The sequence below is a fragment of the Paraburkholderia sp. GAS82 genome, from assembly GCF_050436285.1.
GTDB lineage: Bacteria > Pseudomonadota > Gammaproteobacteria > Burkholderiales > Burkholderiaceae > Paraburkholderia > Paraburkholderia phenazinium_B.
Window position 1 is genome coordinate 629047 of sequence record NZ_JBNDLX010000003.1, and the last position, 57671, is coordinate 686717.

Annotated in this window: 47 protein-coding genes (2 of these 47 only partly in view); 38 read left to right on the forward strand and 9 right to left on the reverse strand. The window is 62.7% G+C overall.

Annotated features, from left to right (window positions below; all coding sequences use genetic code 11):
- The 4 genes from aqpZ to P3T17_RS13225 all read left to right on the forward strand — a co-directional run.
- Positions 1-425: the 3' portion of an aquaporin Z gene (gene aqpZ, locus P3T17_RS13210; RefSeq protein ID WP_429407105.1), read on the forward strand. The gene continues 319 nt to the left of window position 1, outside the view; only the last 425 of its 744 coding nucleotides appear in the window; its start codon lies beyond the left edge, outside the window; the stop codon is at positions 423-425.
- 106 nt (positions 426-531) lie between these two features.
- Complete coding sequence (locus tag P3T17_RS13215) at positions 532-4200, forward strand: ATP-binding protein (protein WP_429407218.1); 3669 nt, start codon at positions 532-534, stop codon at positions 4198-4200.
- A gap of 354 nt (positions 4201-4554) precedes the next feature.
- Positions 4555-4989, forward strand: a complete 435-nt coding sequence (locus P3T17_RS13220) for a CHRD domain-containing protein (protein ID WP_074263344.1) — start codon at positions 4555-4557, stop codon at positions 4987-4989.
- Between the two features lie 149 nt (positions 4990-5138).
- On the forward strand, positions 5139-6104 hold the full coding sequence (locus P3T17_RS13225) for an alpha/beta hydrolase (protein WP_429407106.1): 966 nt from the start codon (positions 5139-5141) through the stop codon (positions 6102-6104).
- On the opposite strand, the gene P3T17_RS13230 is transcribed toward P3T17_RS13225, so the two are convergent.
- Positions 6074-6919 (reverse strand): EcsC family protein, encoded by an 846-nt coding sequence (locus P3T17_RS13230; protein ID WP_074263346.1) that lies wholly within the window; start codon positions 6917-6919, stop codon positions 6074-6076. The two genes, P3T17_RS13225 and P3T17_RS13230, sit on opposite strands and share 31 nt — an antisense overlap.
- 141 nt (positions 6920-7060) lie before the next feature.
- On the opposite strand from P3T17_RS13230, the gene P3T17_RS13235 reads away from it, so the two are divergent.
- Together P3T17_RS13235 and P3T17_RS13240 are read left to right on the forward strand one after the other, a co-directional pair.
- The gene (locus tag P3T17_RS13235; protein WP_074263347.1) at positions 7061-8656 is read left to right on the forward strand and encodes an MDR family MFS transporter; all 1596 of its coding nucleotides are present in this window, start codon (positions 7061-7063) and stop codon (positions 8654-8656) included.
- Positions 8657-8684: 28 nt separating this feature from the next.
- Entirely contained in the window at positions 8685-9146 is a 462-nt protein-coding gene (locus P3T17_RS13240; RefSeq protein ID WP_074263348.1) for a MarR family winged helix-turn-helix transcriptional regulator, read from the forward strand.
- Here the strand turns inward: P3T17_RS13240 and P3T17_RS13245 are convergent.
- A complete protein-coding gene (locus P3T17_RS13245; RefSeq protein WP_429407108.1) occupies positions 9113-10390 on the reverse strand; it encodes an amino acid deaminase in 1278 nt (425 codons plus the stop codon). The two genes, P3T17_RS13240 and P3T17_RS13245, sit on opposite strands and share 34 nt — an antisense overlap.
- Before the next feature lie 173 nt (positions 10391-10563).
- Here P3T17_RS13245 and P3T17_RS13250 point away from each other — a divergent pair, with 173 nt between their 5' ends.
- From P3T17_RS13250 to P3T17_RS13260, 3 genes are all read left to right on the forward strand, one after another.
- The gene (locus P3T17_RS13250) at positions 10564-11454 is read left to right on the forward strand and encodes a MurR/RpiR family transcriptional regulator (RefSeq protein ID WP_429407110.1); all 891 of its coding nucleotides are present in this window, start codon (positions 10564-10566) and stop codon (positions 11452-11454) included.
- A 3-nt stretch (positions 11455-11457) separates the two neighbouring features.
- Positions 11458-12939, forward strand: a complete 1482-nt coding sequence (locus P3T17_RS13255) for an N-acyl-D-amino-acid deacylase family protein (RefSeq protein WP_429407112.1) — start codon at positions 11458-11460, stop codon at positions 12937-12939.
- An 83-nt stretch (positions 12940-13022) separates the two neighbouring features.
- Positions 13023-13406, forward strand: coding sequence for a RidA family protein (locus P3T17_RS13260; RefSeq protein WP_429407114.1), 384 nt, complete (start codon positions 13023-13025; stop codon positions 13404-13406).
- Positions 13407-14219: 813 nt separating this feature from the next.
- Here P3T17_RS13260 and queF read toward each other — a convergent pair.
- The 3 genes from queF to ilvA are packed head-to-tail and all read right to left on the reverse strand — an operon-like array spanning position 14220 to position 17500.
- The gene (gene queF / locus P3T17_RS13265; RefSeq protein ID WP_429407115.1) at positions 14220-15044 is read right to left on the reverse strand and encodes an NADPH-dependent 7-cyano-7-deazaguanine reductase QueF; all 825 of its coding nucleotides are present in this window, start codon (positions 15042-15044) and stop codon (positions 14220-14222) included.
- Positions 15041-15958 (reverse strand): 5'-nucleotidase, encoded by a 918-nt coding sequence (locus P3T17_RS13270; protein ID WP_429407117.1) that lies wholly within the window; start codon positions 15956-15958, stop codon positions 15041-15043. Before P3T17_RS13270 ends, queF begins: the two co-directional genes overlap by 4 nt.
- A gap of 18 nt (positions 15959-15976) precedes the next feature.
- Positions 15977-17500 carry a threonine ammonia-lyase, biosynthetic gene (gene ilvA / locus P3T17_RS13275; RefSeq protein WP_074263355.1) on the reverse strand — a complete coding sequence of 508 codons (1524 nt, stop codon included), beginning with the start codon at positions 17498-17500 and terminating at the stop codon, positions 15977-15979.
- Between the two features lie 521 nt (positions 17501-18021).
- Here ilvA and P3T17_RS13280 point away from each other — a divergent pair.
- The 18 genes from P3T17_RS13280 to P3T17_RS13365 all read left to right on the forward strand — a co-directional run bounded on the left by P3T17_RS13280 (position 18022) and on the right by P3T17_RS13365 (position 40499).
- On the forward strand, positions 18022-22116 hold the full coding sequence (locus P3T17_RS13280; RefSeq protein ID WP_429407119.1) for a DUF3683 domain-containing protein: 4095 nt from the start codon (positions 18022-18024) through the stop codon (positions 22114-22116).
- Positions 22117-22150: 34 nt separating this feature from the next.
- Positions 22151-22579: an HIT family protein gene (locus tag P3T17_RS13285; RefSeq protein WP_074263357.1), complete on the forward strand. Its 429-nt coding sequence runs from the start codon at positions 22151-22153 to the stop codon at positions 22577-22579.
- Positions 22580-22586: 7 nt separating this feature from the next.
- A complete protein-coding gene (locus tag P3T17_RS13290; RefSeq protein ID WP_429407120.1) occupies positions 22587-23000 on the forward strand; it encodes a gamma-butyrobetaine hydroxylase-like domain-containing protein in 414 nt (137 codons plus the stop codon).
- A 66-nt stretch (positions 23001-23066) separates the two neighbouring features.
- Complete coding sequence (gene ubiE / locus P3T17_RS13295) at positions 23067-23798, forward strand: bifunctional demethylmenaquinone methyltransferase/2-methoxy-6-polyprenyl-1,4-benzoquinol methylase UbiE (RefSeq protein WP_074263359.1); 732 nt, start codon at positions 23067-23069, stop codon at positions 23796-23798.
- A 37-nt stretch (positions 23799-23835) separates the two neighbouring features.
- Positions 23836-24858 (forward strand): Tim44 domain-containing protein, encoded by a 1023-nt coding sequence (locus P3T17_RS13300; RefSeq protein WP_429407122.1) that lies wholly within the window; start codon positions 23836-23838, stop codon positions 24856-24858.
- Between the two features lie 113 nt (positions 24859-24971).
- Complete coding sequence (locus P3T17_RS13305; RefSeq protein ID WP_429407124.1) at positions 24972-25616, forward strand: ubiquinone biosynthesis accessory factor UbiJ; 645 nt, start codon at positions 24972-24974, stop codon at positions 25614-25616.
- 15 nt (positions 25617-25631) lie between these two features.
- Positions 25632-27209: a ubiquinone biosynthesis regulatory protein kinase UbiB gene (gene ubiB, locus P3T17_RS13310; RefSeq protein ID WP_429407126.1), complete on the forward strand. Its 1578-nt coding sequence runs from the start codon at positions 25632-25634 to the stop codon at positions 27207-27209.
- Positions 27199-27840 (forward strand): hypothetical protein, encoded by a 642-nt coding sequence (locus P3T17_RS13315; RefSeq protein ID WP_074263363.1) that lies wholly within the window; start codon positions 27199-27201, stop codon positions 27838-27840. The genes ubiB and P3T17_RS13315 overlap by 11 nt, the downstream gene beginning before the upstream one ends.
- A gap of 138 nt (positions 27841-27978) precedes the next feature.
- The gene (locus P3T17_RS13320; RefSeq protein ID WP_429407128.1) at positions 27979-28356 is read left to right on the forward strand and encodes an FmdB family zinc ribbon protein; all 378 of its coding nucleotides are present in this window, start codon (positions 27979-27981) and stop codon (positions 28354-28356) included.
- Between the two features lie 74 nt (positions 28357-28430).
- Positions 28431-29087, forward strand: a complete 657-nt coding sequence (locus P3T17_RS13325) for a DUF502 domain-containing protein (RefSeq protein ID WP_074263365.1) — start codon at positions 28431-28433, stop codon at positions 29085-29087.
- Positions 29088-29158: 71 nt separating this feature from the next.
- Entirely contained in the window at positions 29159-30958 is a 1800-nt protein-coding gene (gene aspS / locus P3T17_RS13330) for an aspartate--tRNA ligase (RefSeq protein WP_074263366.1), read from the forward strand.
- Between the two features lie 188 nt (positions 30959-31146).
- Entirely contained in the window at positions 31147-31623 is a 477-nt protein-coding gene (nudB, locus tag P3T17_RS13335; protein WP_429407130.1) for a dihydroneopterin triphosphate diphosphatase, read from the forward strand.
- Positions 31624-31664: 41 nt separating this feature from the next.
- Positions 31665-32876 carry a cardiolipin synthase ClsB gene (gene clsB / locus P3T17_RS13340; protein ID WP_429407220.1) on the forward strand — a complete coding sequence of 404 codons (1212 nt, stop codon included), beginning with the start codon at positions 31665-31667 and terminating at the stop codon, positions 32874-32876.
- A gap of 365 nt (positions 32877-33241) precedes the next feature.
- On the forward strand, positions 33242-33841 hold the full coding sequence (locus tag P3T17_RS13345) for a TetR/AcrR family transcriptional regulator (RefSeq protein WP_074263368.1): 600 nt from the start codon (positions 33242-33244) through the stop codon (positions 33839-33841).
- Positions 33842-33938: 97 nt separating this feature from the next.
- A complete protein-coding gene (locus tag P3T17_RS13350) occupies positions 33939-35726 on the forward strand; it encodes an acyl-CoA dehydrogenase C-terminal domain-containing protein (RefSeq protein WP_429407132.1) in 1788 nt (595 codons plus the stop codon).
- 139 nt (positions 35727-35865) lie between these two features.
- Complete coding sequence (locus P3T17_RS13355; protein WP_429407133.1) at positions 35866-38301, forward strand: 3-hydroxyacyl-CoA dehydrogenase/enoyl-CoA hydratase family protein; 2436 nt, start codon at positions 35866-35868, stop codon at positions 38299-38301.
- 83 nt (positions 38302-38384) lie between these two features.
- Positions 38385-39584: an acetyl-CoA C-acyltransferase gene (locus tag P3T17_RS13360; protein ID WP_074263371.1), complete on the forward strand. Its 1200-nt coding sequence runs from the start codon at positions 38385-38387 to the stop codon at positions 39582-39584.
- 144 nt (positions 39585-39728) lie between these two features.
- Positions 39729-40499, forward strand: coding sequence for an enoyl-CoA hydratase (locus P3T17_RS13365; protein ID WP_429407135.1), 771 nt, complete (start codon positions 39729-39731; stop codon positions 40497-40499).
- A gap of 19 nt (positions 40500-40518) precedes the next feature.
- Here the strand turns inward: P3T17_RS13365 and fdhD are convergent, their stop codons facing one another.
- A complete protein-coding gene (gene fdhD / locus P3T17_RS13370) occupies positions 40519-41349 on the reverse strand; it encodes a formate dehydrogenase accessory sulfurtransferase FdhD (protein ID WP_429407137.1) in 831 nt (276 codons plus the stop codon).
- A gap of 140 nt (positions 41350-41489) precedes the next feature.
- On the opposite strand from fdhD, the gene P3T17_RS13375 reads away from it, so the two are divergent.
- The 6 genes from P3T17_RS13375 to P3T17_RS13400 all read left to right on the forward strand — a co-directional run bounded on the left by P3T17_RS13375 (position 41490) and on the right by P3T17_RS13400 (position 47335).
- Positions 41490-41966: a nitrate reductase associated protein gene (locus tag P3T17_RS13375; protein ID WP_429286779.1), complete on the forward strand. Its 477-nt coding sequence runs from the start codon at positions 41490-41492 to the stop codon at positions 41964-41966.
- A gap of 183 nt (positions 41967-42149) precedes the next feature.
- Positions 42150-45257 (forward strand): sensor domain-containing protein, encoded by a 3108-nt coding sequence (locus tag P3T17_RS13380; RefSeq protein WP_429286780.1) that lies wholly within the window; start codon positions 42150-42152, stop codon positions 45255-45257.
- 47 nt (positions 45258-45304) lie between these two features.
- A complete protein-coding gene (locus P3T17_RS13385; RefSeq protein ID WP_074263377.1) occupies positions 45305-45913 on the forward strand; it encodes a helix-turn-helix domain-containing protein in 609 nt (202 codons plus the stop codon).
- Positions 45910-46437, forward strand: a complete 528-nt coding sequence (locus tag P3T17_RS13390; protein WP_429407139.1) for a GNAT family N-acetyltransferase — start codon at positions 45910-45912, stop codon at positions 46435-46437. Before P3T17_RS13385 ends, P3T17_RS13390 begins: the two co-directional genes overlap by 4 nt.
- 13 nt (positions 46438-46450) lie before the next feature.
- Positions 46451-46699, forward strand: coding sequence for a hypothetical protein (locus tag P3T17_RS13395; RefSeq protein WP_429407141.1), 249 nt, complete (start codon positions 46451-46453; stop codon positions 46697-46699).
- A gap of 84 nt (positions 46700-46783) precedes the next feature.
- Positions 46784-47335, forward strand: coding sequence for a GNAT family N-acetyltransferase (locus tag P3T17_RS13400; RefSeq protein WP_429407143.1), 552 nt, complete (start codon positions 46784-46786; stop codon positions 47333-47335).
- A 46-nt stretch (positions 47336-47381) separates the two neighbouring features.
- On the opposite strand, the gene P3T17_RS13405 is transcribed toward P3T17_RS13400, so the two are convergent.
- Positions 47382-47777: an acyl-CoA thioesterase gene (locus P3T17_RS13405; RefSeq protein WP_074263381.1), complete on the reverse strand. Its 396-nt coding sequence runs from the start codon at positions 47775-47777 to the stop codon at positions 47382-47384.
- A gap of 264 nt (positions 47778-48041) precedes the next feature.
- Here P3T17_RS13405 and P3T17_RS13410 point away from each other — a divergent pair, with 264 nt between their 5' ends.
- The gene (locus tag P3T17_RS13410; RefSeq protein ID WP_429407145.1) at positions 48042-49934 is read left to right on the forward strand and encodes an ABCB family ABC transporter ATP-binding protein/permease; all 1893 of its coding nucleotides are present in this window, start codon (positions 48042-48044) and stop codon (positions 49932-49934) included.
- Positions 49935-50001: 67 nt separating this feature from the next.
- Here P3T17_RS13410 and murU read toward each other — a convergent pair whose 3' ends face one another.
- Together murU and P3T17_RS13420 are read right to left on the reverse strand one after the other, a co-directional pair.
- Positions 50002-50742 (reverse strand): N-acetylmuramate alpha-1-phosphate uridylyltransferase MurU, encoded by a 741-nt coding sequence (murU, locus tag P3T17_RS13415; protein ID WP_429407147.1) that lies wholly within the window; start codon positions 50740-50742, stop codon positions 50002-50004.
- A 12-nt stretch (positions 50743-50754) separates the two neighbouring features.
- Positions 50755-51813 (reverse strand): aminoglycoside phosphotransferase family protein, encoded by a 1059-nt coding sequence (locus P3T17_RS13420; protein WP_429286786.1) that lies wholly within the window; start codon positions 51811-51813, stop codon positions 50755-50757.
- A 227-nt stretch (positions 51814-52040) separates the two neighbouring features.
- Here P3T17_RS13420 and P3T17_RS13425 point away from each other — a divergent pair, with 227 nt between their 5' ends.
- The 4 genes in view from P3T17_RS13425 to rsmA are tightly spaced (at most 33 nt apart) and all read left to right on the forward strand, a layout consistent with a single transcriptional unit that may run on beyond the window.
- Positions 52041-54407 carry an LPS-assembly protein LptD gene (locus P3T17_RS13425; protein WP_429407149.1) on the forward strand — a complete coding sequence of 789 codons (2367 nt, stop codon included), beginning with the start codon at positions 52041-52043 and terminating at the stop codon, positions 54405-54407.
- A 21-nt stretch (positions 54408-54428) separates the two neighbouring features.
- The gene (locus P3T17_RS13430; protein WP_429407150.1) at positions 54429-55871 is read left to right on the forward strand and encodes a peptidylprolyl isomerase; all 1443 of its coding nucleotides are present in this window, start codon (positions 54429-54431) and stop codon (positions 55869-55871) included.
- A gap of 5 nt (positions 55872-55876) precedes the next feature.
- Complete coding sequence (gene pdxA / locus P3T17_RS13435; RefSeq protein WP_429407151.1) at positions 55877-56911, forward strand: 4-hydroxythreonine-4-phosphate dehydrogenase PdxA; 1035 nt, start codon at positions 55877-55879, stop codon at positions 56909-56911.
- Positions 56912-56944: 33 nt separating this feature from the next.
- A protein-coding gene (rsmA, locus tag P3T17_RS13440) for a 16S rRNA (adenine(1518)-N(6)/adenine(1519)-N(6))-dimethyltransferase RsmA (RefSeq protein WP_429407153.1) crosses the window boundary here: on the forward strand, positions 56945-57671 show its 5' portion. 110 nt of this gene lie beyond the right edge of the window; only the first 727 of its 837 coding nucleotides appear in the window; its start codon is at positions 56945-56947; its stop codon lies beyond the right edge, outside the window.

Here is a 57671-nt window from a genome sequence, read left to right on the forward strand (position 1 = left end):
GGCGCCCGGGGTTCGAGCTGGCAGCAAGCGAGTTCGGTGCCAATGGCTTCGGTGATCATTCCCCGGCGGACTATCAGTTTCATTCCGCTCTGGTGATCGAGTTGGTGATGTCTTTCGCTCTGGTGATGACGAACCTGCTGATGTCGCGCAGAAACGTCTCGCGCTCCGTTTCGCCACTCGTCAAAGGCGCCTGCCTCGCGCTGATCTATCTGATTGCATTGCCTGTCACGAATGCGTCGGTCAATCCGGCTCGCTCCACGGGGCCGGCATTGTTCGTCGGCGACTGGGCGCTGGATCAACTCTGGCTGTTCTGGGCGGCACCGCTGGCCGGGGGCATCGCCGCCGGCGTTCTGTACGCGCGCCTGTGGGGCAAGCCACGCGCAAGCCGGGGCGGCCAGAGCGGAGAGCAAGGTGAGGTCGCTTGATTCCCGCTCCTCTGCGGAGCGATCCCTACCTGTCGTGAACGCGTCAGAGCGCTGGACTGTACGCGCACTATTGCGGCATCTGCTGCAGGCCGCTGTGGTGTGCGTCATGCTCTTCGTCGCGCCGTTCGCGCTTGCGGCCAGTTTGCCGACGGACACTCCCGCGCCGGCGAGTGGCGCGTTTCCCGCCAGGCTCGTCGTCGGCATGCTCGCAAACGGATGGGCGCCTTTCGAAGCAGTCGACGATGGGCGCCTTACCGGCTTGAGCGGCGATTATTTGCGGGCGCTCGTCGGACCGGACGTCGTCATCGAGACGCAGACCTATCCCGATATGCCGCAACTGCTCGCGGCCCTCTCGTCCGGCAAGGTCGACCTGGTGATGAGCATGGCGCGCACTGCGGAGCGCGAGCACAGCCTCAGCTTTACCGCACCTTATTTCCGGGCCTCAACGTCGGTCGTCGTCAGGGTTGACGACAAGGCCGTGCAAGATGCCACGCAGCTCGCCAACGCCCGGATCGCGGTCGAGAAGGGCTTTGCGATGGACCGGGTGCTGCGCGAGCGTTTTCCGCACGCCCAGATCACGGCGTTCGCAGACACCGCCTCGGCGTTGCGGGCCGTCGCAAAGGGCGATGCGGACGCTTATTTCGGCTTCACCCCGTCGGTTCAGTACACGCTCGCGAACTACGAGTTCCGCGGCTTGCGCATCGGTTTCGAGGACAGCAGCAGGCCCAGCGAACTGCGCTTTGCCGTGGCGCGAAATCGTCCCGTCTTGCGCGACGCGTTGGACCGCGCATTGGCCGCCATGTATCCGGCTGATGAGGCCGCCATCCGCGCTCGCTGGTTGGGAACGAGTTTCGATCCGCCATCTGACTACGCCGCGCGGCGTGTCGTGTTGACACCCTCCGAGCAGGCATGGCTGCGTCTGCTGCCTTTGCTGATAGGCATCGGCGTAGCGCTGGCGGTGACCCTGCGCGCCTACCTGCTGCTCCAGCGTGAGGTGCGGTTGCGAAAGCGGACCGAGCGCGAACTGGCGGCACAGCTCAACTTCCAGCAGACGATGATGGAGATGGTGCCTTATCCGCTCGTCGCAAAAGATCTCGACGGACGCTACATGGCGATCAATCGCGCCTACGAGGTGAGTTCAGGCTTGCGGCGCGAGGCGGTGCTGGGACGGACGAGCCGGGATGTGCAGGCGTGGGGACTAGACAATAGCCGCAAGCTGGAAAGCGCGACGCGCGAAATGCTCAGAAATGGCGAGCGTTTCCAGCTCGAGCTTGAGTTTGCGGACCGCAATGGCGAGATGCGGATCGGTCTGTTCTGGACCAACCTATGCCGGGATGTGGATGGCGAGCCTTCCTGCGTGCTCGGCACGGTCGTCGACATCACCGATATCCGGCGCGCCGAGATGCTAGCCCGCGAAAACGAGCGGCGCCTGTTTGACGTGACGCGCTCGCTGCCGGCGGTGGTTTTTCAACTGCGGCGCGACGAGCGCGGCCGCTACTCGTTTCCTTACATCGGCGGCAATGCGCGGCACTTGCTGGGCGGTGACAGCGACACGCTCGCGAAGCCCGGTGACATCGATTTCGAGCGCGTGTGGGCGGCAGACCGGCCGCGCGTGCTGGCTGAACTCGAGCGCTCGGCGCGCTCCGAGACCCCGATTCACATGGAGTTTCGCTCTGAAGGCTCCGACGGTCTGCGGTGGGTGCGCGCCGAACTGGTGCCGCGTCGTGAAGCAGCGGGCAGCGTGGTGTGGAGCGGATACTGGGTCGATGCGAGCGCGGAGCACGCGCGTTCGGAGGAACTTGCACGGGCCCGCGATCTCGCCGAGGCCGCCTCGCGTGCCAAGGACGATTTTCTGGCGATGATGAGCCACGAAATCCGTACGCCGATGAACGGCGTGCTAGGCCTCGTCGAAGTGCTCGAACGTACGCAGCTGAATGCCGATCAGGGCGAAATGCTGGGCATGATCCATGAGTCCGCCGGTGCGTTGCTGCAGATCCTGGACGACCTGCTCGACTATTCCAAGATCGAAGCCGGCCGTTTGACCCTCGAGGCGGAACCGATCGACATGCGCGATCTGGTCGACAACGCTGTGGGGTTGCTCGCTGGACGCGCGCACGAAAAGGGCCTCAAGGTACGCGTCGATATAGCGCCCGAAGTTGCGGCCAGTTTGCGCGGCGACAGCGTGCGTTTGCGTCAGATCCTGTTCAACCTGCTTGGCAATGCGATCAAATTCACGCTGACCGGCGAGGTTGACGTGCGCGTCGCCGTCGCGGAGCAGACACAACAGACCCAGACGCTCGAGATGAGCGTGGAAGATACAGGAATCGGTATCGAGCCAGAGGTTCAGGCGGCCTTGTTCGAACCGTTCGTGCAGGCTGAATCGTCGACAACACGGCGCTTCGGCGGCACAGGACTTGGTCTGACCATCTGCCGCAAGCTCATTGCGCTGATGGGCGGCGCGCTCTACCTGCAGAGCACGCCCGGGGTAGGCACCCGCATGACCGTGCGCGTGGTGATGCCCATCGAGGCGCAGCACTATAAGGTCAGTGGTTTGCGCGGCAAGCGAGGAATCGTCGCCGTCTCCGACGCACGTGTCGCACAGGCGCTGGTGCACTTTGGCCGGGCGCTCGGCATCGAGTTGCGGCGGGTCAGTCAGGGTGCCGCAGAGTTGAGCGACCCGGCAGCGCTCCACGACGTCGAACTGGTGTTCCTCGGCGAGGAGCTGGAAGTGCCCGCCGCCGTGCGCTCACGTGCGCGCGTCGTCTATCTGACAGAAAAGCCCAAGCCTACCGGATACCGCGTTCTGGACGACGCGGTGCGCGTGAGTATCAATCCCATCTCCTGGCGCGGGCTCGGTGCAGCATGCGCCGCTTCACTCACGGGATTGTCGACTCCCGCACCGCGCGCGCGGGAGTCTGCGGAAACGGCGATGGTGCCTCCCGACAGGGAACGCGCCATCGCGAGCGGCCGGCTGATTCTTGTGGCGGAAGACCATCCGGTGAATCAGGAACTGATCCGTCATCAACTGGCCTTGCTCGGATTTGCCTGCGACGTGGTGAACGATGGCGTGGAAGCACTCGCCGCGCTGCAACAGACCCGCTACGGATGCCTGATCACCGACTGTCACATGCCGAACCTGTCCGGCTACGAACTTGCACGGCGTGTGCGTGAAACTGAAGAGGGCCGTCTCGGCGGCAGTGGCATATCGCATCTGCCCATTCTCGGCATCACAGCCAACACTGCGCCTGAGGATCTGAGTCAATGCCGCGACGCCGGCATGGACGATTGCCTCGTGAAGCCGACCCGTCTCGCGACGTTGCGCGAACATCTGAGCCGCTGGTTCGGTACAGAGATTGTGCGTCAAGTTGCGTCGGTCGAAGCGGTCAGTACCGCACCGGCCGCCGTGGCCCAAGGTCAGGAGCCTGTCGAGGCGTTTGTGCCTGTGGATCTCGCTCACATGACGCAGTTGTGGGGCAGCGAGTCAACGGTGAAGGCGCTGCTCGACTCGTTTGTGACATCTGTGCGCGACGACGTTCGCGCGTTGCCGCCGTTGCTCGATCATGTGGATGTCGCTCAGTTGCGCCAATGGCATCACCGGGTTGCCGGCGCTGCGGGCGTGTTGCAGTACGCGCCGTTGCTCGCCGCGTTGGAGCAATACCGAAGCGGCCTTGGCGGCAAATCGCCGGAGCGGCTGCGCGCAGATGGCATGGCGCTCGTCCAGAAATGCAACGCCATGCTCGATGGCATCGAAGAGCAGGCCGCTTTGCTCGCATAGCAGCGAGGCAGTGATTCAAATAGCTGACTGGTGAGCGGTAGCTGACCGGGCTGGCTTGGTCAGCGTATTCCCTTCACATTTGCCCAGACGAAAAAAAACGCGGCCGAAGCCGCGTTAAAGATTGGAGACATCCTTCGGTGAAGGAGTCACTTCTCGCTGGCTGAAGCATAGCGCCAGGCAGCGATTTGATTGCATCCGAATCTCGCAATTATCTATTTTCTGATTTTGTAAGAAAGACGGGCGTCCGGCCCCTGCGCGCCAAGCCCCACGTCGGCCAGCGATTTACACTAGTATGGGGTGGCTCCGTGCGCGACCCATGTGTGGTGCGGCGGTGCACCAAGTCCGGAGAAAAATATGAATGCAATTCGGAAACTCAGTCTGGGCGTTGTTTTTTGGGCACTGGCGTCGGGGATCGCCTTCGCAGACACGGTGGCGCTGAAGGCGGATCTCGAGCCGTCGAGCGAAGTCCCACCGCGCGTCAGCCACGCACACGGCATGCTTGACGCCACCTTCGATACGTCCACCAAGGCGTTGCAGTGGACGGTCACCTATGCGGATCTGTCGAGTCCCATCTCGGCCGCACACTTTCACGGCCCAGCACCGGTCGGGCAGAACGCAAAAATTCAGATCCCGATCGACAAGAGCGCGCTTGCCAGTCCGATCAAAGGCTCCGCCACGTTGACGGACCAGCAGGTGACCGACCTGATGGCCGGTCAGTGGTACTTCAATATCCACACCGCGCAGAACCCGATGGGTGAGATTCGCGGTCAGGTACGACCTTCCAACTAGCAGTCGTTGCGCGGCCTGCTGCTCTCCATTTGTCCGCTGCGTAGCAGGCGGGCGTGCATGAATCGTCGCAGGATTAGAACCGCCCATCCAGCGGATCATTGTGCGAACCCACGTACCATGACGGTTGACCATTCATGGAGGGTGTCCCGATGAGTTGGCAAAGTGCGCTCGCGTGCTGGTACCTGCGCCGGCAGTTTCGACCGGCCACATTAAAGACCGAGATCAGCGTCGAGGGTGCGCGTGCTCTTACGGCGAAACGTGCCTGGTCACCGAAAGTGCCTGCGGGTTGGCGCTTGCGGGAACAATACGGCCCTGGCGAAACGTTACGAGGCGAGTGGTTCGAGCCGGCCGCCGGCAGCGGCGAGACAGCCGGCGCTGTCGATACCCCCACCATTCTCTATCTGCACGGCGGCGGTTATTACTTCTGCTCGCCGCGTTCCCATCGCTCGATTGTGTTCGGCCTGGCGACACGCTCGGGTGCACCGGCGTTTTCGCTCGACTATCGGCTCGCGCCTGAAGCACGCTTTCCCGCTGCCCTCGACGATGCGTTGGCCGCCTATCGGCAACTGCTCACGAGCGGCAGGCCGGCGGAATCGATTGTGATTGCGGGTGACTCCGCGGGCGGCGGCCTGGCTCTCGCTACGCTGGTTGCTTTACGCGACGCCGGTGATCCTTTGCCGGCAGGCGGCGTGCTGTTTTCGCCATGGACCGATCTGGCCGCGAGCGGCGCGTCGATCCGCATCAACGATGGGGCCGATCCGATGTTCAGCGGTCCTGCGATCGGCCGGGCTGCAAAGCTATACCTTGGCGATACGCCAGCCACGCATCCGTATGCCTCGCCGGTCTATGCCGATCTGCACGGCCTGCCGCCGCTTTTCATTCAGGCCGGCAGCACGGAAGTGTTGCTGGACGACTCGCGACGGGTAGCCGAGAACGCACGCAGCGAGGGTGTGTCAGTCGAGTTGCAGGTGTGGCCGAACATGCCGCACGTCTGGCAGATCTTCACGCCTTTCATTCCCGAGGCCCGCCGCGCGCTCGACGGCGCCGCTGCCTTTGTGCGCGAGGTAGCGGGCCCGCGCAGCGCTCAACCGTCGAGCGCGATGTCGATGGTCTGATAGGCGGTCTTCACGAGTTCCGGTCCATATTGCCGCTCGAGCCGCCGCACAGTGAAATGGCCGTGCGCGACCAGCTGGAAGTGGTCCATGAAGACAGTGTTGACCATCGCACCCAGCACAGCGCCGATCGCCGGAATCGACTTGGCGGCGATCTGTTCGCTGACCTGCACGGAAAAGCGCGACGCGATCGTATTGAGGAGGCGCAACAGCGCCGTCGATCCGTGTGAGGTGAAGCCTTTGGTCGCGATCTCCGCCGACGCCTTCGAGACCGCCTGCGCCAGCGCGCCGCGCATGATGAAGTAGCCGTAGTCGGCGTCGTCGTCGGCTTTCGACGTGCCGCCCATCCCCAGCACCGTCAGACATTGCAACTGCGCGTCGATTGACGAGAGGTCTTCGCCTTCGCTACGCGCAATATCGCAGATCGAGCGGAACATCAATGTGGTTGTGACCGGCAATTCCACCGGCAACGCGAACAACCCGAACGCGCCGCCGGCCGCGCCGGTTGTCGCCACCGCGAACTTGTGCAGCAGATTGCTCGGCCGGTCGGGAATCGCAAGCGGCGGCGCGTCAGGGTCGTGCCGCCCGAGCGTGCGTAGAGCGAGCTGCAGGCACTTGCGTAACGCGAGCTGGGTTGCATCGTTCACCTTCTCGTTGGCGATGGCCGGCATCCGCGACAGGAGCTTTTCGAGCGGCGCCCCGACGATGCTGGCCAGTTTCATCGCCAGCGCCGGGCTTTCCAGCTCGTGTTTCGCGCGTCGTAGCGCGCGCAGATCCTCGGCGGACAAGCTCTGTTCGGCGAGCGAAGTGGACTCCATGTGCCTCCCTGTGGCGGGCAAATTCTGTAATTAGCTGACCGTCGGCGCACCGGATGAACGCCAACACAGCCAGTTTAGAGCGCCATAACATGCTATGATTCCCCATTGTTTGACGCGTCAACCGTTGCGCTATCAAAAAACATGGCTGTCCATACCGCGGCTCACCATTCGAGTGGGCAAGTTTTACCGTTCCGGGAATCGCTCATGGCGATGCTCGGCGTTTCCTTTGTGACGATGCTAGTCGCGCTCGACCAGACCGTGGTCGGCACGGCGCTGCCTACGATCGTCGCTGAGCTCAAGGGCTTCGAGCTTTACGCGTGGGTCGCCACGTCGTATCTGCTGACCTCGGTCATTACCGTGCCGATCTTTGGGCGGCTCGGCGATTACTACGGGCGCAAACCGTTCGTGATCGCGTCGATCATCGTTTTCACCGGTGCTTCGGTTCTCTGCGGCATGGCCAACAGCATGCTGTTCCTGGTCCTTGCGCGCGGTCTGCAGGGTATCGGCGGCGGCATGCTGGTCGGTACCGCCTTCGCCTGCATTCCCGATCTATTCCCCGATTCAGTCGTGCGCCTGCGTTGGCAGGTGCTGATGAGTTCGGCGTTCGGCATCGCCAACGCCATTGGGCCGTCGCTCGGCGGCTTCCTCACGCAGTACTATGGCTGGCGCTCCGTGTTCTACGTCAATCTGCCGGTCGGTCTGCTGTCGCTCTTCTTCGTCTGGCGTTTTCTGCCGCATTTGCGGCACGTCGAGCATAAGGGCAAGATGCGCCTTGATTGGCCGGGCGCGTTGCTGATTGCAATCTCGCTCGGTTCCCTGCAACTGTTCGTCGAAATGTTGCCCAAGCACGGCGTGTCGCTGACCTCGGTCGCGTTGTTGGTCGCAAGTGTGGCGTCTGCATACAGTCTGTGGAAATGGGAGCAGCGTTGCCCCACCGCCATCCTGCCTGTCGATATGTTCCGCAATCGCAGCCTTGCCGCGCTGTTCACGCTGGCGGTGCTCGGCGGCTTCTCGATGTTCTCGTTGCTGTTCTACGCGCCGTTGCTGTTCCAGGGCGGCTTCGGCATGTCACCGAAAGAAGCGGGTCTCGTGATCACGCCGCTCGTCGTGTTCATTACGATCGGCAGCATTGCCAATGGCCGGATCGTGTCGCGCGTGAGCAATCCGAATCTGATGCTGTATATCGGCTTCACGCTGATGGCGCTGTCATGCCTCGGCGCGGTGGTAGCAACGCGCGCCATGCCAGGATGGCTGCTGATGACGTTCATGGTGCTCGGCGGTTTGGGACTCGGCTTCGTGATGCCGAATCTGACCATCTTCGCGCAACAGACGGCGGGCCGCGAGCATCTCGGCATTGCAACGGCGCTGCTGCAATCGCTGCGGATGATCGGCGGCATGATCGGGACGGCGTTGACCGGCACGCTCGTCACGCATATGTACGCGAGCGGCGTGCGCAGCGCGCTGGAACACGATCAGGCGACGCAGTGGTTCCCGGATATGGGCGATCCGCAAATTCTCATCAACCATGATGCTCAGGCCACGCTGCTCGGTCAGTTAGCGCATGCTGGACACAACGGCGCGGTGCTGCTGGAGTCGGCGCGCGAATCGCTGGTGTCGGCGATTCATCTGGGTCTTGCGCTCGCTGCAATCGTCGCTGTAGCTTCGATCTGGCAAAGCCGCCGCGTGCCGCCCATCAAGCTAAAGCGTCAGGTCGAGCCGACCATTCTCGCTGATTGATTTCGAACACCCGCGTCATCGGAACACCATGGAACAACAGGATCGCGTCGCCATCGTTCAGCAGTTCGGCCGCACCTATCGGGCGTTCATGTCGGCGTTCGAGGGGCAGGTGGGACATCCCATGCCGCGCTGGCGGGTGATGCTGGCGTTGCACGACCAAGGTGGTGAGTCGTCGCAGAAGCGTCTTGTCGAGCGGCTGCGCATCGACCCCGGCGCCTTGACACGGCAGCTAAAAGCGCTCGAGGTGCTCGGCTGGATTTCGCGCAGCATGGACGAGCGCGATAACCGCATCACCAACGTGCGACTCACGGAAGCCGGGACAGCGGCCACTGAGGAGGCGCTGCCACGCCGTACCGCGTTCCTCAACGACACGATGGCCGCGCTGCCGGACGACGCGCTCGCGGCGCTGTCCGGTGCGTTGCGAATGCTTGAAGTGAGGATCGGGGAAGTGGTCGCTCAGAAGAACGTTTCGATCACTTCCGTGACCTGATACGAAGGATTGACCACCAGCAGCTGACGCCATTTATCGAACGTCAGACACGGGTGCGAGATGTCGAACGCGATCATGTCGCCGACCTTCAGGTCCGCGCCTGCGGGGATCCGCAGATAGGCGTGCTGATCCATCATGCCGAAGATTTCCCATCCCTCGCCGGCCGCGATTTCGCGCGGCGCCTCAGTGCCTGGGCGATAGTGTTTGGCGGGTTCCGGCATGCCGGCGTCGAATGCTGAATCGCGCTTGCCGAGACCGATGATGGCGCGATCCGGCTCTGGAATCGACTGCACGTAGGCCCACAGCTGCAGCGCCGGCAATAGCCCTTCCCCCATCTTTTTGGCGACCGGATTACGAGCAAAGATATCCGTCTGCGCTTTCCGGTAGACGCCAACGTCGTGCGTCAGATAGCAGCCCGGCCGCAACACCACTTCGACCTGGCCATCCGCCGATGCCTTCACGAACTCTTCCGCGACCACGTCGTACCATGCCGAGCCCGCGCCGGACAAAATAGCCGGCGTGCGCGCAAAGCGTCCTTCGTCGACCAGCGTGCGCGTGATGGCGACTGCGCCTTGCAGAAACTCGCGGACTTCGTGTTCTTCCTTCAATACGCCTTCGTACAACTCCACACCAGCGAGCTTGAGCGCATCTGGATAGCGCGCGATTGCGTCCAGCACGGCGGTGCGTTGCGCTTCGTCGCGCACGCCGGTGCGGCCGCCCGGCACACCGAGTTCAAGCAGCACGTTCAGCGATTTGCGCACCGAGCCGAAGAATTTGCCGAGCTGCTCGACACCATCCACCGAATCCACGAGACAGAAGAATTCGAACTCCGGATCGCTGAGCAACTCGGCGATCATCAGCATGTTGCGGCGGCCGACCAGTTGATTGGCCATCAGAATGCGCGACACGCCGCCGTGATACGCGGCCCGCACCTGGTGCGCGGTAGCGAGCGTGATGCCCCATGCGCCGGTTTCAAGCTGACGTCGAAACAGTTGCGGCGCCATGGTGGTCTTGCCGTGCGGCGCGAGCTTGACGCCGTATTCGGCGACGAACGCCTGCATCCATTTCAGGTTGTGCTCGATACGATCCGCGTAGAGCACGGCAGCCGGCAGGCTCACGTCTTCGTTCAGCAGATTCCATTCAAGGCGCGCCGCGTCCAGCAGCTGGATACTGGTGCCTGGAACCATGCCCAAGCCCTTGCTATAAGGATCAATCGTTGCGCCCTGATAGTTTGTAACTTTCATGTAATCCTGCTCCATCGTCCAGATAAATCACAGCGAAGTTGACTTTCACATGTTACCGAAAGTAGCATGTTTCCTGAAATGTTATTTAGTACCACGGCATGAACGCCTGCTGATACAAGTTGCCGTAGGCGGTGTCGCGCGTTGCAACGGTCCTTCCGATCTTTCCGGTTTCCATGAATTCCAGCGCTGAACCGCTTACTTTCGACATCGTCGCCCGCATCGCCGAATGCGCGCCGGAACTGCGTTCGGCCGAGCGCAAGGTGGCCGCGCTGATCCTCGACGACCTGACCGGCGCATCGCGCGCGAGCATTGGTGCGCTGGCGCAGCAGGCCGGCGTCAGCGTTGCCACCGTCACGCGCTTTGCCAAGGCGGTGGGTTGCCGCGACGTCCGCGAACTGAAGTTGCGGCTTGCCCAGGCGGCGGCGGTGGGGCAGCGTTTTCTGCAAGGCAACACCGCAGCCGATGCGCCCGAGCCGCTCGCGACACGCGTATTCGACGAAGTGCAGACCGCGCTCACGCACAACCACCAGTTGCTGTGCCAGGCACCCTTAGCCGAAGCGGCCGCCGCGTTGCGCGAGGCGCGCATGATCTACGTGTTCGGCATGGGCGGCGGTTCAACCGCGCTCGCCGATGAAATGCGGTTCCGTCTGGTGCGCCTCGGCCGACCCGTGGCAACTTACCAGGATGGCTTGCTGCAACGGATGGTGGCGAGTACGGTATCGCGCGAATGTGTCGTGATTGCGTTGTCGACCACGGGCCGCGTGCCCGAGATGGTGGAGAACTGCCGCATCGCGCGCAGTTACGGCGCGACATTGATTACGCTGACCGCACCCGCGTCGCCGCTGGCGCGGCTGGCGGACTGGGTGATCCCGATCGTCGCGTTCGAAACCGATTTCATTTACAAGCCATCGTCATCCCGATACGCAATGATGATGGCGCTTGACGTGCTCGTCACCGAACTCGCCGTTAGTCAGGGCGATGAGAGCCGCGAATTGCTGCGCCGCATGAAGCACGCGCTCGACGCGCACCGCGGCGGCGGCGACCGACAACCGTTAGGAGACTGACCCATGCATTCGCATCCTGAAGCGGCGGATACGCTGATCATCGACGCTCAACTGTACGACGGCACGGGCGCTCCGCCGGTCGAACGCGACGTGGCGGTGCGCGACGGCAAGATTGTGGCGATCGGCAACCTGTCGAACTGGCTGGCCGAAGAGATCATCGAAGCGAACGGTCGGGCGCTGGCGCCGGGCTTTATCGATGTCCACACGCACGACGACACTCACGTGATCCGCGCGCCGCAGATGCTGCCGAAGATCAGCCAGGGGGTGACGACGGTGATCGTCGGCAACTGCGGTATTAGCGCGTCGCCGGTCGAGTTGAAAGGTGATCCACCGGATCCGATGAATCTGCTGGGCGCGCGGGACGCGTTCAACTATCCGACCTTCGCCGCGTACGTGGAAGCGGTGAACGCGGCGCGCCCGGCGGTGAATGTGGGGGCGCTGATCGGACACACTGCGCTGCGCAACAACCAGATGGACCGCCTCGACCGCGCGGCGAGCGCACAGGAAATCGAAGGCATGCGCGCGCAACTCGAGGAGGCGCTGAAACACGGCGCACTCGGCCTGAGTTCGGGGCTGGCATACGGCTCGGCATTCGCGGCGCCGCCGGAGGAAGTGATGGCGCTGGCCGAACCGCTGGCGGCGGCGGGCGCGCTGTACACGACGCATATGCGCTCGGAGTTCGACACGATTCTCGACGCGATGGAAGAGGCTTACCAGGTGGGCCGCCATGCACGCGTGCCGGTGGTGATTTCGCACCTGAAGTGCGCGGGGCCGTCGAACTGGGGGCGCAGCGCCGAGGTGCTGAAGTCATTGGAAGGCGCACGCCGCCTGCAGCCGATCGGCTGCGACTGCTACCCGTATAACCGCAGTTCGTCGACGCTGGACCTGAGGCAGGTGACAGGCGAGATCGACATCACGATTACGTGGTCGGAACCGCATCCGGAGATGGCGGGCAAGCTGGTGAAGGACATTGCAACGGAGTGGGGCGTGACGCAGCAGGAGGCGGGCAAGCGCCTGCAACCGGCGGGGGCGGTGTATCACAACATGTCGGAGGAGGACGTACGGCGCATCCTGTCGCATCCGGCATCGATGGTGGGTTCGGACGGCTTGCCGAACGATCCGTTGCCGCATCCACGCTTGTGGGGCGCCTTTCCTCGAGTGCTGGGGCACTACGTGCGGGATGCGGGATTGTTGCCGCTGGAGGAGGCGGTGCGCAAGATGACGAGTTTGTCGGCGCGGCGGTTTGGTTTGACGCAGCGAGGTGAGGTGCATATTGGCTACCACGCGGATCTGGTGTTGTTCGACCCGGCGCGGGTGCGGGATACGGCGACGTTCGACAAGCCGCTACAGCAGGCCGACGGGATTGACGCAGTTTGGGTGAATGGCGTCCTGTCGTATCGGGATGGTCAGCCGACCGGCGAGCGGGCGGGGCATTTTGTGGCGCGTGGTGAGGCATCGAAGGCGGACGCGCACGGCGCGTTTTGAGGGTTTGGTTTTTGGGTTTATTGATGCGGTGCGCTGTTGACGTTTGATCTGCGTGCCGCTGGATCTTATAGGGAGTGTTTGTGATGAAGCGATATGGCGTTGAGGGTGGCAAGGGGACTGGCGGGCAACATATGCCGTTCGCGCGTGCGGTTGAGGCGGATGGCTGGTTGTTTGTGTCGGGGCAGACGCCGATGGAGAATGGCGAGGTGATCGAAGGCGGGATTGTGGCGCAGTCGCACAAGGCGATTCAGAATGTTTTCGCCATTCTCAAAGAGGCCGGCTATGGCGCCGAGCATGTGGTTCGGTGTGGGGTTTGGTTGGATGATCCGCGGGATTTTGCTTCGTTTAATAAGGTGTTCCGGGAGTATTTCGGGGAGAATCCGCCAGCGCGGGCGTGTGTGGTTTCTAGTATGGTGATTGACTGTAAGGTTGAGGTTGATTGCGTTGCTTTTAAGGGGAAGGGTTAAGGGTTTGGTTTTTTGGGTTTTGCCTGCGCGGCGCTTTGGTGGTTGTTCTTGCTGCTTTGGCCTTTCCTTGCATTGTTATCGGTCTATTAGCGTTGCCCCTGTGCGGGGCGGCACTTACTTTCTTTGCCGCCGCAAAGAAAGTAAGCAAAGAAAGCGGGCTTCAAACCGCTAGCCTGTAGGTGTCCATCACTGGCATCAAGCCAAAGTGGTCCGCGCACGGGACCGCTCCTCGCACAGCTTGCATTAGTGACAAAGGACTCATCCGTTCCAGCGTCGCGCTGCGCGCCCCGCCGTCGGGCATAACGCCTTCTGCAAAGTCTGTAGGAAATCTAACTTTATTGGGCGTGAATTCGATTGGCCGGGATGTCAAAATCGGTTTGCGCGCGAGAGCAGAGAATTGAGTGCGCTCCGCGGCTCGCCTCGTCAAGCTGATGTAGTTTGTCAAGCATTGGACATACGGGTCGGCCATTATGCCGCGCAAGCCCGCTTTCCCAGGTATACCCATCCGCGACGCACGCAGTGCGGAGTGGGATGAATGAGTCCTTTGTCACTAACGCGGGTGGTGCGAGGGACGATTTCGTGCGCGGACCACTCTGTGTTCACGCGAGTGGTGGACACCTACAGGCTAGCGGTTGCAAGCCCGCTTTCTTTGCTTACTTTCTTTGCGGCGGCGACCCGAAGGTAGTCCCTGTGGGACAAAGAAAGTAAGTGCCGCCCCGCACAGGGGCATCGCTAATAGACCAATAACAACGCAAGGAAAGGCCAACACAACAAGAGCACCCGCCAAACCAAGGCGCCGCAGGCAAACCCGCATTACTGCCGCGCCGTGCGGCAATTATCCGGCATGGGCAAATTGAAGTTAGTCCGGAACGGATTAATATCAAGCCCCCCACGTCGCGTGTAGCGAGCATAAACGGCGAGTTTCAGCGGCTTGCAAACCTTAAGAACGTCAACAAAAATCCGCTCAACGCACTGCTCATGAAACCCGGTGTGATTCCGATACGAAACGATATACCGCAGGAGCCCAGCATGATCAATCTGCGGTCCAACGTAATGAATCTGCACACTCCCCCAATCAGGCTGCCCGGTAACGGGACAATTCGACTTGAGCAGATTAGAAAACACGGTCTCCTCAACAGGAGCCTCCTCAAGCGCAGCCTTGAGCAACGAAGGATCAGGATGATAAACATCAGTATCGAGATCCAACCGATCCAGCGGCGTACCTTCAAACTCATCCAGCTGCAACTTGCCAAAATCCATCGGCCCAGTCAGATGCACTGAAACCGTAGCGCCGCAGGCAGCAGAAACATCCCGCTTGATCGTATCCCGCACCGCCTCAAACGACTCAAACGAACTCTGCGCGAACGACCCCAGGTACAACTTGAACGACTTCGATTCGACAATATTCGGCGAATCCGCCGGCACATAAAAAGTCGCCACCGCAATCTGCGGCTTGCCGCGCCCATTCAGCCAGGAAAGCTCGTAAGCATTCCAGATGTCCGTCCCGAAGAACGGCAACTGCGCGCCAATGCCAATCGCCTCGCGCGCGGCCTTGCGCGCGATCGGAAAGAGCAGCGTCGCGTCGTACTGTTCGGTATAGGTGGCAGGTTTGCCCAGCGGTGATTGTTCGGGTGTCATGATGCGTTCACGATGCCACTCAGCACGTGCCCCGTCGCCGTCACGACGCGGGCCGATTCGCAGTGGCCAATTTGATCGTCGAAGAAAAAGTCCGGCTCGAACTCGCGCAAAAATGCGCTCTTGTCGAGACCGCCAAGGAACATCGCTTCGTCGATTTCGATGTTCCACGCCATCAGCGTACGGATCGCCCTTTCATGCGCCGGTGCCGAACGCGCCGTTACCAGCGCCGTCCGGATATGCATGGGTGCTGCCTGCGTTGGCGCAGCCTCGTCCGCCACATTCTGCAAACGGTGCAGCGCCTCCAGCAACGGCTTGAGCGGCCCGTCGGCCAACGGTAGATCCTTGTTGTGGATCTCATGGCCCAAAAACGCCCGCAAGCCTTCCTGCTGAAATACGCGCTCGGCTTCGTCGGAAAACAGCACGGCGTCGCCGTCGAAGGCAATGCGGATTTCGTCCGGATACTTGCTCGCCATTTTCGCCGATTCCGGCAATACGCGCGCAGCCGGAAATCCCGCGGCCAGCGCGTCGCGCACGTCTTCCTGATTGGCGGACAGAAAGAGCGACGCATTCAGCGGCTTCAGATACCCAAACGGCGCACGTCCACGCGTAAAGACGCCGCGCTCGATCGCGAGGCCGTGTTCGCGGCACGAGTGAAAGGCACGCAGCCCGCTAATCGGATCGCTACGCGACAGGATCACCACCTCCACCCGGTGCGCGCCCGCGTTCAGCGCCAGCAGCTTGCGAATCAGCGGAAACGCCACGCCCGGTTTGGCGGGCACACTGAGCCGCTCACGCTGCAGCGTTTCGTAGCTGTGCAGGTCGCCTTCTTCGTACACGCGGTTCTCTTCTTCGAAGTCGAACAGCGCGCGCGATGAAATCGCGACCACCAGCTTGTCCTGAAGCGTGAATGCCATCGGCGAGGTCCTGTCAGCCTAGGCGAGGAACAACCGGTACACCGGGTTCGTCGTCTCTTCCCAGTACGGATAGCCGAGCGTCGCGAGGAAGCGGTCGAACTCGGGGTTTTCCGTGCCGGGCACCTGGATGCCAACGAGGATCGAGCTGTAATCCGCGCCCTGGTTCCGGTAATGGAACAGGCTGATATTCCAGTTCGGCGCCATCGACGACAGGAATTTCATCAACGCACCCGGCCGTTCCGGGAATTCGAAGCGGAACAGGCGCTCGTCATGCGCGAGCGGCGAACGGCCGCCCACCATGTAACGGATATGCTGCTTTGACAGTTCGTCGCTGGTCAGATCGACGGTGGCAAAGCCGTGCGCCTCGAAGGCGCCCGCGATCTGCGCCGACTCGCTGCGGTTCCTGATCTGCACGCCCACGAAGATATGCGCCGAACTCGCTTCGGCGATCCGGTAGTTGAATTCGGTGACGCTGCGCGTGCCGACCAGTTCGCAGAAACGCTTGAAGCTGCCGCGCTCTTCCGGGATCGTCACGGCGAACACCGCTTCGCGTGCCTCGCCGACCTCGGCGCGTTCGGCCACGAAACGCATCCGGTCGAAATTCATATTCGCGCCGGAGGTGATGGCGATCAGCGTCTGATCCTCGATGCCCTCGCGCTCCGCGTATTGTTTCGCACCTGCCACCGCCAGCGAGCCGGCGGGTTCCAGCACGCTACGCGTGTCCTGGAACACGTCCTTGATCGCCGCGCACAGGGCGTCGGTGTTCACGATCAGCACGTCGTCGAGGTATTCGCGGCACAGCCGGAACGTTTCCTCGCCCACCAGTTTCACGGCGGTGCCGTCGGAAAAGAGACCCACTTCATTCAGCGTGACACGCTCGCCGGCCTTCAGGGACTGTGCCATCGCACAGGAGTCGTCGGTCTGCACGCCGATCACCTTGATCTCCGGGCGCACCGACTTGACGTAAGCGGCAACCCCAGCCGCAAGACCACCGCCGCCGATCGGCACGAAGATCGCGTGAATGGGCCCTTGATGCTGGCTCAGGATCTCCATCGCCACCGTGCCCTGGCCGGCAATCACGTACGGATCGTCGAACGGATGCACGAACGTCAGGCCGCGCTCTTCCTGTAGCTTGGCGGCGTACGTATAGGCGTCGCTGTACGACTCGCCCACCTGCACGACTTCGACCGTGGGGCCGCCATGCGAGCGCACCGCGTCGACCTTCACCTGCGGGGTTGTCACTGGCACCACGATAATCGCCTTCACGCCCATGCGTGCCGCCGACAGCGCGACGCCCTGTGCGTGATTGCCCGCCGAAGCCGTAATCACACCGCGCTCCAGCGCTTCGGCCGGAATGTGCGCCATCTTGTTATATGCGCCACGTACCTTGAACGAGAACACCGGCTGGTTGTCTTCGCGCTTCAGGTAAATCGGGTTGCGCAGCCGTGCCGACAGATTCGGCGCATGTTCGAGTTCGGTCTCGTGGGCGACGTCATAGACGCGCGCGGTCAGGATTTTCTTCAGATAGTCGTGGGAAGCCATGCGGGTGGCGCGGTGCGCTGTGTGAGACGGGAAAGGTCAATGATAGCGCCAACGGCCCGCGCTCTGGCCTCGGCCGTATGGCCAACGCGCAGGAAAGATCCGGAAACACCACCCGCCCGACCGTTCGGTCGAAGAATTGTGGACTCACCAGTTTGAACATATTTCCTCGCCTGGTCGTGTAAAAGCCCTGCTAGAGCGTGATTCGAGCGTCAACGCGCGTGCGGATCATGCGGTAGAATTCGGTTTTGGAACAAGGATCGGAAGATGCACTGGCAGCCTCAGATCGCCCATTTGATGCCCGTCCCGCGTGGGTCCCGTCCCGCGGCGCAGAGGCACGTCTGTTGTGCGCGATCGTGTAGCTGCATCTGAGTGCCACGAAGCGGCCGGCGTGTATCGCCCGCCGGCAGGTGCTTCGGCCAACTAGAAGATTTCCAGAATTGCGCCCCACGCGCACCGTCAGCCAGCGCCTCCTCAATCGTCATTAGCGAGCGCGCCCAGTTGACCTACCGAGTCGTCCAAACATGAACGCACCTCAAGTATTCGATCCGCACGGAGCCGCCGCTGCGGTGGCCGCCGCCCCTGAAGCGCGTCTGCGCGAAATTCCCTATAACTACACCTCGTTTTCCGACCGTGAGATCGTTATCCGCCTGCTGGGTAACGAAGCGTGGGATGCGCTGGCCGAGTTGCGCGCCGAACGGCGCACCGGCCGCTCGGCACGCATGCTGTACGAAGTGCTCGGCGACATCTGGGTGGTCCGCCGCAATCCTTACCTGCAGGACGACCTGCTCGACAACCCCAAGCGCCGTGTGTTGCTGATCGAAGCGTTGCACCATCGGCTGTCGGAGATCGAGAAACGGCGTCGCGCCGATTTGACCGAGCACGGCGACGAAGCGGGGGTAGACCGCGCTGCACGCGTGGAAACGCTAGTGGTTGCAGCGCGCCGCGCCGTGGATGACTTCGCCAACGAGTTCGACAAGACCGCTGAGCTGCGCCGCCGTGCCACCAAGGTGCTGGGCCGCGTCACGCAGAAAGACAACATCAAGTTCGACGGGCTGTCACGCGTCTCGCATGTGACCGATGCGACCGACTGGCGCGTCGAATATCCGTTTGTCGTGCTGACGCCGGACACGGAAGTCGAGATCGCCGGCATGATCAAGGCCTGCTTCGAACTCGGTCTGACGGTGATTCCGCGAGGGGGCGGCACGGGTTACACGGGTGGGGCGGTGCCGCTCACGCCGTTCTCTGCGGTCATCAATACCGAAAAGCTCGAGCAACTCGACGCGGTCGAATTGACCGACCTGCCTGGCGTGCCGAACAAGGTCGCGACCATTTTCTCGGGCGCTGGTGTTGTCACGCGCCGCGTGACTGAAGCCGCCGAGCAGGCTGGTTACGTGTTCGCGGTTGATCCGACCTCGCTCGACGCCTCATGCATTGGCGGCAACGTCGCCATGAACGCAGGTGGCAAGAAGGCCGTGCTGTGGGGCACGGCGCTGGACAATCTCGCCTGGTGGCGCATGGTCGACCCGGAAGGCAACTGGCTCGAAGTCACGCGCCTTGACCACAACATGGGCAAGATCCATGACATCGAGGTGGCCCGCTTCGAACTGAAGTGGTTCGACGGCGAATACGCGCCCGGTGAAAAGCTGCTGCGCACCGAATCGCTCGACATCAAGGGCCGTGTGTTCCGCAAGGAAGGCCTCGGCAAGGACGTCACGGATAAATTCCTCGCCGGCCTGCCTGGCATCCAGAAGGAAGGATGCGACGGCCTGATCACGTCGGCGCGCTGGGTGCTGCACAAGATGCCGGCCCATACGCGCACCGTCTGCCTCGAATTCTTCGGCCAGGCGCGCGATGCGATTCCGAGCATCGTCGAAATCAAGGACTACCTGTTCGAAACATCGAAGCAGGGCGGTGCGATTCTCGCCGGCCTCGAGCACCTCGACGAACGCTATCTGCGCGCGGTCGGCTACGCGACCAAGAGCAAGCGCAACGCGTTTCCGAAGATGGTGCTGATCGGCGATATCGTCGGTAACGATGCGGATGCGGTGGCGCAAGCCACCTCGGAAGTCGTGCGCATGGCTAACGGCAAGAGCGGCGAAGGCTTCGTCGCGGTGAACGCCGAGGCGCGCAAGCGCTTCTGGCTCGACCGCAGCCGCACGGCCGCGATTGCGAAGCACACCAACGCGTTCAAGATCAACGAAGACGTGGTGATTCCGCTCAACCGCATGGGCGAGTACACGGACGGGATCGAACGCATCAACATCGAACTGTCGATCAAGAACAAGCTGCAACTGCTCGACGCGCTCGAAACGTTCTTCAAGGGCGGCAAGCTGCCGCTCGGCAAGAGCGACGATGCCAACGAGATTCCAAGCGCCGAACTGCTGGAAGACCGCGTGCAGCATGCGCTCGAGTTGCTCAAGCAGGTCCGCGCGCGCTGGGAATTTCTGCGCGACAAGCTCGATCTGTCGTTGCGCGAGGCGCAGCACTACATGGTTCAGCTCGGCTACGCGGGGCTCGCGGAGAAGTTCGCGGACCGGGTCGATGCGCAGCCTGGCGTGACGGTCTTCGACGTGACGCAAGACCGCACCGTGCGCGTGTCGTGGAAGCAGGAAGTTCGCGCGGAGTTGCGCCAGATCTTCAACGGCGGCGAATTCAAGCCGATTCTCGAAGAGGCACAGGCCATTCATAAGCGCGTATTGCGCGGCCGCGTGTTCGTCGCGCTGCACATGCACGCGGGCGACGGCAACGTGCACACGAACATCCCCGTCAACTCCGACAACTACGAGATGCTGCAGGACGCGCACACGGCCGTCGCGCGCATCATGAAGCTGGCGCGCTCGCTCGACGGCGTGATTTCGGGTGAGCACGGCATCGGCATTACCAAGCTCGAATTCCTGACCGAGGACGAGATCGGCGAATTCCGCAAGTACAAGCAGCGCGTCGATCCGCACGGCCGTTTCAATGCCGGCAAGCTGCTCGAAGGTGCGGATCTGCGCAATGCCTACACGCCGAGCTTCGGGCTGATGGGCTATGAGTCGCTGATCATGCAGCAGAGCGATATCGGCGCGATCTCCGAGTCGATCAAGGACTGCCTGCGTTGCGGCAAGTGCAAGCCGGTGTGCGCGACCCACGTGCCGCGCGCCAACCTGCTGTACAGCCCGCGCAACAAGATTCTCGCCACGTCGCTGCTGGTCGAGGCGTTCCTGTACGAAGAGCAGACGCGCCGCGGCGTATCCATCAAGCACTGGGACGAGTTCAACGACGTCGCCGATCACTGCACGGTCTGTCACAAATGCGTGACGCCGTGTCCGGTGAAGATCGACTTCGGCGATGTCACGATGAACATGCGCAACCTGCTGCGCAAGATGGGCAAGAAGAAGTTCAACGCGGGCAACGCGGCCGGCATGTTCTTCCTCAACGCCACCAATCCGCAGACCATTAACCTCGCGCGCGCCGCGATGATGGGCATCGGCTACAAGGCGCAGCGCCTCGGCAACGACGTGCTGAAGAAGTTCGCGAAGAAGCAGACGGCGCATCCGCCCGCTACCGTCGGCAAGCCGAAGGCGGTGGAGCAGGTGATCCACTTCATGAACAAGAAGATGCCGGGCAATCTGCCGAAGAAGACGGCGCGCGCGTTGCTGGACATCGAAGACAACAAGATCGTGCCGATCATCCGCAATCCGAAGACCACTACGGCGGATACGGAAGCGGTGTTCTATTTCCCGGGCTGCGGCTCCGAGCGTCTGTTCTCGCAGGTGGGCCTGGCGACCCAGGCCATGCTGTGGGAAGCGGGCGTGCAGACGGTGCTGCCGCCGGGTTATCTGTGCTGCGGTTATCCACAGCGCGGTTCGGGCCAGTTCGACAAGGCGGAGAAGATTGTCACGGATAACCGTGTGCTGTTCCACCGCGTCGCCAATACGCTGAACTACCTCGACATCAAGACGGTGGTGGTGTCGTGTGGCACGTGTTACGACCAGCTCGCCGGTTATGAATTCGAAAAGATTTTCCCCGGTTGCCGGATTATCGACATTCACGAATTCCTGCTCGAAAAGGGCATGAAGCTCGATGGCGTCAATGGCATGCGCTACATGTATCACGACCCATGCCACACGCCGATCAAGACGATGGACCCGGTCAAACTCGTCAATCAGTTGATGGGCTCGGAGAAGGACGGCTACAAGATCGAGAAGAACGATCGTTGCTGTGGCGAATCCGGCACACTCGCGGTGACGCGTCCGGACGTTTCGACGCAGGTCCGTTTCCGCAAGGAAGAGGAAATCCGCAAGGGCGCGGCCAAGCTGCGTGGCATTCCGCTGGTGGCGGAAGCTGGCGCCAATGGGATCAACCCGGCCAATGCTTCGGCCGGTGCAGCGGGCGCGCCGGATGGCTCGGTGCTCAAGGCCGGCGACGGTCCGACGCCGAACGGCGCCACCGAAATCAAGATCCTCACGAGCTGCCCGTCCTGCCTGCAAGGGCTGTCGCGATACAACGAGGACGCCAACATCGAGGCGGACTACATCGTCGTCGAGATGGCGCGCCACGTGCTGGGTGAAGACTGGATGGCCGATTACGTCCAGCGTGCGAACAATGGCGGAATCGAGCGCGTGCTGGTTTAATGGCACGACTGACGATTTCCGCTTGAGGACGACGATGGACTGTGTATTTTGCCGTGAAGATGGCGGCGACGTGCTGTGGCAGGACGATACGATGCGTGTCGTCCTTGCCGACGAACACGATTACCCGGGCTTCTGCCGGGTGATCTGGAACAAGCACGTTGCCGAGTTTTCGGATCTTGCCGAGAGTGATCGCGACCGTGTGATGCGCGCGGTGTATGCGGTCGAACGCGCCATGCGGCGCATCCTGCAACCGGTCAAGGTGAATCTGGCGAGCCTCGGCAACCAGGTGCCGCACGTGCACTGGCACGTGATTCCGCGTTTCTCTAACGACGCCCATTTCCCACTGCCGATCTGGGCGCCGCGCCAGCGCACGGTGTCGGAGGCGCTGCTGTCGTCACGCCGGGCGCAGGCGACGTTGCTGCGCGATGCGGTGCGGCAGGAAATCGAACAAGCTTTGGCCTGAGGTCAACATGAGTGGACTGACTCGCGACACACCGGTGCCAACCGGCGTGGTGGTACACGCCAAATCGCACGCGCTCGAACTGCAATACGCAAACGGCGAATCGTTCCGCGTGCCGTTCGAACTGCTGCGGGTGTACTCGCCCTCGGCGGAAGTGCGTGGCCACGGGCCGGGGCAGGAGACGCTGCAGACCGGCAAGCGCGAGGTGACGATCACCTCCATTGAGGGCGTGGGCAACTACGCCTTGCAGCCGACCTTCTCGGATGGCCACTCTACCGGGCTCTATTCGTGGGATCTGCTGTATGACATCGCCACCCGCCAGGATGAACTCTGGCGCGAATATCTCGACAAACTGAAAGCGGCCGGTGTCGACCGCGACGCGCCGATGGCGTCAGCCAGCGCCCCGCACGGTCATTGTCACTGATACGATTCGGCCTGACGCCACTCTGATGCGGCGCAACATTCAAAAATACGCGAAAGGACGAACGCGATGAGCAAAACCCACTTCGGCTTTCAGACGGTAGACGAACAGGAAAAAGCGCAGAAGGTGGCCGGCGTGTTCCACTCTGTCGCCTCCAACTATGACCTGATGAACGACCTGATGTCGGGCGGTCTGCACCGGGCGTGGAAGATGTTCACGATTGCCCAGGCGAACGTCCGGCCGGGCTATAAGGTGCTGGATATCGCCGGCGGCACGGGTGACCTGTCCAAGGAATTCGCCAAAAAGGCGGGGCCGACCGGCGAGGTCTGGCACACGGACATCAATGAATCGATGCTGCGCGTGGGCCGCGACCGCCTGCTCGATAAAGGCATCGTGACGCCGGCGCTGTTGTGCGACGCGGAAAAAATCCCCTTTCCAGACAACTACTTCGACGTGGTGACGGTAGCGTTCGGCTTGCGCAACATGACCCACAAGGACATCGCGCTGGCAGAAATGCGCCGCGTGCTGAAGCCGGCTGGCCGTCTGCTGGTGCTCGAATTCTCGAAGGTGTGGGATCCGCTGAAAAAAGTCTACGACGTCTATTCGTTCAAGGTGCTGCCGTGGCTCGGCGACCGCTTTGCGAAAGACGCGGAGAGCTACCGCTACCTGGCGGAATCGATCCGGATGCACCCGGACCAGGAAACTTTAAAGACGATGATGGAACAAGCTGGCCTCGACGGCGTCAAATATTACAATCTGTCAGCTGGTGTGGTAGCTTTACACGTGGGGACCAAATACTAGGGTCCCTAACCCATCGTTTTTAAAGGAAATTCCCATCATGTCCGATTCGCGTTTGTTATCTTCCCGTAATGTTAAGGGGTCGCTGGCGAGGAGAATCGGGCTGGCAGTGATGGTCGGTCTGATCGCGTTCGCCACCGTTGCCTCGCTCGACGCCGAGGCGCGGCGCCTGGGTGGCGGGCGCAGCATCGGCCGTCAGCAGTCGAGCGCGATGCAGCGGCAAACCACGCCGCCGGCCCAATCTCCGCAGCAGGCACAGCAATCGGCACAAGCTGCCCAGGCGCAGCGCGCGCAACCGGCGCCGACGCCGGCCGCCGCACCTAACCGCTCGCGCTGGCTCGGGCCGATTGCGGGTCTGGCCGCTGGCCTCGGTATCGCCGCGCTGCTTTCGCACTTCGGGATGGGTGAGGCGTTTGCCGGCGCCATGGCCAATATGCTCGTGATAGCCGCCATCGCGATGCTGGCTGTCTGGCTGATTCGCCGTTTTGTGGCCCGCAAGCGCGATGCCGCAGCACCTGCCTATGCGGGCACCGCGCCCAGTTTGAACGCTGGACGTAACGGCTACTCGCAGGAGCCGAGCTTCACCGAGGCACCGTCGGCGCAAAACGGCTTTTACCGCGAGCCGCAGGTCAATGCCGCTTCGGCTACGCTCGCGATGCCTGTCGTTCCCGCCGGTTTCGACTCGCAAGCGTTTGTCCGCAATGCGAAGGTCTACTTCGTGCGCTTGCAGGCCGCGTGGGACGTGGGCAACATCGCCGATATCCGCGAATTCACGACGCCCGAAATGTTCGCCGAAGTGAAGATCGACCTCGATTCACGCGGGTCAGAGCCCACTCTGACTGACGTGGTGCAGTTGAACGCCGAGTTGCTGGGTGTCGAAGACCGCGGCAGTGAATATCTGGCCAGCGTGCGCTTCTCCGGCCTGATCCGCGAGAACTCGGGCGCGCCGGCCGAGCCGTTCGTGGAAATCTGGAACCTGTCGAAGTCGAGCCGCGCAGGGGAAGGGTGGTTGCTCGCCGGTATCCAGCAGGCGGGGATCGGTCAGGCCACCTCCGCGCATTGACGTGACGCGTTGCGCATTGGCTGTTCGGCCGACTAAGCCGCGAAGCGAACGGACGTTACAATAGGAACCCGCGCGGGCACATCGCCCGCGCGGGTTTTTTCTTGCCACTCTCAATGACCCTCGCCGCCAAGCCCTTCGCTGCTGCCGTCAATCACCTGCTCGCCCGCGAATCGTGGGCCCGCGAGCGCCTCGCCCCCTATGCCGGCAAGACCGCCCGGCTGAGCTGTCCGCCGGTCATTCTGATGCTGCTCGTCCAGCCTGACGGCTATCTGGCCGCGGTCGACGAAACGCAAACGCAGCAGTTCGACGTCACCATCTCGGTGCCGCCCGAGGCGCTGCCGGCCTTTGTACAGGGCGGTCAGGCGGCGGTGATGAAGCATGTGAAGATCGAAGGCGACGCGGAATTCGCCACGGTGATCGCGAAGCTGGCCGAGCATCTGCGTTGGGAACCGGAGGAAGACCTGGCGCGGCTGATCGGCGACGGTCCGGCCTGGCGGGTCGCCTCGGTGGCGCGCTCGGTCGGTGAGCATGCGCGCCGCACCGGGCGCAATCTGCTCGACTCGGTGGCCGAATATCTGCTCGATGAGAATCCGCAACTAGTGCGCCGCGCCGCGCTTGACGACTTCAATGCCGACCTCGCCAGCGCCCGCGATGCGCTGGCACGCGTCGAAAAACGTCTCGAGCGTCTTGAAAAGAAGGTCGAAGCCCGCGGCGCCAATGCGCCGGGCGGCGCCGCCACGTCGCGCGGCACGCGCTAGTCACCGGGCTCAACCATGCGTTTTCTGCGTTTCCTCAAAATTTTCTTTACGGTTATCCGCTTCGGTCTCGATGAGATGATGCTCAGCCGTATCAACGATCGCCGTGTGCGGTTGTTGCTGCGCATCACCACGATCGGCCGTAAGTTCGACCAGCCGCCAGGCGTGCGGCTGCGTCTCGCGCTCGAAAGCCTCGGGCCGATTTTCGTGAAGTTCGGCCAGGTGTTGTCGACCCGGCGCGACCTGCTGCCTGTCGATATCGCTAACGAGTTGGCCAAGCTGCAGGACCAGGTGCCGCCGTTCCCGTCCGAGGTGGCAATCGGGCTCGTCGAGAAGTCGCTGGGGGCGCCGGTCGACGTGCTGTTCGACGATTTCGAGCGGGTGCCGGTGGCGAGCGCGTCGATCGCGCAGGTGCACTTTGCCAAGGTGAAAGCCGGCCAACATGCAGGCAAGGCCGTGGCGGTGAAGGTGCTGCGCCCGAACATGCTGCCGGTGATCGACTCGGATCTTGCGTTGCTTCGCGATATCGCCGTATGGGCCGAACGCCTGTGGGCCGACGGCAAGCGTCTGAAGCCGCGTGAGGTCGTCGCCGAATTCGACAAATACCTGCACGATGAGCTCGACCTGATGCGCGAGGCCGCTAACGGCAGCCAGTTGCGTCGCAATTTCGCGGGACTCGATCTGCTGCTGGTGCCGGAGATGTACTGGGAGTTCTGCACACCCACCGTGCTGGTGATGGAGCGCATGGTCGGTGTGCCGATCAGTCAGGTGGAAACCCTGCGCGCCGCGGGCGTGGACATCCCGAAGCTGGCTCGCGAAGGCGTCGAAATCTTTTTCACGCAGGTGTTCCGCGACGGCTTTTTCCATGCGGACATGCACCCCGGCAATATCCAGGTCAGTCTCGATCCGGCGCACTTTGGACGCTATATCGCGCTGGACTTTGGCATCATCGGCGCGCTGTCGGACTTCGACAAGAACTACCTCGCGCAGAACTTCCTTGCGTTCTTCAAGCGCGACTACCACCGGGTCGCCACGCTTCACCTCGAGTCGGGCTGGGTGCCACCCACCACGCGCGTCGAGGAACTCGAAAGCGCAATTCGTGCAGTCTGCGAACCGTACTTCGACCGCGCGCTGAAGGACATTTCGCTGGGTCAGGTGCTGATGCGCCTGTTCTCCACGTCGCGCCGTTTCAACGTCGAGATCCAGCCGCAGCTCGTCCTGTTGCAGAAGACGATGCTGAACGTCGAAGGCCTCGGGCGTTCGCTCGATCCCGAACTCGATTTGTGGAAGACGGCCAAGCCGTATCTCGAACGCTGGATGAACGAGCAGATCGGCCTGCGTGGCTGGCTCGAGCGTTTGAAGATCGAAGCGCCGCAGTGGAGCAAAACGTTGCCGCAACTACCGCGGCTGATCCACCACGTGCTGGCGGAACGTCACGACAACCAGCGCGGCCCGGGCGACGACACGATTCGCCAGATCCTGCTCGAGCAGAAGCGCACCAACCGGCTGTTGCAAGGCTTGCTTCTGTTCGGTATTGCGGTCGGCATTGGCGCGGTGGTGGCGCGGGCCTGGCTCGCACTAGTTTATGGTGGATAAAGTGGATCCGTTGAATCCAGCAGGCCCCGACTTCGCCACCCGCGATCCGAACTCGCCGGCATTCTGGGATGAACGCTTTGAACGCGGCTTTACGCCTTGGGACCAGGCGGGCGTGCAGGCGGCGTTTCAGACCTTCGCGACGCGCCATCCCGAAGCCGCAGTGCTGATTCCCGGTTGCGGCAGCGCATGGGAGGCGCTCTGGCTGGCCCGTCAGGGTCGCCGGGTGCAGGCGATCGATTTCTCGTCGGCTGCGGTGGCGACTGCGCGCTCGCAGCTAGGCGCATACGCAAACGTCGTCGATCAGGCCGATTTCTTCTCCTGGCAGCCGCCCTTCACCCCAGGCTGGATGTATGAACGCGCATTTCTGTGCGCGTTGCCGAAGGACCGCCGCGCAGATTATGCGCAGCGCATGGCCGAACTTCTGCCGGCGCAGACTCTGCTGGCCGGCTTCTTCTTTCTGGGCGCGACCCCGAAAGGGCCACCGTTCGGAATCGAGCGCGCCGAACTCGACGCCTTGCTGAATCCGCATTTCGAACTGATCGAAGACGAGCCCGTCAGCGACTCGATGCCGGTGTTCGCCGGCCGCGAGCGCTGGCTCACCTGGCGCCGCCGCGCCTCGACGAGGACTTGATCCCACGCTGGGCGCCCCAATATGTGCCCGCGGTGGCTGCGTCGGTCGCCCACTCCTGAAAACCGGGGGTGGGAGATTGTTTGCGGCTATAATTCAAGGCTTTGCAAGCGTTTGCCAGATTAATGTAGGGAAAAGATCATGCCGATCTACGCGTATCGCTGCGAATCATGCGGCTTCGGGAAGGACGTGCTTCAGAAGATGAGCGACGCCCCGTTGACGAACTGCCCCGAGTGCGGAAAAGACACATTCCGCAAGCAGGTGACCGCAGCCGGGTTTCAATTGAAGGGTTCGGGCTGGTATGTAACCGATTTCCGCGGCGGCAATGGCGCGAAGAGCGCGGCGGCGCCGAGTGGCGCGAGCGGCGACAAGGAAGCCGCGCCCGTGAAGTCCGAGGGCGGCTCCGCCGACACCGGTTCGTCGGGCGGCTCGACCGAAAGCGCTACCAGCGCCGCAACACCTGCAGCGCCGGCGGCCGCACCGGCTAGCACCAGCGGCAACGGCTCCGGCAGCGCCTAGCTAGCGTTGCCGCCTCGACGAGGCGGCGCACTCGCCACAACCGGCCCGGCCGGCGTGGCTTTCTGGCGATACACATGACGACGAAAAAAGCGACGCTCAAATCGGTGTTCCTGACCGGCCTGCTGGTGCTGGTGCCGTTGGCCATCACGTTGTGGGTGCTCGGTCTGATTATCGGCACGATGGATCAGACGCTGCTGTTGCTGCCGGAGTCGTGGCAGCCGGAGCGCGCGCTCGGCTTCCGTCTGCCCGGCCTGGGCGCAGTGCTGACGCTGGCGTTCATCTTCATCGTTGGACTGTTGACGCAGAACTTCATCGGGCAGAAGCTCGTGAAGTGGTGGGAGTTGCTGGTCGGCCATATTCCGGTGGTCGGGCCGATCTACACGAGCGTCAAACAGGTGTCCGATACGTTGCTCTCCAGCAGCGGCAATGCGTTTCGCAAGGCCCTGCTCATCGAGTATCCGCGCAAGGGCTCCTATACGATCGCGTTCCTGACCGGGATTCCGGGCGGGGACGTGCTCAACCACCTGAAGGAAGATCACGTCAGCGTGTACGTGCCGACTACGCCGAACCCGACGTCCGGCTTCTTCCTGATGGTGCCGAAGAGCGAAGTGGTCGAACTTGATATGACGGTCGACGCTGCGCTCAAGTACATTGTCTCGATGGGCGTGGTGGCGCCATCCGCGCCACCGGCGCAGCAGGTGCGCCGCTCCACCATCGAACCGCCGATGTAATGCCGGCGCGCATTGTTTCAGTTTCATGAGCTGCGCGCCGTTCAACTAATGCAAAACGAAAGACAAACATCATGTCGATGCGATCTGAATACTGCGGTCTGGTGACCGAAGAACTGCTGGGCCAAACCGTGTCGCTGTGTGGCTGGGTGAGCCGTCGCCGTGACCACGGCGGCGTTATCTTCATCGACCTGCGCGACCGCGAAGGCCTCGTTCAGGTCGTGTGCGACCCCGATCGCGCGGAGATGTTCAAGACCGCTGAAGGCGTGCGCAACGAGTTCTGCGTGCAGATCAAGGGCGTCGTGCGCAATCGTCCGGAAGGCACGACCAACGCTGGCCTGAAGAGCGGCAAGATCGAAGTGCTGTGCCACGAACTGAACGTGCTGAACGCGTCGGTCACGCCGCCGTTCCAGCTCGACGACGACAACCTGTCGGAAACCACGCGTCTCACGCATCGTGTGCTCGACCTGCGCCGTCCGCAGATGCAGCACAACCTGCGTCTGCGTTACCGTGTTTCGATCGAAGTACGCAAGTATCTGGACTCGCTGGGCTTCATCGACATCGAAACGCCGATGCTCACCAAGAGCACGCCCGAAGGCGCGCGCGACTATCTCGTGCCGTCGCGTACCAATGCCGGCCAGTTCTTTGCTCTACCGCAGTCGCCGCAGCTGTTCAAGCAGCTGCTGATGGTCGCTAACTTCGACCGCTACTACCAGATCGTCAAGTGCTTCCGCGACGAAGACCTGCGTGCCGACCGTCAGCCGGAATTCACGCAGATCGACTGTGAAACCTCGTTCCTCTCGGAACAGGAAATTCGCGACCTGTTCGAAGCGATGATCCGTCACGTCTTCAAGGTGACGATCGGCGTTGAACTGGACGAGAAATTCACGGTGATGCAGTACTCGGAAGCCATGCGCCGCTTCGGTTCGGACAAGCCGGACCTGCGCGTGAAGCTCGAATTCACCGACCTGACCGACGCGGTCAAGGACGTCGATTTCAAGGTGTTCAGCACGCCTGCCAACACCAAGGATGGCCGCGTTGCGGCGCTGCGCGTGCCGAAGGGCAGCGAGCTTTCGCGTGGCGATATCGACAGCTACACGGAATTCGTGCGCATCTACGGCGCGAAGGGTCTGGCCTGGGTCAAGGTTAACGAAGTCGCCAAGGGCCGCGACGGTCTGCAAAGCCCGATCGTCAAGAACCTGCACGATGAAGCCATCAAGGCCATCATCGAGCGTACCGGCGCGCAAGACGGCGACATCATTTTCTTCGCGGCGGATCGCGCGAAGGTCGTCAACGACAGCCTCGGCGCACTGCGTCTGAAGATCGGTCATTCCGAATTCGGCAAGGCCAACGGCCTCGTCGAAACCGGCTGGAAGCCGCTGTGGGTGGTGGACTTCCCGATGTTCGAATACGACGAAGAAGAAAACCGTTACGTCGCCGCGCATCACCCGTTCACGAGCCCGAAGGACGAGCACCTCGAGTATCTGGAAACGGATCCGGCCCGCTGCCTCGCCAAGGCCTATGACATGGTGTTGAACGGCTGGGAAATCGGCGGCGGTTCGGTGCGTATCCACCGCGAAGAAGTGCAGAGCAAGGTGTTCCGCGCGCTCAAGATCAATGCGGAAGAAGCACGCGCCAAGTTCGGCTTCCTGCTCGACGCGCTGCAATACGGCGCGCCGCCGCACGGTGGTATCGCGTTTGGTCTGGACCGCATCATCACGATGATGGCCGGCGCCGACTCGATCCGCGACGTAATCGCGTTCCCGAAGACGCAGCGCGCACAGGACCTGCTCACGCAGGCGCCGAGCGAAGTGGACGAGCGCCAGTTGCGCGAGTTGCACATCCGTCTGCGTCAGCCGGAAGCGAAGGCGTAAGGCTGCATGCTCGCTGTCTGAGCGGCTCATCCAGCGGTTCAATGGGCCGCGGTCAAGCAAACGAAAAAGGCGCGTCACGCGCCTTTTTCGTTTTTTGCGTTACAGTCGTAGCAACGGGTGAAACAATAGCCCAGATAAATCCGTCGACCGACATGTACCGCGCGCAGCACGCGCCTAGTCTTATCGCCATGCCGAAACCGCCGAAGATTCCCGAATCCGTACTTGTGGTGATCCATACGCCGGGGTTAGATGTGCTGCTCATCGAGCGTGCCGATCGCACGGGTTTCTGGCAATCGGTGACGGGCTCGAAAGACACGCTCGACGAGCCGCTTGCCTCGACCGCCATTCGCGAAGTGGCCGAGGAAACCGGTATCGTGATCGGCAGCTCCGCTGTGCCCCGCGAGGCGTTGTTGGACTGGCAGTATCAGATCGAGTACGAGATTTATCCGGTCTGGCGGCATCGTTACGCCGAGGGCGTGACGCACAACACCGAACACTGGTTCAGCCTCGAGGTGCCGCAGCGTTGCGAGGTGACGCTCGCGCCGCTCGAGCACACCGCGCACCTCTGGCTGCCGCATGAAGAAGCCGCGGAGCGCTGCTTCTCCTCGTCGAACGCCGACGCGATTTTGCAGTTGCCGCAGCGCCTGAAAAGGCGGCTCCGATGACGGCCGGCGGTTCGCGGCATTTCGAGCGGCTTCGGCAAACCCTGTTCGGTCGTCGTTACTGGTCGAAGTTCCGCTTCACCGCCGGTAACGAAGTCCAACTGTTCCGCTCCGGGGAGGCGTTTTTTACTTCGTTGATCGCGCGCATCGATGCGGCGGAGAAAGACGTCGTTCTCGAAACCTACATCTTCTGCAATGACGACGCCGGCCAGGCGGTCAGTGCCGCGTTGCTGCGCGCCGCCGCCCGCGGCGTGCGTGTGCGCGTGATCACCGACGGCATCGGCACCGCCCGTCTGCCGATTTTCCACGACTGGCCCGAGCGCGGCATCGAGCATCGGATCTACAACCCGCATCTGTTTGGCCGCTTCGGTTTTTCGCGCACGCATCGCAAGCTGGCTGTGGTCGACGATCAGTTCGCGTGGTGCGGCGGCATCAATATCGTCGACGACTACGAGAACGACGGTGCGCGTTTGCCGTATCGGCGCTGGGACTTTGCGGTCGAGCTGCAGGGGCCGGTGGTTGCCGATGTCCGCGAGGCGTTCGAGAGCCAATGGCACCGGATCCGTTTCGGTCACCGTCCGGTCGAAGCGCTGCAGCCCGATTTCACCTTCAAGGACGACACCAGTTCCGGCGCACCGGCCCGCGGCCACAACCGCAGCGCCGATCTGCGCGGCGTTGGCGAACCCGCGGTGGCGTTCGTCGCGCGCGACAACCTGATCAACCGCCGCGCCATCGAGAAGGCCTACCTCACCGCGATCGGTCAGGCGCGCACCGAGGTGCTGCTCGCCAATCCCTACTTCATGCCGGGCCGCAAGCTGCGCCGTGCGCTGGTGTTCGCGGCGCGGCGTGAGGTGGACGTGAAGCTGATCATCGGCAGGAAGGAGTTCGCCGCGCTCGATTACGCAGTGCCTTTCCTGTACCGCTCGTTGCTGAAGGCCGGCGTGAAGATCGCCGAATACGAAAAGACGATGCTGCACGGCAAGGTGGCCGTTGTCGATTCGGCCTGGGGTACAGTGGGCTCGTCGAATCTCGACGCGCTGAGTCTTATGCTGAACAACGAGGCTAACGTCGTGCTAGTGCATGACCCGCAAATCAAGTCGTTGCGCGAGGCGATCCTGACTGCCTTCGACGAGTCGCGCCGTATCGATATCGAGCACTACGAGGCCCGTCCTGCAGGCGAGCGTGCGCTGAACTGGCTGGCCTACAACACCTACCGCGTCGTGATGAAACTGCTGACGGTCGGCGGGTACGACTAGACCGGTTTTGCCGCAAGCAAGCTCGGGAACGGATGATGTCATTGCTCGACCGCGACCCTCTGGCGCTGAATGAATCACGCACGCGGCCGCCCCGAGGCCCAGGGCAAACCCGCCTGCCCGAACGTCCCCTGCGAGCCCATCGCGCCAAATCGCCCCGGGAGTTGCGACACGCGTCAAACCAGATCGCGCCGACACGACAAACCCCTCTAAAAAAATCTCCCGCGTCCGATAGACGTATGACGCAAAATTGATGCTCCGGTTAGAAACCGGTTTCTAATAAAGTCCTTGTTTCGCGGACGGCAGCACTGAATAATAGTACGGCCGTTCGATTTTCTTTCGGTCACATAAGAACGGTAAAAACAGCTATGCGAAAAGGCGAACAAACGCGGGTCGCGATTCTCGATGCAGCACTCGATCTGGCAAGCCGCGACGGACTGGAAGGTCTGACGATAGGGCTGCTGGCCGAGCGCATGCAGATGAGCAAGAGCGGCGTGTTTGCGCACTTCGGGTCGCGCGAGGACTTGCAGGTTGAAGTGGTGCGCGAATATCACCGTCGTTTCGAAGACGAGGTGTTTTTCCCGAGTCTGCGTGAGCCGCGCGGCTTGCCGCGTTTGCGCGCAATGATCTCCCGCTGGATTGAGAAGCGCATCCAGGAAGTGACTACCGGATGCATCTACATCAGCGGTGCGGTCGAGTATGACGACCGCGCGGACAACCCGGTGCGCGAGCAACTGGTGTCGAGCGTGACGATCTGGCGTGCAGCGCTCACCCGGGCCATTTCGCAGGCAATGGAAGAGGGGCATCTGCGTGCGGACACGAACCCGCAACTGATGCTGTTCGAACTGTACAGCTTCACGCTCGGCCTGCATCACGACGCACGCTTCCTGCACTTACCGGATGCAGTGCCTCTGACCTGGGCCGCGCTCGAAAAACTGATTGTTTCGTATCAGAGCGAAAGCCGTTAGCAGGGCAGCCGGATCCGGCGGATCCAGCGGCGCTGAAAAGGTCCGGACACGGACTGGAGTTGACGGCCTGGCTCCTTGTCAAACTTTGGAGAGAGTCATGGGACAGTACGCCGCGCCGTTGCGCGACATGCAATTCGTGTTGCACGAGCTGCTTAATGTCGAAGATGAGATCAAGCAGATGCCGAAGCACGCGGATCTCGATGCCGATACGATCAATGCAGTGCTGGAAGAAGCCGGCAAGTTCTGCTCCGAAGTGCTGTTCCCGCTGAATCAGAGCGGCGACCAGGAAGGCTGCACGTACGTCGGCGACGGCGTCGTAACCACGCCGAAGGGTTTCAAGGAAGCTTATAAGCAATATGTCGAGGCTGGCTGGCCGGCGCTCGGTTGCGATCCGGAATACGGTGGTCAGGGCCTGCCCGCGTTCGTCAACAACGCTCTGTACGAAATGCTTAATTCGGCGAACCAGGCGTGGACGATGTACCCGGGCCTGTCGCACGGCGCGTATGAATGCCTGCATGCGCACGGCACGCCCGAACTGCAGCAGACGTATCTGCCCAAGCTCGTCTCCGGTACGTGGACCGGCACGATGTGTCTGACCGAGCCGCATTGCGGCACGGATCTCGGCATCCTGCGCACCAAGGCCGAACCGAACGTCGACGGCTCTTACTCGATCAGCGGCACCAAGATTTTCATCTCCAGCGGCGAACACGACCTCGCGGAGAACATCGTTCATCTGGTGCTCGCGCGTCTGCCGGATGCACCGAAGGGGACCAAGGGCATTTCGCTCTTCATCGTACCTAAGTTCGTGCCGAACGAAGCCGGCGAGCCGGGCGAACGCAATACCGTGAAGTGCGGTTCCATCGAACACAAGATGGGCATCCACGGTAACGCCACCTGCGTGATCAATCTCGACAACGCCAGGGGCTGGCTGGTCGGCGAACCGAACAAGGGCTTGAACGCCATGTTCGTGATGATGAACGCCGCGCGTCTGGGTGTCGGCATGCAGAGCCTGGGGCTGACCGAAATCGGCTATCAGAACTCGCTGACGTATGCGAAAGAGCGTCTGCAGATGCGTTCGCTGACCGGTCCGAAGGCGCCTGAAAAGGCCGCTGACCCGATCATCGTGCACCCGGACGTGCGCCGCATGCTGCTCACGCAGAAGGCCTACGCCGAAGGTGCCCGCGCGTTCTCGTACTGGTCCGCGCTGCATATCGACAAGGAACTGTCGCACGCCGAAGAATCGGTGCGCAAGGACGCGGCCGACCTCGTCGCGCTGCTCACGCCGATCCTGAAAGCGTTCCTCTCGGACAACGCGTTCGAGAGCACCAACCACGCCATGCAGATTTACGGCGGCCACGGCTTCATCGCCGAGTGGGGCATGGAGCAGTACGTGCGCGACGCGCGCATCAACATGATCTACGAAGGCACCAACGCGATCCAGTCGCTCGACCTGCTCGGCCGCAAGGTCCTCGGCGACATGGGCGCGAAGATGAAGAAGTTCGGCAAGCTGGTGACGGAGTTCGTCGAAGCCGAAGGCATCAAGCCGGAAATGCAGGAGTTCGTGAACCCGCTCGCCGACATCGGCGACAAGGTGCAGAAGCTCACCATGGAAATCGGCATGAAGGCCATGCAGAACCCGGACGAAGTCGGCGCCGCGGCTGTACCGTATCTGCGCACCGTCGGCCATCTGGTGTTCTCGTACTTCTGGGCCCGCATGGCGCGCATCGCCCTGGACAAGGAAGCGTCCGGCGATCCGTTCTACAAGGCCAAGCTCGCCACCGCGCGCTTCTACTTCGCCAAGCTGCTGCCGGAAACGGCCATGACGATTCGCCAGGCACGCGCCGGTTCGAAGTCGTTGATGGACGTCGAAGAGTCGCTGTTCTAAAGCCACATCACGGCAGGGCCGCGCGTGCCTGAAACGCGCGGCCCTGCCGCCAGCCACGCATTGCGAAGCCCGCGTGCACCGCGCGCGAAATCCACGCAAACATTACGCGACACCCGCATAACTCCCCCGGAGGAACGACGTGAGCAATCTGATCATTCGCAAGGTAGCCGTGCTCGGCGCCGGCGTGATGGGCGCGCAGATCGCTGCGCACCTGATCAACGCCAAGGTGCCTGTGCTGCTGTTCGACCTGCCCGCCAAGGAAGGCCCGAAGAACGCGATCGCACTGAAAGCGATCGAGAATCTGAAGAAGCTGTCGCCGGCGCCGTTTGGCGTGAAGGAAGACGCGCAATACATCCAGCCTGCCAACTACGACGACGACATCGAGAAGCTCGCCGAGTGCGATCTCGTGATCGAAGCAATCGCCGAACGGATGGACTGGAAACACGACCTGTACAAGAAAGTCTCGCCGCATATCGCGTCGAACGCGATTTTCGCGAGCAACACGTCGGGTCTGTCGATCACCGAACTGTCGCAAGGTTTCTCGGATGAACTGAAGTCGCGCTTCTGCGGCGTGCACTTCTTCAATCCGCCGCGATATATGCATCTGGTCGAGCTGATTCCGACCGCGGCGACGCGTCCGGAAATTCTCGATCAGCTCGAAACGTTCCTGACGAGCGTGGTTGGCAAGGGCGTCGTGCGTGCGAAAGATACGCCGAACTTCATCGCCAACCGGGTGGGCATTTTCTCGATCCTCGCGGTCATCACCGAAGCGGCGAAGTTCGGTCTGCGTTTCGACGAGGTGGACGATCTGACGGGCTCGCGTCTCGGCCGTGCCAAGTCGGCCACATTCCGCACCGCCGACGTGGTCGGTCTCGACACGATGGCGCACGTCATCAAGACGATGCAGGACAACCTGAAGGACGACCCGTTCTTCCCGGTCTACGAAACACCGGCCGTGCTCGCCGAACTCGTGAAGAAGGGTGCGCTCGGTCAGAAGACCGGCGGCGGCTTCTACAAGAAGGAGGGCAAGGCGATCAAGGTGCTCGATCCGAAGACGGGCGAGTATGTCGACGGCGGCGCGAAGGCCGACGAACTGGTGGGCCGCATCCTCAAGCGTCCGCCGGCAGAGCGTCTGAAACTGCTGCGTGAATCGCAACATCCGCAGGCGCAGTTCCTGTGGTCGATCTTCCGCGATGTGTTCCATTACATCGGTGTGCATCTGGAGTCGATCGCCGATAACGCGCGTGATGTCGATCTGGCCATCCGTTGGGGTTTCGGCTGGAACGAAGGCCCGTTCGAAGGCTGGCAGACGGCCGGCTGGAAGCAGGTCGCCGAGTGGGTGCAGGAAGACATCGCCGCAGGCAAGGCGCTGTCTAGCGCGCCGCTGCCGTCGTGGGTGCTCGAAGGTCCGGTTGCCGAGAAGGGCGGCGTGCATACGAACGAAGGCTCGTGGTCGCCGGCTTCGAAGTCCTTCGTGCCGCGTTCTTCCTTGAGCGTCTATGACAAACAGGTGTTCCGTGCGCCGCTGGTCGGCGAGACCGGTGCCGATCCGAAGACTTTCGGCAAGACGCTGTTCGAAACCGATGCGGTTCGCGCATGGGTCGACGATCGTGCGGGCGAGGACGACGTCCTGATCGTCTCGTTCAAGAGCAAGATGAACACGATTGGACCATCGGTAATCGATGGCCTCACGCAAGCGATCGAACTGGCCGAAAAGGAATACAAGGGCCTCGTGGTGTGGCAACCCACGTCGCTGAAGCTCGGTACGCCGGGCGGTCCGTTCTCGGCAGGCGCGAATCTGGAAGAGGCGCTGCCTGCGTTCATGACGGGTGGCGCGAAGGGTATCGAGCCGTTCGTGCAGAAGTTCCAGCAAGGCATGCTGCGCGTGAAGTACGCGAACGTGCCGGTGGTTTCGGCTGTGTCGGGCATCGCGCTCGGCGGCGGTTGCGAACTCGTGCTGCAAAGCGCGAAGCGTGTGGCGCATATCGAGAGCTACATCGGTCTGGTGGAAGTGGGCGTGGGTCTGGTTCCCGCTGGCGGCGGTCTGAAGGAAGCGGCGCTGCGCGCAGCGGAAGCGGCGACGCAGGCTGGTGCCACCAACGATCTCCTGAAGTTCGTGCAGAAGTCGTTTGAAAACGCCGCGATGGCGAAGGTCTCGGCCTCCGCGCTCGACGCCCGTGCAATGGGTTACCTGAAGCCGTCCGACACGATCGTCTTCAACGTGTTTGAGCTGCTCGATGTGGCGAAGAAGGAAGCGCGTGCGCTGGCCGCGGCCGGGTATCGTCCGCCGCTGCGTGTGACGCAGGTGCCGGTTGCAGGCCGCTCGGCGATTGCGACGATCAAGGCGTCGCTCGTCAATATGCGCGATGGCCGTTTCATTAGCGATCACGATTACCTGATCGCGAGCCGTATCGCCGAAGCCGTGTGCGGCGGCGATGTCGAAGCGGGCAGCCTGGTGGATGAAGAATGGCTGCTGAAACTCGAGCGCCGTGCGTTCGTCGACCTGCTCGGCACCCAGAAGACGCAGGAACGGATCATGGGCATGCTGCAAACCGGCAAGCCGGTGCGTAACTAACGCGCGACGATCGCCCGCATAAATCGCATGGGGCCAGAGTAAGCGTTGAAGCGCTAACTCTGGCCGACATAGGAGCTCTTCAAATGACAAAGCAATTGCAAGACGCATACATCGTCGCCGCGAGCCGCACGCCGATCGGCAAGGCGCCGCGCGGGATGTTCAAGAACACGCGCCCCGATGAACTGCTGGTGCACGCGATCAAAGCGGCCGTGGCGCAGGTGCCCGGTCTCGATACCAAGGTGATCGAAGACGCCATCATTGGCTGCGCAATTCCGGAAGCGGAACAAGGGCTGAACGTGGCCCGCATGGGTGCACTGCTTGCCGGTCTGCCGAATACGGTGGGCGGCGTCACGGTGAACCGTTTCTGCGCGTCGGGCCTGACGGCGCTGGCGATGGCCGCCGACCGCATTCGCGTCGGCGAATCCGACGCGATGATCGCCGGCGGCTGCGAATCGATGAGCATGGTGCCGATGATGGGCAACAAGCCGTCGATGTCGCCGCACATCTTCGATCGTAGCGAAGACTTCGGCATCGCCTACGGCATGGGCCTGACTGCCGAGAAGGTCGCCGAGCGCTGGAAGATCAGCCGCGAAGCGCAAGACCAGTTCTCAGTCGAATCGCATCGCCGCGCGATCGCCGCGCAGCAGGCCGGCGAGTTCAACGACGAAATAGCCGCCTACACGATCACCGAGCGTTTCCCCGATCTCGCCACCGGCGAAGTGAAGGTGAAGACGCGCGAAGTCGCGCTCGACGAAGGTCCGCGCGCGGACACGTCGCTGGAAGGTCTGGCCAAGCTGCGCACCGTCTTCGCCAACAAGGGTTCGGTGACGGCCGGCAACAGCTCGCAGACCTCGGACGGCGCAGGCGCGCTGATCGTGGTGTCGGAGAAGATGTTGAAGGAGTTCAACCTGACGCCGCTCGCGCGTTTCGTGAGCTTCGCCGTGCGCGGCGTGCCGCCGGAAATCATGGGCATCGGCCCGAAGGAAGCGATTCCGGCTGCGCTGAAGGCCGCGGGTCTGAAGATCGAAGACCTGGACTGGATCGAGCTGAACGAAGCGTTCGCCGCGCAGTCGCTGGCGGTGATCCAGGACCTCGGTCTCGATCCGTCGAAGATCAACCCGCTCGGCGGCGCGATTGCTTTGGGCCATCCGCTCGGCGCGACGGGCGCGATTCGTGCGTCGACAGTGGTGCACGGCCTGCGCCGTCGTAACTACAAGTACGGCATGGTCACGATGTGCGTTGGCACGGGCATGGGCGCAGCGGGCATCATTGAGCGTCTGTAATCGTGTACGCACAGGTCCTTTGAAGACCTCAGAACGGTTCGTAAGCCCTGAGGCCTGCGAACCGTTTTTTCATTCAGCCGCATCACAGCCGCATTACCGCCTCGACAAGCAGTACTGCGCAGCACTGAGCGGGACTAACAGGAGATGACGATGGACATTCTGGTCGAGCGCGCCAACGGCGTGCTGACGATTGCCTTCAACCGGCCGGACAAGAAGAACGCGATTACGGCCGCCATGTACCAGACGATGGCCGATGCGCTGGTCGAAGCGCAGGGCGACACGTCCGTGCGCGCGATCCTGATTCGCGGCAGCGTCGGCATTTTCAGCGCCGGCAACGATCTGGAAGATTTCATGAAGACGCCGCCGATGGGCGAAAGCGCGCCGGTGTTCCAGTTCCTGCGCGCGATCAGCTCGGCGGAGAAACCGGTGGTGGCGTCGGTGGCGGGCCCGGCGGTGGGGATCGGCACGACCCTGCTGCTGCATTGCGACCTGGTGTATGCCGCCGATACAGCGACGTTTTCGCTGCCGTTTGCGCAACTTGGGCTGTGCCCGGAAGCGGCTTCGAGCCTGCTGTTGCAGCGCGTCGCCGGCTATCAGGCCGCAGCGGAAAAGCTGCTGCTGGGTGAAGCGTTCGACGCGCGCGAAGCTCAACAGATGGGCTTCGTGAACCGCCTGCTGCCGGCCGCGGAAGTCGATGCATTCGCGCTCGAGCAAGCGGTCAAGCTGGCGGCACTGCCGGCTTCGTCGCTGCGTGTGACGAAGTCGCTGATGAAGCGAGCGAGCCACCACGAACTGCAAACGCAGATGTCCGATGAAGCCGTGCACTTCGGCAAGATGCTGCTCGCGCCGGAAGCGCGCGAGGCGTTCAAGGCGTTCTTCGAAAAGCGCAAGCCGGATTTCCGGCAGTTCGACTGAGCAGCAACAGGCAACGGGCTTACGTCGGCGCAAGCGTGTCGTAGTCGACGTAACCGGCCTCGCGGCAAAAGCTCACCAGCCGTACGCCGGCCTGGCGTGCAATCGCAATCGCCAGCGACGACGGCGCCGAGATGGTCGCCAGCATCGGCACGTCGACGCGTGCTGCCTTGCGCACCAGTTCATAGCTCGCACGGCTCGACAGGAAAACAAAGCCGTCCTTGGTATCCGCCCGGTCGAGCACCAGCTGCCCGATCAGCTTATCCAGGGCGTTATGACGGCCTACATCCTCGAATGCGAGGCGGATGGCGCCTTCTGCGTCGCACCATGCCGCCGCGTGCAGGCCGCCGGTCAGTTTGGTCAGCGCCTGATGCGCCGGCAGCTCACGTGCAGCGCGGGCAATCGCATCCGGTGCGAGCCGCTGCAGAAAACCCGTGTCAGGCACGCGCTCCGGCTTCAGATCCAGCAGATCGATGCTTTCGATCCCGCACACGCCGCAGCCAGTCCGGCCCGCGAGCGCGCGGCGCTTTTCCTTCAGCTCGACGAAGGCCTGTTGCACGACCTGCAATTGCACTTCGGCATGCGGCATTTCGCCGTCATGCAGCGCCACCTCGATGTCCTGGATATCGCTGCCGCGCTCCACGATCCCTTCCGAAATCGCAAAACCGACCGCGAACGCCTCCAGATCGCGCGGCGTGCACATCATCACAGCGTGCGAAATGCCGTTGAAGACGAGCGCGACAGGCCACTCCTGACCGACGTGGTCAATGACCGTTTCCACCGCGCCGCCGCGGTGGCGGCGCACCTGGCGCTCGACAGCGCCCGGTTGATCCGCCGTTTCAAGTTCGTTCAAAACCCTGACTCCTAGACCGATGCGGCGCGCGGGGAACTGTCCCCTAGCCCGGCCTGGCCGGGCCGCCGCCGCACGAATAAGGTTCTAAAATACCTCAAGCGGGCTTTGTGCGTTGGCCCGCCACCAAAGAGGACACTGTCATGGGACTCAACGAGGCGCCGCTCCTGTTCAACTTCGAAGTCGAGTCTTCGGAAGATCTGACCTACATCCCGATGGCGGTGCGCTTCAATCTCGACCGCTTCGGGCTGCGCATTTCGCTCGCGCAGTGGCAGATGCTGCCACACGAAGACCGCAAGCTGCTCGCACGTTTTCCGGTCGAAGAGGACGCCAGCATCGAGCCGAACTTCGATCATGCGCTGTTCGAAATGCTGCGCACGCACGCCAACGTCGAGCCTGAATGGTTCACTCCCGAGGACGCCCCCCCGTGGCGTCGGACCAACGCCGTGCCGGAGGGCGTGATGCACCAGGTGGCACTCGCCAGCCTGCACGCCCCGAGCACCGACCAGTGGGCCACGCTCGAGCCGTTCAAACGCTACGTGCTTACCAAGCTGTCGCGCAAACCCGAAGCGAACCACGACTTTGTACCCGCCATGAAAGAGTTTGGTCTGGCCGGCTAGTCGTCCCCGCCCCGCAAATATTTTTGCATCGCACCCTCAAACTGTTCCGATTCGTTGCCGTTATCCAAGGGTTGGCGCGTAAAAAGACCCCGCAGAGGCAAGAACAAGCACGTGCTGCATACGCATTCATGCGCACGGACCTCAGCGCACTCCCGCCTGCAGAACGAATAACGTTCGGAACCCATGACTCCTTTCCTATCGAGGCGGTTACTGATCAATCTGGCAGTCGTCGCCGCAGCGGTCGGCGCGAACGCGTTTGTCGCCTACACGCAGATCTGCGGCCAGCGCGATGCCGACGTGCGCACGCTCCGCTCGACTGACATCCGCCAGAATCTCGACGCTTATCGCTCGGCGCTCGATGACGGCCTCGCGACGCTGGGCCGCTTCGAGGCGACCGGGCGGCCCGGACCGGCCGATGCGGCGTCGGTGATGTCGGCTTCGCTCGCCGGGCTCGAGCACAGGCTCGCGGCGGAACTCGCCGACGAACCGGCCATGGCCGCCACACTGGGCAAGCTGAGTAGCGAGAGCCGGACACTGCAGCAGGAAATCGCGGCCGCACTGGCGCTGGCTCAGGCGAGCGGCCCGGACGAATCGCGAGCATGGGCGGCGTCGGCCTACACGCAGCTCGGCATGGAACTGGATCACGTGGAAACGGCGCTGGCAGCGTTGCGGCAGCAGGAAAACCGCGCCTTGCAGGTGTCGCTGGCGGAATCGCACCGGCGTACGCAGCACGCGATGCTGCTGCTGATCGTCACAATGCTGGCCGGTTGCTCGCTCCTGATCTTCACGTTCGGCGCACGTGAAAGCGCGGCGCGCGAGCGGCTGCGGATGGCCAAGGCCCTGTACCGCAACGACGAACGCTTTCGCGGCCTGTTCGACACCCATCCCGTGCCGATGTACATCTTCGATCGCGAGACGCTGCGTTTTCTCGCGGTCAACGCGGCAGCCGTCCAGCAATACGGCTATTCGGAGAGCGAATTCCTTGCAATGACGGTCCGCGCGATCCGTCCGAACGGCGAGATCGGCCGCCTCGAGTCGCATCTGTTGCGCAGCGACGATGGCCCCAACCAGGGCCGCACGATGGCCGGCGTCTGGCATCACCGGCGCAAGGACGGCTCGACGATCAGCGCCGACATCTCGTATCACTCGCTGACCTACATGGGCCGCCCCGCGATCTTCGTGCTGGCCGATGACGTCACCGAGCAGATCAATGCCGAAGCCGAGGCACAGCGCTCGAACCAGATGCTCGAAACGGTGATCGACAATATTCCTCAGCGGATTTTCTGGAAGGATCAGCAATCGCGTTATCTGGGCTGCAACATGGCGTTTGCTCGCGATGCCGGGCTGGCGTATCCGGAGCAGGTGGTGGGCAAGACCGATCACGATCTGCCCTGGCGCGCGCTGGCCGATCAGGTGCAGGCGCACGACGTCGAAGTGATCACCACCGGCGTGCCAAAGATGAACTTCGAGGCCGACCTGGTGATCGACGGCGTGCATCGCACCACAGTGACGAGCAAGCTGCCGTTCACCGATAGCGACGGCCGTGTGATCGGTGTGCTCGGTTCTTACACCGATATCACCGAGCGCAAGCGCGCCGATCTGGCGCTGCGTCTGCAAAGCCGCGCGCTCGATGCGAGCGTCAACGCCATTCTGATCACCGGGCCGACCGAGACGGGCAATCTGATCGAATACGTGAATCCGGCGTTCAAGCGCATCACCGGCTACGATCCGGCCGAGGTGATCGGCCAGGACTGCCGCCTGCTGCAACGCGACGACCGCGATCAGGAAGGGATTTCGGCGATCCGCCAGTCGCTTGCGGCCAATCGCGAAGTGAGCGCGGTGCTGCGCAATTACCGCAAGGACGGCGCGCTGTTCTGGAACCAGCTGTTTATCGCGCCGGTGCCGAATCCGGATGGCGAGACCACGCATCACATCGGCGTCATCAACGACGTCACCGACCTGATGCGCTATCAGGAGCAGCTCGAATACCAGGCGAACTACGACAGCCTGACCCGGCTGCCCAACCGCAATCTGCTGCGCGACCGTCTGCAGCACGCCCTGATCGTCGCCCGGCGCCACCACAAGGGTGTCGCAGTCGTGTTTATCGATCTGGACGGCTTCAAGAACGTCAATGACAGCCTCGGACACAGCGTCGGCGACCGGCTATTGGGCGTCGTCGCCGAGCGCCTGGCGCGCTGCGCCCGCGCGAGCGACACGGTGGCACGGCATGGCGGCGACGAATTCGTGATCGTGATGACCGACACCGTCGACGAGCAGTCGCTGATTGCGTGGATGGAGCGCGTGCGCGCGTCGATCTCCGAGCCGGTGTGGCTCGACGGCACCGAGCTGTACGTGGGCTGCAGCATGGGCGCGAGCCTGTTCCCGCAGGACGGCGACGACACCGAAACCCTGATGAAGAAGGCCGACCTCGCGATGTATCGCGCGAAGGACATGGGCCGTAACAACTTCCAGTTCTACCAGCCGGAGATGAACGTGAGCGCCGGCGCGCGGCTGAGTCTCGAACGACGTCTGCGGCGCGCCTTGCGCGATAACGAGTTCCTGCTGCACTACCAGCCGCAGGTGGATATCGTGACCGGACAGATCGTCGGCATGGAGGCGCTGGTGCGCTGGCGCGACCCGGAGGTGGGGCTGATCCCGCCGTCGTCGTTCATTCCGGTGGCGGAGGAGTGCGGGCTGATCGGGCCGTTGTCGGAGTGGGTGATGCGCGAGGCGTGCCGCCAGAACAAGGCCTGGCAGGACGAGGGTTTGCCGCCGGCGCGCGTCTCGGTGAACCTCTCGGCGCGGCAATTCCAGCACCACGACATCGCCAAGGTGGTCACGCAGATCCTCGCGGAGACTGGACTCGAGCCGCAATACCTCGAACTTGAACTCACCGAAAGCACCATCATGCGCAACGCCGAAGAAGCGGTGTTGATGCTCAACTCGCTGCACGCGCTGGGCATCGGGCTCGCCATCGACGACTTCGGCACCGGCTATTCGAGCCTTAGCTATCTGAAGCGCTTTCCGGTGGACCGCCTGAAGATCGACCGCTCGTTTGTGTCGGACATTGGCACATCGGGCGACGACGAGACGATTACGTCGGCCATCATCGCGCTCGCGCATTCGCTGAACCTGCAGGTGATCGCCGAAGGCGTGGAGACATCGGAGCAACTCGATTTTCTCAAAGAGCGCGCCTGCGACGAAATGCAGGGCTACTTCTTCTCGAGACCGATGCCGACCGACGCGATTCCTGCCTTGCTGCAGGCTGGGGCGGCGGCGATGGTGGCGTAGCGGTAAAAATCTAGTTTCCTGGATTTATTTTCCATTAAACTGGATTCATGGATATCAACAACCGGATCGCCAGCCGTGTGCGTGAGCTTCGCGACGCCCAGGGCTATTCCCTCGACACGCTTGCCGAACGCAGCGGCGTGAGCCGCTCCACGATCTCGCTGATCGAGCGCGGTCAGAGCAGCCCAACGGCAACCGTGCTCGACAAGCTCGCCACCGCCCTGCGCGTGACGCTCGCTTCGCTATTCGAAGACAGCGCAAGCGAGTCCGCCGAGCCTTCACCGATGTCCCGCGCTGGCGAGCAGCCGGTATGGACCGATCCGACTTCGGGCTATGTCCGCCGCAACCTGTCGTCTGCGGCACGCTCGCCGATCCAGTTGGTCGAGGTCAACTTTCCGGCGGGGCAGCAGGTTGCTTACGACACCAGCGAGCGCGACGTCGAGATTCATCAGCAGGTCTGGATGATCGAAGGCGTGATGGAGATGACGGTGGGCGACGCGCACTGGCGTCTGGAGGCGGGCGACTGTCTTTCGATGAGGCTCGACTGTCCCACGGCGTTTCGTAATCCCACGCGCGAGCCGGCCCGCTATCTGGTGGCGCTGACCAGCGTGCCCTTTACACCGTTTGCGCCATTCACGCCGGCAAGGAGAAACGGATGAGCGAAGACGTTAGCGTGCGCCGGATCGGCGCCAATGAGGCTGTCGCCTGTGTAGACGCGCTGGCGGACGTGCTGATCGATTGTGTGGAAGGCGGGGCGTCAGTGGGCTATATGTTGCCGCTCGCGCGCGAGAAAGCGCTCGGGTTCTGGCGCGGCGTCGCCGAGGGCGTGGCGCGCAACGAGCGGGCGCTGCTGATTGCGGAGAGCCGCGCGGGCGAGATACTCGGTACAGTGCAGTTGATCTTCGCGCAACCCGACAATCAGCCGCATCGTGCGGACGTCGGCAAGATGCTTGTGTGCCGCAAGGCGCGGCGGCGAGGTATCGCGCAGCGCCTGATGGCGGCGGTCGAAGATACCGCGCGTGACGAGGGCAGGAGCGTGCTGGTGCTCGATACCGTCACCGGCGGCGCGGCGGAGGGCTTGTACGAAAAGGCCGGGTGGCAGCGTGTGGGCGTCGTGCCGAAGTACGCGCTGATGCCCGACGGCGAGTTTTGCGCGACGACGGTTTATTACCGGCATCTGTGAGGGAGCGCGATAGATGAAGCATGCAGGTTCGGCGGCACTCGACACGCTCGCAGTTCTGATCGGCTCGATACGCGAGCGCGGAGAACTCAAGGAGCCGCGTCCGGGCGTTTTCTATCGCAAAGGCAAAGCGTTTCTGCATTTTCATGAGGACGCAGCGGGCCTGTTTGCGGATTTGCGCGTGAGCACCGAATGGGAGCGCTTTCGCGTCTCCGAACAAACTGAGCGCACAAAATTTCTGGCGATTCTCGATCGAAGCCTGTGAGGCTATCTCAGCCCATATCGCGTCGGCATGCGTGGGTGGCCGTGTAGAATTGGCCCTCGCATTTCCTCATTCCCCAGGTGCTCGATGAGCGACTTCCCCGCGCTCGAAACGCAACGGCTGCTGCTGCGCGAACTCGTCGCCGGCGACGCCCCGGCGCTGTTTGCGATTCACGGCGACGCGCCCAGCATGCGCTGGTACGGCGTCGACCCGATGGTCGATGTCCGGCAGGCGCAAAAGCTGATCGAGACTTTTGCCGGTTGGCGCAAGATGCCCAACCCGGGAGTGCGCTGGGGGATTGAACGCAAGTCCGACACGATGCTGATCGGCTCGTGCGGATTGTTCAAATGGAATCGCGGCTGGCAGACCTGTACGGTCGGCTATGAACTGGCTCGCTCGGCGCGTGGCGCCGGGCTGATGTCGGAAGCGTTGTCCGCGGCGCTCGCGTGGGGCTTCGAGCAAATGAAGCTGAACCGCATCGAAGCGCAGATTCATCCGGACAATGCCGCTTCGCTCAAGCTGGCGCACGGCCTCGGCTTCGTACAGGAAGGGCGGGCGCGCGAAGCCGGTTACTGGCAGGGTGAGCGTCATGACCTGCTACAGTTCAGCCTGCTGCGCAAGGACTGGACGCTGGCCTGAGCAAGCCGCCGGAAGAGGCGAGCAGCTGCCCGCCTCGCCGCCTCGTCTAGTCGATTGAGGGCAACGCGCGGGGACGACGGTCGCTATCGGTGGCGACGTACGTCAGGGTCGCTTCGGTGACCTTCACCACTTCTTCCGCGAGACTCATCCGCTGCGCGTACACCGTGACTTCAATCGTGACCGAGGTATTGCCGGTCTTGACGATATCCGCATAAAAGCTCAGCAGATCGCCGACGAACACCGGCTGCTTGAACACGAACGAATTGACCGCGATGGTCGCCACCCGCCCGTTAGCGCGCCGGCTGGCGGGAATGGACCCGGCGATATCGACCTGCGCCATGATCCAGCCGCCGAACACATCGCCGTGAACATTGGCGTCGGACGGTTGCGGCACGACGCGCAGCGCGCAGGATTTTTGCGGAAGTTGAAGTTGATCGTTCATCGGGGCACCCATGAGAAACAGATTGGCTCGACCAGCAGGCGGGTTCTTCACGACAACATGACAACCGGCAACCGGCCAGCCCGTGGAAAGCGGCGCCAGCCGGCTTCTGCGACAATAGAGAGATCAGGAATTGTACGGGAAAGCGCCCAGCCGGGTCGCGCGCCGAAATGCCTGCCGCCGGGATTGCGCGAGCGGCGGGTACCAGATGGCGACACGCCCTGCCGATGCCTCTGTCGATTCCGTCCCCACCGCCAGCTGATCCCCATGCGCCGCTCCTCCGCCTCCTCCGAACTCTCGCCGATCTCGACCCAGCCGCGCAACGACTGGCAGACGATCATCTCGCTGCTGCCCTACCTCGCCACATACAGGGGGCGGGTGGTGCTTGCGCTCACGTGCCTGATCGGCGCGAAGGTCGCCAATCTCGGCGTGCCGATCGTGATGAAGCGGATCGTCGACAGCCTCGCGTCGGTGCGGCATCTGACGGCGCTCGGACGCGCGGATCATGCGCCGGCCATCGTGCTGCTGGGCGGTGTCGGTCTGCTGGTGGTCGCCTATGCCGTAGTGCGGTTGTCCACGTCGCTGTTCACCGAGTTGCGCGAAATCCTCTTCTCGAAGGTGACGCAAAGCGCGGTGCGGCAGCTCGCGCTAAAAGTGTTCCGTCATCTGCATGGGCTGTCGCTGCGCTTTCACCTCGAACGGCAGACGGGCGGCATGTCGCGCGACATCGAACGCGGCACACGCGGCATCACGCAGCTGATTTCCTATTCGCTCTACAGCATTCTGCCGACGCTGGTCGAAGTGGGCCTCGTGCTCGGCTTCTTCATCGTCAAATACGAGGTGTATTACGCGATCGTCACGTTCGTGGCGCTGGCCGTGTACATCACGTTCACGGTGAAGATGACCGAGTGGCGCACGCACTTTCGCCGCACGATGAACGATCTCGACTCGCGCGCCAACTCGCGGGCGATCGACTCGCTGCTCAATTACGAGACCGTCAAATATTTTGGCAACGAAGAGTGGGAAGCGCAGCGTTACGACGAAAACCTGCAGCGCTACCGCAGCGCGGCGATCAAATCGCAGAATTCGCTGTCGGTGCTCAATTTCGGCCAGCAGGCAATTATCGGCGCGGGGCTTGTCTTTATCCTGTGGCGCGCGACCGAAGGCGTGATGGCGGGCAAGCTCACGCTCGGCGACCTGGTGCTGATCAACACGTTTATGTTGCAGCTCTACATTCCGCTGAACTTTCTCGGCGTGGTGTATCGCGAGCTGAAGCAGAGCCTCACCGACATGGACCGCATGTTCACGCTCCTCAGTGCGCCGCAGGAAGTACCGGATACGCCTGATGCGCCAGACCTCATCGTGAGCGGCGCTCAAGTGCGTTTCGAACACGTCAACTTTTCGTATGAACCGGCGCGGCAGATCCTGCATGACGTGAGCTTCACGATTCCCGCCGGCACCACGACCGCGGTGGTTGGCCACAGCGGCTCCGGCAAATCGACGCTCGCTCGCCTGATGTTCCGCTTCTACGATCTGGAGCGTGGCACGGGCGGCGCGATTACGATCGACGGCCAGGACATCCGCGATGTGACGCAGGACTCGCTGCGGGCTTCGATCGGCATCGTGCCGCAGGATACGGTGCTGTTCAACGATTCGATCTATTACAACATCGCCTATGGCCGCCCGTCGGCGACGCGCGACGAAGTGATTGCCGCGGCGCGCGCCGCACACATTCACGATTTCATCGAAGGATTGCCGAACGGTTACGAGACGCCGGTCGGCGAGCGCGGACTGAAGCTGTCCGGCGGCGAGAAGCAACGCGTGGCGATTGCCCGCACGATCCTGAAGAACCCGCCGATCCTGCTGTTCGACGAGGCGACCTCCGCGCTCGATTCGCGCTCCGAGCGCGCCATTCAGCATGAGCTCGACCTGATCGCCCGCGAGCGGACCACGCTGATCATTGCGCACCGGTTATCGACCGTCGTGCATGCGCAGCAGATCATCGTGATGGACAAGGGGCGTATCGTCGAGCGCGGCACGCACGCGGAGTTGCTGACAGCCGGTGGGTTGTTCGCGCAGATGTGGGCGCTGCAGCAGCAACGCGCCGCACAAGGGGAGGACGCGCCCGAAGCGGTAGTGGCCGGTGAGGGTGGGCGCTAGCCAGGCGTGGCCAGAGTATCTATGCGTGGCCGAAGCAATTTATGCCTGGCCATGGTCAACCAGGCCGTTACGATTGTGCCGCAGCCTGCCTTAGCCGGTCATCAAGCGCCTGCAACTGCGCGACCGTCCCGACGTTATCCCACAGTCCCTCATACACTTCGCCGCTCGCGAGGCCGCGCGCAACCGTTTCGAAGTAGTACGGCGTCAGCGCACGCCGCGTGCCGCGCGCCAGCGCACGGAACATACGCGTGTCGTACAACGCGATGCTGCCGAACGTGAGACGAGGCTTTCCATCGGGCAACACCACACCGTCGACCAGGCCGAAATCGCCCGCAGGATGAAACGGCGGGTTCGGCACCAGCACCAGATGCATGCCCGGCTCCGCCTGCGAGGCGAGCCGCGTAGCGTGCGCACGCAGCGATGCGTAATCGAAGTCGGCATAGACATCACCGGCCACGCCGACAAAGATCTCGCCGGGCGCGCCTTCGGCTGCCGGAGCGTCTTCCAGCAGCGGTAACGCCTGCGCAATCCCGCCGGCCGTTTCCAGCGCTTCCCGCTCGGCTGAATAGCGCAGCTCCACCCCCCAGCGCGACCCGTCGCCAAGCGCCGCTTCAAAACGCTCGCCGAGCCATGCATGATTGATCACAATGGTCCGGAGTCCGGCTTGCGCGAGACGCTCGATCTGCCAGACGATCAGCGGTTTGCCGCCTACTTCGAGCAGCGGCTTCGGGGTGTGGTCCGTCAATGGACGCATCCGTTCGCCGCGCCCGGCGGCGAAGATCATCGCTTTGGTGAGAGACATCGTCATTGTTCGGAAAGCTCAGAAGGTATAGCCGACTTCGCCGGCACGGCCTTCGAGCTCATCAAGCAGCTTCGCAAAAGGTGCAAGTGGACGGTAGCGCCCGGCGACCTTGCGCCCATAACCGATAAAGCGCGGCAGGTCCTTCATGTAATGCGGTTTGTGGTCGCGGTAGTTGATCCGGCAGAACAGGCCCAGCACCTTGATGTGCCGCTGCAGGCCCATCCACTCGAGTTGACGGTAGAACTCGCCGAAATCGGCATCGACCGGCAGGCCGGCTTTTTTCGCGCGCTCCCAGTAGTACACGAAGCAATCGAGCTCGAACTCCTCGTCCCAGCTCAGGAAGGCATCGCGCAACAGCGAGGCGACGTCATAGGTAATCGGACCATAGACCGCGTCCTGGAAGTCGAGCACGCCGGGGTTCAGCGGGTTCGGCTCCGGCATCACCATCAGGTTGCGCGGCATGTAATCGCGCAGCATGAAAACCTGCGGCTGTGCCTGGGCACTGGCGATCAGCAACGCAAACGTGCGGTCGAGCAGCCCGCGGGTCTTCTCGTCGACTTCGCGGCCGAGATGCCGGCCGATGAACCACTCCGGCAGCAACTCCATCTCGCGGCGCAGGAACGCTTCGTCGAACGGCGGCAGCACACCCGGCTTCGATGTCAGTTGCCAGCGGATCAGCGCGTCGAGCGCGTCGCGCATCAGCGCCTTTGCGTTGTCCGGCGTCAGCGCGCTGAGGTAGGAGGTGGTGCCAAGATCGGTGACGAGCATGAAGCCGGCCTCGAAATCGACCTCCAGCACCTGCGGGACATTCACGCCGGCCGCGCTCAGCAGTTGCGCCACCTGCACAAATTCGCGGCACTTTTCCGGCGGCGGGGCGTCGACGGCGATCAGCGTGGTGCTTGCCGCGTCTTTCAAATTCTTACCCTTCAGGCGGAAATAGCGGCGAAAACTTGCGTCGCTGGAAGCGGGTACCAGCGTTGCAAGGTCGAGTGCATAACGGTTCGCGTGACTCTCCAGCCAAGCGGTGAGCAGTTGCAGGCGGGCGTCGGGAGAAGTGGAATCGGAGGGCAGCGTCATGAAAACCGGAAGGCAAATTCAGGGGGGCAACGTCTTGCCATATAATACCCCACGACTTTTTTGACACGACGCACGCCAGCTTTCGCTCGCCCCGCTTCACCGCCCGCCTCATCGTTCGACCGGTTGTAAATTTTGATTGATGGGTCGCCGACCATCACGGTCAGGCTGCTCAGGCGGAGGATCGTGGTTGCAGGAGCGGGCGGTCGGGCCAATTCGCCAAACGATACATGCCGCCAAGACAGCTTTCCCAAACGACCCCCTCTCGTGGCGGCGTGCCCCGCAGAAGGCGGCTCGTCGCGGCGTTGATTGCCGTGCCGAGCCTGATGCCCGCGCTCTCGCACGCCCAGTTGTCGGGCGACGCCGCGCAGCCGCAGCCTATCGACGCGCCCTGGGGCATGAGGCTAGCCCCCCAGCTCGAAGAGCATCCGTTGAAGCCGGACCAGAGAGCGGCCACCTTCGTGCTCGGCGACTACACGAGCGGCACGACGGATCAGGACCTGGCGGCCAAGGGTTCCGCCGAAGTGCGCCGTCCCACCTTCACGATCAAGGGCGACGCGCTGCACTACGATCAGGACACCGACATGGCCGACGGCTATGGCAAGGTGGTCGTGATCAATAACGGCGCCACCTTCGTGGGGCCGGAAGCGCATATGCAGGTTGATTCGAGCGAAGGCTACATGCCCTCGCCGAAGTATCACTTCAACATGACGGGCGGCTCGGGCAGCGCGGCGCGTGTCGACATGCTCGACAACGAGCGCTCGGTGTTCACCCAGGGCACTTACACGGCGTGTCAGTGCGAGAGCAATCCGGCGTGGTACATCCGCGGCAGCGAGTTCGACTTCGACACCGGCGCCGACGAAGGCGTGGCACACAACGGCGTGCTGTTCTTCCAGGGCATACCGATCTTCGGCTCGCCGTGGCTGTCGTTCCCGCTCTCGGGCGACCGGCGCAGCGGCCTGTTGCCGCCCACTTTTTCGCTCAGTTCGAGTAACGGCTTCGAGCTGAACATACCGTATTACTTCAATATCGCGCCGAACCGCGATCTGCTGATTTCGCCGAACTACATCTCGAAGCGCGGTCTGGAGCAGAATGCGACCTTCCGCTATCTTTCGCCGGATTACTCGGGCTCGATCACCGGCACGTATCTGCCCGACGACAACATCACGAGGACGAACCGTTGGGCGCTGTTCCTCCAGCATAACCAGAACTTCGGTAACGGCTTCGGCGGCTACGTTTATTACAACAAGGTTTCGGATAATTCCTTTCCGGAAGACCTTGGCTCGACCTCCAGCAATATTCTCAACGGCACGCAGCTGCTTTACCAGCAGGAAGCGGGGCTGACGTACAACAACGGCCCGTGGTCGGTGCTGGCGCGCGAGCAAAACTGGCAGACGATCACGCCTTCGGTGGCGCCATACGGACGTGAGCCGGAACTGAACGTCAAGTACAACCAGTACAACGTCGGCGGTTTCGATTACGGCGCGACCGGCGATTTCTCGCGGTTTCGCATCACCACGGCGGATTCGACTGAAGGCGACCGGGTCACCTTCGATCCGTACGTGTCGTACTCGGTCGTGGGCCCTGGCTACTTCGTTACACCGAAGGTGCAGTACCACTTCGCGTCGTACAACCTGAGCAACATCGGATCGGGATCGCCGGTCGGACAACCGAAGGATTTCACCGAGTCGGTTCCGACCTTCTCGTTCGACACCGGGCTGATTTTCGAGCGTTCGGTGCGGCTGTTCGGCCAGGACTATATCCAGACCCTCGAGCCGCGCCTGTACTACGTGTACACGCCGTATCACAATCAGACCTTCGCGCCGCTGTTCGACACGGCCGACGCGGATTTCGGGCTCGCGGAAATCTTCACGCCGAATACGTTCGTCGGCGACGACCGGATCGCCGACGCGAACCGGCTGACCGCAGCCCTTACCACGCGTTTCATCGACGCGGCGACGGGTGACGAGCGTGCGCGCTTCGTGCTCGCACAACAGTATTATTTCCAGGACCAGCGCGTCACGCTGCTGCCTACGCAGACACCGGCAGAGGCAACCCATTCGGACCTGATTGCCGGCATGTCATTGAAGGTAGGGGGCGGTTTCGCGTCGGAAACCGCGGTCCAATATAATGCCGACAATAACCAGCTGACCCAGGCCAGTGTCGGCTTCGGTTTCAGTCCGGAATCGGGCAAGGTAATCAACGTCGCCTATCGTTACACGCGTGCCGATACGACGCTGGATTTCACGCCGGTCAGCCAGATCACCATTTCGGCACAGTGGCCGCTCACGCACCACGTGTATAGTGTGGCGCGCCTGAACTACGATCTGCAGGGACGGGCGATCGTCGATAGCCTGGTTGGCCTGCAGTACGATGCGGACTGCTGGGTGCTGGGCGTCGGGATTCAGCGTTATGCAGACGGGGTCAACACCCTTGGGCTACCGGAGCAGGGAACGCGTTTCCTTGCGCAAATCACGTTCAAGGGTCTGTCGAGTGTGGACAACGGCTTGATTGCCGCGTTCCGCGGGGCCGTGCCGGGCTATACGCCGCTGCCGCCGCCTCCGGCGCCGGAGGCGCGTTTTACCAACTACGACTGACGGTCGTTTGATCGTCTATAAATGCGCAAAGACGGGCGGGGCGCGCCCGACATCATTGGAGTATCTGTGGGAATCATGAAAAAGCTTCGCTTGCCATCGCTTGCGGCCAGTCTGGCCCTTGTGGCCTCTTTCCTGTCGGTTGCGCCAGCACAGGCGCAGGATCTACCCAACGCAGGCGGGCAGCCGACGCAGGCGGCCTCCAGCAATGGCCAAACGGTCGACACGATCGCCGCGGTGGTCAATGACGGCGTCATCACGCAGCGCGAGCTCGATGAGCGCCTTGGCCTGATCGCACGGCGCCTGCAGCAGCAAAACGCGCCGGTTCCGCCGATCGACCAGTTGCGCCAGCAGGTGTTGAACCAGATGGTGCTGGAGCGCATCCAGTTGCAGCGCGCCAAGGAAGACGGCATCACCGTCGACGACGCAGCGGTGCAGAAGACGCTCGAACGGCTCGCGGCGGCCAACAATCTGCCGCTCGACGTGTACCGCTCGAAGATCGAGGCGCAAGGCGTGCCCTGGGCCACCTTCACGAACGACGCCCGCACGGAACTGACCCTGTCGCGTCTGCGCGAAAAGGAAGTGGACAGCAAGGTGACGGTGTCGGACGCCGAAGTGGCGAACTACATTGCCAGCCAGCGTGGACCGAACGTCGGGCTGACGAGCGATCTGCACCTCGAACATATTCTGATCAAGGTGCCGGCCAATGCGACGGAGGCCGACATCGTCGCCGCCGAGCAGAAGGCCCAGGGGATCCTGCAGCAGGCGACCAGCGGCGACTCGAAGTTCGAGAGGCTCGCCAAGTCGAATTCGCAGGCAGCGGATGCTTCGAAGGGCGGCGACATGGGCTTCCAGTCCACCTCGCAACTGCCGCCTGAGTTCGTGAAGGCGGCGGCGACGCTGCGTCCGGGCCAGGTGAACCCCGATCTGATCCGCACCGCGGATGGTTTCGAGGTGATGCGCCTCGTTGAGCGCCGCGCAAGCCAGGGTGCAGCGAGCGCCGATTCGACCCACCTCACGCAGACGCATGTGCGCCACATCCTGCTGCGCGTCGGCGACGGCATGTCGGAGCCGCAGGCGCGTCAAAAACTGCTCGAAATCAAGCGTGAGATCTCGGAAGGCGGCGACTTCGCCAAGTTTGCCCGCACCTATTCGCAGGACGGTTCGGCAGCGCAAGGCGGCGACCTCGGCTGGATCAGTCCGGGCGAAACCGTGCCGGAATTCGAGCGTGCCATGAACAGCTTGCAGGACGGCCAGGTCAGCGATCCGGTGCGCAGCGAATACGGCTATCACCTGATTCAGGTGCTGGGCCGCCGCGACGCCGAAGGCTCGGTTGCTCAGCAGATGGATCTGGCGCGCCAGGCCATCGGTCAGCGCAAGGCGGAGCAAGCCTATGCGGACTGGCTGCGTGAATTGCGCGATACGGCGTATGTCGATGTGAAGATCGGCAAGCCGAACCTGCAGTAAGCATCATGACGAGCGCTGCCCAACCGTCTCACGTCCCGCTGCAGATCGCGATCACAACCGGCGAACCCGCCGGCGTCGGTCCCGAGCTGACTGCGCAGGCGCTGGCGGGGGCGGCAGCCCATTGGCCCGATGCACAGTTCACCGTGCTTGGAGATGCGGACCTGCTCGCGGCGCGCGCCAAGGCAGTTGGCGTGGATTGGGCAGCGTTATTGGGACCCAGTCATGGGCAGGGTCACGCTGGTCACCATCGGGTCCGCATGCAGCATCAGCCGCTCGGCGTGCCGTCGCAGGCGGGCAAGCTCACCGCCGCGAATGGCCGTTACGTGCTGAACCTGCTGGATAGCGCGATCGACGGCGCGGTGAGCGGCCAGTTCGACGCGATCGTCACCGCACCGCTGCAAAAGAGCACCATCAACGACGCCGGTGTGCCGTTCACCGGCCACACCGAATATCTGGCCGAGCGCACCCACACGCCGCACGTGGTGATGATGCTGGCCGGCACCGGCCAGCGGCCGCTGCGCGTTGCACTGGCTACGACTCATCTGCCGCTGAAAGATGTCTCGGCGGCGCTGACGGTCGACAGTATCCTCGGCACGCTGCGGATCATCGACCACGACCTGCGTCACCATTTCGGCTTGCCGGCGCCGCGTATTCTCGTGACCGGCCTGAACCCGCATGCGGGCGAAAACGGTTATCTGGGGCACGAGGAAATCGATGTGATCGCGCCGGCCCTGAAGCTGGCGAACGACGAAGGCATCGATGCCCGCGGCCCCTATCCGGCCGATACGCTATTCCAGCCGCGTTACCTGACCGAAGCCGATTGCGTGCTCGCTATGTTCCACGATCAGGGTCTGCCAGTTCTGAAGTACGCGACCTTCGGCGAAGGCATCAATGTCACGCTCGGGCTGCCGATCATCCGCACGTCCGTCGATCACGGCACGGCGCTCGACCTCGCAGGCACCGGCCGCGCGGATGCGGGCAGTCTGATTGCCGCCATCGACACTGCAGTCTCGATGGCGCGCCACCGTCGCGCCGCCTGATTTTTTTCCCGTACCTTTTTGTAGCGTCATTCGATGTCCACCAGCAGACAGCACCAGGGCCATTTCGCGCGCAAGCGTTTCGGACAGAACTTTCTGGTCGACACGGGTGTGATCGATTCGATCGTCGACGTGATCCGGCCGCAACGCGGCGAACGCATGGTCGAGATCGGACCGGGTCTGGGCGCGCTCACCGAGCCGCTGATCGAACGCCTCGCCACGCCGGAGACGCCGTTGCATGCGGTCGAACTCGATCGCGATCTGATCGTGCGGTTGAAGAAGAAGTTCGGCGATCTGCTCGAACTGCACTCGGGCGATGCGCTCGACTTCGACTTCGGTTCGCTGGCGTTGCCCGTGGGGCCTAGCGTGGCCGAGGGCAAGCCGACGCTGCGCATTGTCGGCAACCTGCCGTACAACATTTCGAGCCCGCTGCTGTTCCACCTGACTTCGTTCGCGCATTGCGTGATCGATCAGCACTTCATGTTGCAGAACGAAGTGGTCGAGCGGATGGTGGCGGAGCCGGGTAACAAGGCATTCAGCCGCCTCTCGGTGATGCTGCAGTACCGCTACGTGATCGACAAACAGCTCGATGTGCCACCCGAAGCTTTCCAGCCGCCGCCCAAGGTCGATTCGGCGATCGTGCGGATGATTCCGTTCGAGCCACACGAATTGCCGAAGGTCGACGAACGCGTGCTCGGCGAGGTCGTAACCGCCGCGTTCTCGCAACGTCGCAAGATGCTGCGCAATACGCTGGGCGCGTATC

Excerpts from the sequence above, each read along its gene's own strand:
- P3T17_RS13215 (WP_429407218.1), top strand. The coding sequence starts at position 532 with ATGCTCTTCGTCGCGCCGTTCGCGCTTGCGGCCAGTTTGCCGACGGAC.
- P3T17_RS13220 (WP_074263344.1), top strand. The coding sequence starts at position 4,555 with ATGAATGCAATTCGGAAACTCAGTCTGGGCGTTGTTTTTTGGGCACTG.
- P3T17_RS13225 (WP_429407106.1), top strand. The coding sequence starts at position 5,139 with ATGAGTTGGCAAAGTGCGCTCGCGTGCTGGTACCTGCGCCGGCAGTTT.
- P3T17_RS13230 (WP_074263346.1), bottom strand. The coding sequence starts at position 6,919 with ATGGAGTCCACTTCGCTCGCCGAACAGAGCTTGTCCGCCGAGGATCTG.
- P3T17_RS13235 (WP_074263347.1), top strand. The coding sequence starts at position 7,061 with ATGGCTGTCCATACCGCGGCTCACCATTCGAGTGGGCAAGTTTTACCG.
- P3T17_RS13240 (WP_074263348.1), top strand. The coding sequence starts at position 8,685 with ATGGAACAACAGGATCGCGTCGCCATCGTTCAGCAGTTCGGCCGCACC.
- P3T17_RS13245 (WP_429407108.1), bottom strand. The coding sequence starts at position 10,390 with ATGAAAGTTACAAACTATCAGGGCGCAACGATTGATCCTTATAGCAAG.
- P3T17_RS13250 (WP_429407110.1), top strand. The coding sequence starts at position 10,564 with ATGAATTCCAGCGCTGAACCGCTTACTTTCGACATCGTCGCCCGCATC.
- P3T17_RS13255 (WP_429407112.1), top strand. The coding sequence starts at position 11,458 with ATGCATTCGCATCCTGAAGCGGCGGATACGCTGATCATCGACGCTCAA.
- P3T17_RS13260 (WP_429407114.1), top strand. The coding sequence starts at position 13,023 with ATGAAGCGATATGGCGTTGAGGGTGGCAAGGGGACTGGCGGGCAACAT.
- queF (WP_429407115.1), bottom strand. The coding sequence starts at position 15,044 with ATGACACCCGAACAATCACCGCTGGGCAAACCTGCCACCTATACCGAA.
- P3T17_RS13270 (WP_429407117.1), bottom strand. The coding sequence starts at position 15,958 with ATGGCATTCACGCTTCAGGACAAGCTGGTGGTCGCGATTTCATCGCGC.
- ilvA (WP_074263355.1), bottom strand. The coding sequence starts at position 17,500 with ATGGCTTCCCACGACTATCTGAAGAAAATCCTGACCGCGCGCGTCTAT.
- P3T17_RS13280 (WP_429407119.1), top strand. The coding sequence starts at position 18,022 with ATGAACGCACCTCAAGTATTCGATCCGCACGGAGCCGCCGCTGCGGTG.
- P3T17_RS13285 (WP_074263357.1), top strand. The coding sequence starts at position 22,151 with ATGGACTGTGTATTTTGCCGTGAAGATGGCGGCGACGTGCTGTGGCAG.
- P3T17_RS13290 (WP_429407120.1), top strand. The coding sequence starts at position 22,587 with ATGAGTGGACTGACTCGCGACACACCGGTGCCAACCGGCGTGGTGGTA.
- ubiE (WP_074263359.1), top strand. The coding sequence starts at position 23,067 with ATGAGCAAAACCCACTTCGGCTTTCAGACGGTAGACGAACAGGAAAAA.
- P3T17_RS13300 (WP_429407122.1), top strand. The coding sequence starts at position 23,836 with ATGTCCGATTCGCGTTTGTTATCTTCCCGTAATGTTAAGGGGTCGCTG.
- P3T17_RS13305 (WP_429407124.1), top strand. The coding sequence starts at position 24,972 with ATGACCCTCGCCGCCAAGCCCTTCGCTGCTGCCGTCAATCACCTGCTC.
- ubiB (WP_429407126.1), top strand. The coding sequence starts at position 25,632 with ATGCGTTTTCTGCGTTTCCTCAAAATTTTCTTTACGGTTATCCGCTTC.
- P3T17_RS13315 (WP_074263363.1), top strand. The coding sequence starts at position 27,199 with ATGGTGGATAAAGTGGATCCGTTGAATCCAGCAGGCCCCGACTTCGCC.
- P3T17_RS13320 (WP_429407128.1), top strand. The coding sequence starts at position 27,979 with ATGCCGATCTACGCGTATCGCTGCGAATCATGCGGCTTCGGGAAGGAC.
- P3T17_RS13325 (WP_074263365.1), top strand. The coding sequence starts at position 28,431 with ATGACGACGAAAAAAGCGACGCTCAAATCGGTGTTCCTGACCGGCCTG.
- aspS (WP_074263366.1), top strand. The coding sequence starts at position 29,159 with ATGTCGATGCGATCTGAATACTGCGGTCTGGTGACCGAAGAACTGCTG.
- nudB (WP_429407130.1), top strand. The coding sequence starts at position 31,147 with ATGCCGAAACCGCCGAAGATTCCCGAATCCGTACTTGTGGTGATCCAT.
- P3T17_RS13345 (WP_074263368.1), top strand. The coding sequence starts at position 33,242 with ATGCGAAAAGGCGAACAAACGCGGGTCGCGATTCTCGATGCAGCACTC.
- P3T17_RS13350 (WP_429407132.1), top strand. The coding sequence starts at position 33,939 with ATGGGACAGTACGCCGCGCCGTTGCGCGACATGCAATTCGTGTTGCAC.
- P3T17_RS13360 (WP_074263371.1), top strand. The coding sequence starts at position 38,385 with ATGACAAAGCAATTGCAAGACGCATACATCGTCGCCGCGAGCCGCACG.
- P3T17_RS13365 (WP_429407135.1), top strand. The coding sequence starts at position 39,729 with ATGACGATGGACATTCTGGTCGAGCGCGCCAACGGCGTGCTGACGATT.
- P3T17_RS13375 (WP_429286779.1), top strand. The coding sequence starts at position 41,490 with ATGGGACTCAACGAGGCGCCGCTCCTGTTCAACTTCGAAGTCGAGTCT.
- P3T17_RS13380 (WP_429286780.1), top strand. The coding sequence starts at position 42,150 with ATGACTCCTTTCCTATCGAGGCGGTTACTGATCAATCTGGCAGTCGTC.
- P3T17_RS13385 (WP_074263377.1), top strand. The coding sequence starts at position 45,305 with ATGGATATCAACAACCGGATCGCCAGCCGTGTGCGTGAGCTTCGCGAC.
- P3T17_RS13390 (WP_429407139.1), top strand. The coding sequence starts at position 45,910 with ATGAGCGAAGACGTTAGCGTGCGCCGGATCGGCGCCAATGAGGCTGTC.
- P3T17_RS13395 (WP_429407141.1), top strand. The coding sequence starts at position 46,451 with ATGAAGCATGCAGGTTCGGCGGCACTCGACACGCTCGCAGTTCTGATC.
- P3T17_RS13400 (WP_429407143.1), top strand. The coding sequence starts at position 46,784 with ATGAGCGACTTCCCCGCGCTCGAAACGCAACGGCTGCTGCTGCGCGAA.
- P3T17_RS13405 (WP_074263381.1), bottom strand. The coding sequence starts at position 47,777 with ATGAACGATCAACTTCAACTTCCGCAAAAATCCTGCGCGCTGCGCGTC.
- P3T17_RS13410 (WP_429407145.1), top strand. The coding sequence starts at position 48,042 with ATGCGCCGCTCCTCCGCCTCCTCCGAACTCTCGCCGATCTCGACCCAG.
- murU (WP_429407147.1), bottom strand. The coding sequence starts at position 50,742 with ATGACGATGTCTCTCACCAAAGCGATGATCTTCGCCGCCGGGCGCGGC.
- P3T17_RS13420 (WP_429286786.1), bottom strand. The coding sequence starts at position 51,813 with ATGACGCTGCCCTCCGATTCCACTTCTCCCGACGCCCGCCTGCAACTG.
- P3T17_RS13425 (WP_429407149.1), top strand. The coding sequence starts at position 52,041 with ATGCCGCCAAGACAGCTTTCCCAAACGACCCCCTCTCGTGGCGGCGTG.
- P3T17_RS13430 (WP_429407150.1), top strand. The coding sequence starts at position 54,429 with ATGCGCAAAGACGGGCGGGGCGCGCCCGACATCATTGGAGTATCTGTG.
- pdxA (WP_429407151.1), top strand. The coding sequence starts at position 55,877 with ATGACGAGCGCTGCCCAACCGTCTCACGTCCCGCTGCAGATCGCGATC.